The organism is Chitinophaga sp. sic0106 (assembly GCF_019219075.1).
In the GTDB taxonomy this organism is placed as follows: Bacteria; Bacteroidota; Bacteroidia; order Chitinophagales; family Chitinophagaceae; genus Chitinophaga.
This window is the reverse complement of the sequence record NZ_JAHUWJ010000030.1, coordinates 1-57,671: the sequence shown is the minus strand read 5'-3', so window position 1 is coordinate 57,671 and position 57,671 is coordinate 1. Positions and strand designations below refer to the sequence as shown.

The window sequence follows — 57,671 nt, the reverse complement described above, 5'->3', positions numbered from 1 at the left end:
GCTCAGCGGTGAGCCAATTGATGAGCCGATCTTCGCATATGGTCCTTTTGTGATGAATAACGAAGCAGAAATTGCACAGGCCATCGAAGACTACAATACCGGTAAGATGGGCTTCCTGTAACAGCAGCGCTTACATCTCCCTAAAAATAATAATAGCAATAAAAACAATTTATAACACTCAATACATAGTATATGACAACCTGGAAAATAGATCCTACTCACAGTGACGTTCAGTTTAAAGTGAAACACCTGATGATCACTACCGTTACCGGTCAATTCGGCGCTTTTGATGCTACCATGCAAACAAACGGCAACGATTTCTCCAATGCACAAATCTCTTTTGAAGCAGCTGTAAACAGCATCACCACGCAGAATACCCAGCGTGATCAGCACCTGCTGCAGGGCGACTTCTTTGAAGCAGAGAAGTATCCTACACTGAAATTCGTTTCCAAAGAAGTGAAAAAAGTAGATGACGAAAATTACAAACTGATTGGTGACCTTACCATCCGCGACAATACCCGCCCTGTAGAACTGAAAGTAGAGTTTGGTGGTGAAGTAGTAGATCCCTGGGGTCAGACAAAAGCAGGTTTTGAACTCAGCGGTAAAATCAACCGTAAGGACTTCGGCCTCACTTTCCACGCAGTTACTGAAACCGGCGGCGTTATGCTGAGCGACGAAGTGAAATTGCTGGCAAGTGTACAAATGGTTAAACAACAACAAGCATAAATCCTTTAAAGCAAATGGTGCCACGGCATCATTTGCTTTTTCATTGCCTTACGGCACACAAAAAATTTTAACGATGAGTATCTTAGATAAATTAGCCTGGCGTTATGCGGTAAAGAAATTTGACGCATCCAAAAAGCTCAGCAAAGAACAGTTGAATGGCCTGATTGAAGCTACCCGTTTATCAGCGTCTGCATATGGCTTGCAGCCATACAAAATGATTGTGGTAGAAGACCCGGCAGTACGCGAAAAGCTGAAAGCCGCCTCCTATAACCAATCACAGATTACCGATGCATCACAACTGATTGTGTTTGCACGTGTAGCAGATCTCCAGGAATCACACGTAGACGATTATACGAAAAATATAGCTGTTACCCGTAATATCGACCACACTATGCTGGATGGCTTCAGTGGCGTAATGAAGGGTACTGTAAATGGATTGGATGCTGCGGGTGCAGCCACCTGGACCGGTAAACAGGCCTACCTGGCCCTGGGTACCCTGCTGGTAGCTGCCGCTGCAGAAGGAATTGATGCTTGCCCGATGGAAGGTTTCAACCCTGCTCAATATGACGAAATATTAGGACTGAAAGAAAGGGGACTGTCTGCCACCGTTATTGCAGCAGTTGGATTCAGAGCAGACGATGATGTGATGCAACATGCTAAAAAAGTACGTAAGCCACTGGAAGAATTCGTAGAAGTAATTTAAGAACCGACAGAATGGAACAGAAAAGGGCTTTCATGCATTATTATGTATGAAAGCCCTTTTTGGCTTCCGTAAAATCCCGGAATTAATTTGTAATTTGGCGGCCTACACTGCTATTTTCACCGCAAAAAAGTAAAATACTAAACATGAAAAGATTTGCATCTGCCAATTGGCAAGGAACAGGTAAAGAAGGTAAAGGTACACTGACTTCCCAGGCCGGCGCCCTCAATAACACACCATATTCTTTCAGCAGCCGCTTCGAAGATGGTGCAGGTACTAACCCTGAAGAACTGATTGCAGCTGCTCACGCCGGCTGCTTCACCATGAAACTGAGCTTCATCATTTCTGGTGCTGGTCTTACTCCTGGTAATATCGATACTAAATGCACCATCACTTTCGAAAACGGTGCAATTGTTGAAAGTCACCTCGAAGTGAAAGCCAGTGTGGCTGGACTGGATGCAGAAAAATTTGCTGAGTTCGCAAAAGATGCGGAGGCAAACTGCCCTATTTCCAAACTGCTGAATACTAAAATTACAATGGATGCTACCCTGGTATAAGCATCACTGTGATATAATTCTTGAAAGAGGCTACCAGTGGTAGCCTCTTTCATTTTTCACCCACTATCCCATGGCCTTTGGCCATGGGATAGTGGGTGTGGGGCCGCTGTGTGCGGCCTCCCACACCCTGGAGTAATTGAAAAATTGTGACTTCGGTATGAGTGAAGACAGAAGCCGTTTCGCGGTTAGTTCACAAAAAGTCCACACTTTACAGCCTATTATCCATTCTGTACCGTCGCATGATATACGACATTTGTATTGTATAAAAAAGGAGCAATTATGAAAAAGATCATACATCGTGCGGCAGACAGAGGATTCGCAGATCACGGCTGGCTTAAATCACATCATACCTTCAGCTTCGCTAACTATTATAATCCTGAATCTATTCATTTCGGCGCCTTGCGCGTATTGAACGATGATGAAGTGAAAGGTGGAATGGGCTTTGGCGCGCACCCGCACGATAATATGGAAATTGTGTCTATCGTACTGGATGGTGCGCTGGCGCATAAAGACAATACAGGAAGAGATAAAACCATTAATAAAAATGATGTACAGGTCATGAGTGCCGGTACGGGTATTGTGCATTCAGAGTTTAATGCATCGAAAACGGAAGACGTGAAGTTCCTGCAGATATGGGTTTTTCCTAAGCATCGGAATGTGCAGCCACGCTACGATCAGCAGACATTTGACCCTGCACAGCGGCATAATAAATGGCAGGAAGTGGTATCACCTGAGCAGTCAGCAAATAATTTATGGTTGAACCAGGATGCCTGGTTTTCATTAGGTAATTTTGATGCCGGTGAAAAAGTAAGCATCTCTCCAAAGCAGGAGGGGCAAGGATCTTACCTGTTCTTAATTGGCGGAGAAGCAAAAGTTGGGGATGAAATATTACATGAAAGGGATGCGATAGGCGTATCAGCATACAAGCAATTAGACATCGAAGTAAACAAAGCGGCAGAGTTTTTGTTAATTGATGTACCTATGTTGCAATAATATTCTCGATACTATATACTAACCCATTCAATAGGGGCGACTGTTTACCGGTTGCCCTTTTTATTTTCATTCTCTGCGATGAATTTTTATTTTAGTCGCATGAAACAGACAACCCTGTTGCTGCTGGCTGGCTTACTTGCGGTACTGGCCACCTCAGCTAAGAACAATGAAAAAAAGGATTCCGTTGCCGCGTGCAGCAAATGTATAGTAGCCGCAGAGCAATCACAGCATCGCATTATTATTGCCGATACCCAAACCGGAAATATTATCTGGGAATGGAAAGCTGAATTATCCAATGTACGGCCGGCGGACGTAAAATGGTTCAGCAACCCCAGTGAGGCAAAGATGGTATACGATCGCAGGTATGTGCTCATGGCAGCCTCTGGTGGCGGTGTAGCGCTGATACGAGTTGCTGACAGGAAAACTGTTTTTTACGCCTATGCCGGTGGTAATACCCACTCCGCGGAATTACTGCCTGATGGAAATATAGTGAGCGCCTCCAGTACCGGAAATTTTCTTACCGTTTTTAAAACAGATACCACTCATTTTCCGGAGCAGGTATACGCAAAAAAAATATGGGCTCACTTTGCCCATAATGTAGTGTGGGACGCTGCCGGCAAAAAGCTCTACAGCGCTGCCATGGATTCTATGCTCGTGTTTTCGTACAACAACAATTGTAACGCCCCGGATTTACAGCTGGAAAAGCGCTTAAAACTGCCCGGTACAGAAGCCCATGACCTGTATCCGGTATACGGCAAAAGACTATTATGGCTGAGCAACCTCACCAATGTGTGGTATTACGATGTGAAAACGCAGAAGACCCTGCCTGCAAAAGACATTATCCAGGAAAATGTAAAGAGTGTTTCTTCAGGCCCCGCGGGCTTTCCGGCTATATGCGTATTGCCAAAGGAATCCTGGTGGACGGACGAGGTACTAGACGCCAAAGGCAATAGCATCTTCCTGAAAAAAGGATTGAAAATTTATAAAGCAAGATGGGTGTTGCCAGATACTTTTAGTAATCCTGACAAATCGGATATACGTTATTGTAAGGATTGATTTTACCCATACTGAACAGCCATTTCAGCTATTTTGGCTACCTTTATTAAAGAATAATTTTTTATCAGACTTATGCTGCTGGCTACAGACCTTGATGGTACCTTTTTAGGAGGTACGGATGCGGACAGAACATTACTTTACAATATCATTCGTGACAATCATAACATACGATTAGTATTTGTAACCGGAAGAGGGGTAAACAGTGTATTGCAATTACTGGAAGATGCCCCGCCTTCCTTCCCACGCCCGGAATATATCATTTGTGACGTAGGTGCTACGGTTACCCACCTGGATACCATGCAGATGGTAGAACCCATACAGTCGGGTATTGCCGCTTTATGGCCGGGTGAGCAGGTGCGGGAAAGAATGGGGGTCGTAAATGGACTGATTCATGAAGAATCGCATCAGCAGTTCAGATGCACCTTTCGTTATGATGAAGGGACAGATATAGCTCATGCCAGGGCACTTACAAGTGAATTATCCTGCGACCTGCTGTTATCTGCCGGTACTTACCTGGATATCATGCCCAAAGGGGTGAATAAGGGCTATACATTGCAAAAACTACTGGCTTACCTGGGTGTTCCGGAGGAAGATGTGCTGGTGGCCGGCGATACCATGAATGATTTTGCCATGTATGAAACCGGTATAGCCGGTGTGGTAGTGGGGGGCGCAGAGGATGAACTGGTGGCACTAACTGCGGAAATGCCGCATGTATTACAGGCTGGCCGTACCGGTGCCGGTGGTATCCTGGAAGCGATGAAAATGCACCGTGCATTTGCTCCAATGATTGAAAATCTGACAATAAAATAGTGTATTTAGCTGTTATCAGTTGATGATAGAAATTTAGTAACAATAGGCTGGTGTAAACTGTTAATTGGATATTGCGAATGCTTAACTGATAAGAAATATTCAGTCATCATTTAAATCAATACACCATGGGTACAACCACGCAACCAACTGAGCTGCATGAGCAGATCAATTCCTGGAAGGAAGAAGTGCGGGAAGTAAGAGAAGAAGTAGTACTGATGAGGGAAAGATTGGAACAGATTGCATTAAGTAAGGCGCCTAAGGATATCATGCACCGCGTAGAACACTTCGAAAACCGTTTATTAAGGCAACGGGAAGTTGCCGATGAAATGTTCCACGACATTAAGCAATGCGCAAAAAGTTTATCTGATAGCCCTGCGCAGGTACATCACGACGACCGTCCGGTCGAGAACTATGCCACCATACAAGATCGGATGGAGACTTTCCAGAAGCTCTACGGGGAGTTAAAGGGTGAGTTTAATAATTTTATGACAGGCCACGCGTAGGCGGATCATCATTGATCTGGCGGGCTTTGAGCTCGATTTTATGAATGATCTCATCCAGCTGGAGGGTGGACTGATGCAGCCATTCCATTAGCTGGGCATTGAGTTGTATATCCTTATTTTCTTTGTCGAACAGCTGGGTGATGCTCAGGATAGATACCACCGGGCGGCGGATTTCGTGGGAGTTGATCCAGGTAATTTCCTTGAGGGTTTTATTTTGTTCCTCCAGCTGTCGCGCCTGTCGGATATGTTGATCAATATCCTGCATCATACCGATCATACGTACGGCCATATGTCCTTCGTAGGAAATATGCGCCCGGTCTGAAATGTACTTAAAGCTGCCATCGGCGCAGCGGAAGCGGTATTCGGCTGCCCAATACCGTTTGTTAGCGAGCAGGGTATTCTCCAGTGAGTTTATGACCAGTTGTTTATCTTCCGGGTGGATGTTATTTTTCCACCACTGCAACACTTCCGTGAACTTATTATTGTCATATTGAAAAATGCTGGAAAGTCCATGATTCCAGGCGATAACACCTGTCACGAGGTTTCTGTCGTACACGGCATCATTGGTGGCCTGTGCCAGCAGTTCATAGCGCACACCTTCCGCGGAGGCGCGCTGTGCTGCTTTTACCTGGTCGTCCACATCTTTGGCCATGATAAACCGTGCTTCTCTGCCGCGATAGGATACAGAGTGGGCGTAGATTTCGACGAAGAAGTCCGTACCGTTTTTCTTACGGTGTTTCCAGATGCCGCGGTATTCCACGCCATTGCAGCGCTCGTCAATGTTACGCATGAGGAACGGCACTTCCTCTTTATTGCGTATATCCTTTAACGTTAGATTGTAGAATTCTTTTCTGCTGTAGCCATATTTGCTGATGGCGGCATTATTTACGGACAGGAACCGGAGTGTGTTCTTGTCGTATATCCACATGGGAATGGGATGATCGAAAAACAGGCGTTCATATTGCAGACTATGGTTAGTTTTCCGTATAGTCATGACCGTTAGTGCTGTAATGACAGCTATCAGCAATAATTCATTACAAAGCAGCAGGTATTGAAAATGAACTGCTATATTTTGTGTGCCAGACTGAGCTGCTATCAGGAAGTATCCGTTGATACATGCTACAATTAACAACAGGCACACTATGACAATCTTTAGCGAAGCCTTTTGCATTCCTGAAGTTCATTATTTTTTCACAAAAAACAGCTGATCTTATCAGTTATTTTTATAATTCCAATTCCGCAGGGCCCTCTTTAACATACCCGGTGCAGGTGAGCACCAGGCCCTGGCTCAGCTCTTTTTCGGTGAGCACTTCATTGACGGACATCCAGATTTCTCCTTTATTACACTGTACGGTGCAGGAGCCGCAAACGCCTCCTTTGCAGCTGTAGGGCAGCGCTATGCCTTGTTCGAGGGCATATTGAAGGATGGGCTGGTTGCCGGGGATGTTTAGTCGGTACTCCTCTCCTTTTATGCGAAGTGTCAGCGCGCGGGTGGTATCATCTTCCGGAACGCCGGTTTTTTCGATTTTGGCGGCGGTATTGACCACAAAGTTCTCTTTATGCAGTTGCCCGTCTTTAAAGCCTATGAAGGTTAGGGTCATGATAATCATGCGCATATAGTCGAAGGGGCCGCAGAGGAAGAACTGGGCGTTGGCGGGTTCGTAGCGCAGCTGGTCTTTCACCAGCATTTCCAGCAGGGTGTTGCTCAGGCGCCGGTAGGCATGGTTTGCGTCCGGGTCGTTACTATATAGGTAGATGACGTGGAGTTGGGCAGGATATTGTTTTTCCAGCTCCTGGATTTGCCGGAGGAATATGGTTCTTTCCGGGGTGGAATTGCTATAGATGAGTTTGAGGTGTGCGGTAGGTTCAGTGTGCAGGATATGGCGCATGATGCCGTATACGGGTGAAATGCCGCTTCCTGCTGCCAGCAGGAAGATGTCCCTGGGCTGTGTGCTGGCGGGGCCTGGGGTGAACCGGCCGGTAGGTTCCAGAGCGGTTACAAGGGTTCCTGGTTGCCAGTGTTGCAGGATATATCGGGAGATTTCACCGTTTTCTTTTCTCCGAATGGTCACGGCCAGGTGTGTGTCCAGCCCTGGTGTGGTGGAGAGGGAGTACGACCTGCGATGTTCGATACCGTGGAGGTTTACGAGGAAGGTGAGGAATTGTCCGGGGAGGTAATCGATTTTTTCTCCGGTTACATTTTCCAGTGTGTAGGAGCGGGTATCTGCTGTTTCCCTGGTGATGGCGGTGATGCGTAGTTGGAGATACATGGGTTTGCCGGGTAAAAAAAGAGTTACAGGCAGGGCCTGTAACTCCGGTCTTAAAAAATATGCTGGGCGGGCTTTCAGGCCGTCACTGTAATTTTATTTTTCATCATTTCGCGAACGGCCCTGGCGATGCCTGCGGCATCGTATCCGCATTCACGGAAGAGTTCATCTGGTTTGCCGTGTTCGATGATTTTGTCGGGTACACCGAGCATGCGCAGTTCGGCTTTGTAGTTGTGGCGGGCCATGAATTCGAGTATGGCACTGCCAAAACCGCCGGTGATGGTACCGTCTTCTATGGTGATTACTTTATCGTAATTGGTAAACACTTCGTGGAGCATTTCTTCGTCGAGTGGTTTCACGAAGCGCATGTCGTAGTGTGCAGGTTGCAATCCATCTGCCAGCAGTTCGCGGATAGCTTCGGTAGCGAAGTTTCCGGGGTGGCCGAGGGAGAGGATAGCGATATCTTTCCCATCGCGCAGTTTGCGACCGGTACCAGGTTTGATGGCTTTGAACGGCGTGCGCCATTCAGGCATTACGCCCTGGCCGCGTGGGTAGCGGATGACGTATGGCATATTATTGTCCGCTAATTGGGCGCTGTACATCAGGTTGCGGAGTTCTTCCTCGTTCATGGGGGCGCTGATAATTACGTTAGGGATACCGCGCATATAGGCGATATCGTACACACCATGGTGGGTAGGACCGTCTTCTCCCACCAACCCGGCTCTGTCGAGACAGAAGATCACCGGTAGTTTCTGGATGCACACGTCGTGCACGGCCTGATCAAAGGCGCGTTGGAAGAAGGAGGAGTAGATGGTACAGAACACGCGCATACCCTGGGTAGCCATGCCGGCGGAGAGGGTAACGGCGTGTTGTTCGCAGATACCTACGTCGAAGGCACGTTCCGGCATTTTTTCCATCATGAATTTGAGGGAGGAGCCGGAAGGCATGGCTGGGGTGATACCGAGTATTTTATCGTTTTTCTCAGCCAGTTCGATGATGGTATGGCCAAAAACGTCCTGGTATTTTGGTGGCTGAGGTCGTTCAGGAACTTTCCTGAAGATTTCGCCGGTAATTTTATCAAAGAGGCCTGGAGCGTGCCAGGTGGTTTGGTCCTTTTCAGCGAGGGCGTATCCTTTACCTTTTGTGGTAACGATGTGCAGCAGTTTAGGGCCGGGAATATCTTTCAGGTCCTGGAGGGTATCGGCGAGTTTGGTGATATTATGGCCATCGATAGGACCAAAATAGCGCATGCCGAAAGATTCGAACAGGTTGCTGGACTTGGATACCACGCCTTTGAGGCTGGCTTCCAGTTTGGAGGCCATATCGCGGGTGAAGTTCTTTCCTACCGGCAGTTTGCCTAACAGGTTCCATACGTCGTCGCGGAGCTTGTTATAGGTAGGAGAAGTGGTGATATCGGTCAGGTATTCTTTGAGTGCGCCTACGTTAGGGTCGATAGACATGCAGTTATCGTTGAGGATAATCAGCACGTTTGCGTTGGCAACGCCGGCGTGGTTGAGTGCTTCGAAGGCCATTCCGGCAGTCATGGCGCCATCGCCGATTACGGCGATGTGCTGGCGGTCGAACTCCCCTTTGTAGTGGGAGGCCATGGCCATACCGAGTGCTGCGGAAATGGAGGTGGAGGAGTGTCCTACACCGAAAGTATCGTATTCGCTTTCGTCTCTTTTAGGAAAACCGCTGATGCCTTTGTATTTCCTGTTGGTAGGGAATACATCTCTTCTTCCGGTAAGGATTTTATGTCCGTAGGCCTGGTGACCTACGTCCCATACCAGTTGATCGTAAGGCGTATTAAAAACGTAATGCAATGCCACTGTCAGTTCCACCACTCCCAGGCTGGCGGCAAAGTGGCCACCATGCACACTTACAACGTCAATTATGTATTGACGCAGTTCTTCACAAACCTGGTGAAGCTGTTCCTTGCTTAATTTTTTAAGATCAGCAGGATTCTGTATTTGGCTCAACAGTTGACCAGCCGTAATATTCATAATAATGGCTCAGGGTTTTTATTAAAGAACAAAAATACGTAAAAAAGCGGTTCTGGTTGACGGTTTGTTGACAAGCTGATAGTTTCATAAATTTACGGAACTTAGGTGAAACTGCCGCATCGGCCTTTATTGCCGAGTTCCAAACCAGTTAACCAGCCTACGGGCCACTGGTAACAATTAGGTTTTACGCTGGATACCCGAAAGTTATATTTGAACATACGGGAAGTACACTAACTTATATAAATGTTTAAGCATATTTCGAAATATTGGTTGTGCCAGATCCTGGGGTGGTTAGCGTATTTTCTGATAAATACTTACGCTTCTCAGGGCAAGAATACAGACATTTATTTTCAGCGTTTATTTACCATTATGCTGGCGGGAATCCTGGCCACGCATGTATTCCGGTTACTGGTGCGGAGGTTGGACTGGCAGTCTTACCCACTGGAAAAGCAGTTATTGGTCTTTTTCGTGATGTGGATAGGCTCAGGAACGCTGATGTATGCGGTGTACTACCTGATGGTGCTATATGTGTTAACGGATGAGGTGACGGATATTTTGGGTGGGTTAATGACTTTTTACCTGATATTGACGCCCTGGTGGGGGATTTATTTCCTGTATCATATTGTGGAAAAGTCGCGGATGGCAAAGATGGACCAGTTGACTTTGCAGGCAACGGTAAAGGAGCTGGAGTTGAAAACGATCAAGGCGCAGCTGAATCCGCATTTTATTTTTAACGCGCTAAACAGTATCCGGGCGTTGGTGGATGAGAATCCGCAGCGTGCCAGGACAGCGATAACGGAGTTGTCTAACATTCTTCGCAGCTCTATGGCGGCGGAGAAGTCGGAAACAGTGAGTATGGAAAAGGAGCTGAATATTGTAAAAGACTACCTGGCGCTGGAAACTATCCGTTTTGAGGAGCGTTTGCGGGTAACATATGATATTGATCCTGATACATTGGGGTTGCAGGTACCGCCCATGATGTTGCAAACTTTGGTGGAAAATGCCATAAAACACGGGATTTCGAAAGAAATCAGTGGCGGGCATGTATATATCAGCTCAAAACTGAAGGGTTTGCAGCATGAAATCATGATTGAGAATACCGGTCAGTTTGTGGGGAAAACCAAAAACGGGCATGGTTTTGGGCTGGAAAGTACCCGTCAGCGACTGAGTTTGCTATTCGGGAACCGTGCTTCATTCGAGATCCGGAATAAGAGTGCCGATCTGGTGGAAGCGAAGGTGCTGATGCCTATTTTATAAGGAAACAAGTAATAAACCGCTGTAACGGGAGGTATCCGGTTACGGCATATTTATATTAACAAAATTATTCATCAACCAAACTTCATATTGCCAATGAAAAAAGCATTGATAATTGATGATGAACGCCTGGCCAGGAGTGAGTTAAAAAAGCTGCTTGCTGACCATCCGGAGATTGTTGTGGTAGGGGAAGCTGTGAATGCGAAGGATGGCATCGAGAAGATTGAGACTTTGCATCCTGACCTGCTGTTTCTGGACATTCAGATGCCGGATAAAACCGGGTTTGAGTTGCTTGCAGAGCTGGAGAAGACGCCACAGGTTATTTTCACTACTGCCTATGATGAGTATGCTTTGAAAGCGTTTGAGTACAATGCGCTGGACTACCTGCTGAAGCCGGTGGAGCCTAAGCGCCTTGCGGATGCTATTCATAAGCTGCATCAGCAGGATGAGAAGGAGCGTATGGCTGCTACCGGCGCTGTTCGGACGATGTTGTCGGAGAGCGATCAGGTGTTTGTTAAAGACGGGGACCGTTGCTGGTTTGTAAAGCTGCAGGAAATCCGCCTGTTTGAGAGTGTAGGCAACTACGCCAGGGTGTATTTTGAGACGAACAAGCCTTTGATTTTAAAGTCGCTTAACGCGCTGGAAGAGCGCCTGGATGAGCGCGTGTTTTTCCGTGCCAACCGTAAGCATATTGTAAATCTGCGCATGATCGAAAAAATAGACACCTATTTCAATGGGGGCTTATTACTGGAGATGCGCGGAGGTGAAAAAATTGAGGTAAGCCGCAGACAGGCGGTGAAATTTAAAGAGATGATGAGTCTCTGATCCAATTCAAAGTGTGTTGTAAATAAGACGGCATGGGCCGTGCTTGTAAAGTTGCTAACAAAAATATTAGGGCTGCCGGTTTCCCGGCGGCCCTTGTTATGTGTGCTGATGCGAAGGGGGGATATGGTTTTACGCGTCCGGGCGTAGCGGAGCGGAGGCGCCGTGGTGAAGCGACGGTGATGCAGGGACTTGACACCTGCCAGTAATTGAAATATATCTCTTTATATATTATATTAAAAATTATTCAAATTAATTCCTACTTTCTGTCACGTTTAGATTTTGAAGCTTGTCTTATATGTGTACAACGATTTAAACACATTAACTATAAAAATTTAAACATCATGGAAGCAAGAATCAAATTTGAAGATCTTAATAAGGGTGCTCTGGACGGACTGTTCAAAACCGGTATGTATGTAAAAAAATCAGTGCTTGATCCGATCCTGGGGGAATTGATTAAGTTCCGTGCATCACAGATCAATGACTGTGCATTTTGTTTGGATATGCATTGGAAAGATGCTATTCATTTGGGGGAGAAAGAGCAGCGTTTATACTCACTGAGCGCCTGGAGGGAGTGTCCGTACTACACAGCAGAAGAGCGTGCTGTATTGGCTTATACGGAGGAAGCGACGGCCATGAATGTTTCTGATGAAACGTTCAACAACCTGGCGAAATACTTTGATAAAGCACAGATTGCCGACATCACGCTGGCGATTGTGACTATTAATTCCTGGAACATGTTGAATCGTGCGTTCCATACCGTTCCTGGTGGTTATGTAATAGGAAGCATGGGGTGAGCCAAGGCAACATAGCGTAAACGGGAAAGGGCTACGTGTTACGTAGCCCTTTTCGATTTGCGTTTTAGATCAGATCTTAATATTATGCTTTAACGGGAGCTGTTACGGAGTGAACAGCATCTGCGAGTTCCTTAATCAGGGAGAGATCGTTTTCGATCGCGTTACCAACCACGATGATATCGGCGCCGGCTTTACAGTTCAGATAGGCTTTTTCAGCATCTCTGATACCGCCACCCACAATGATGGGCGCGCTTACCTGGCTGGCTACCCTGCTTATCATGCTTTCCGAAATAGGGATGCGGGCACCGCTGCCAGCGTCCATATATATTACCTTCATGCCGAGCATTTCGCCGGCCATGGCGGTACACATGGCAATATCTGCCTTATCAGAAGGAATGGGTGTAGCGTTGCTGATGTAGGACACTGTTGTAGGGGCGCCTCCGTCGATTACCATGTAACCGGTAGAGATGACTTCCAGGCCACTTTTTTTAACGGCAGCAGCGGATACTACGTGCTGACCGATCAATAATTCAGGGTTTCTGCCTGAGATCATGGATAGGTACAACAGTGCATCAGCGTAGCGTGATACCTGTGACGGGCTTCCCGGGAATAGTACAACCGGGATATCGCAACTGGCTTTAAGTTGTTGAACACATTCATCCAAATGATCGGTAATAACAAGGCTGCCGCCAAGGAAGATGTAGTCTACTTTAGCAGCGGTGCACTTAGCGGCCAGTTCAATGATCCCTTCAGGTGTTACTTTGTCAGGATCCACAAGAACCGCAAATGCTTTTTCCTTCTTAGCCTTTCTTTCGATGAACGAATTGTATATTTTATTGTACATCAATAGCGCATTGTTCCGGTTGTCGCAAATGTATAATTTTTTTATTAATAACCTACATTGATAAATAAATATGCATGACATTCATTTTTTATTCATGAATAGCTTGATAAATACATGCATATAAGTAACATATTCCTAATGCGTTTTTTACGGCAAATTTTAAGCCGGAAAACCGACAGAAAGTATGGTCTTAAATAACAAGTTAGCCCCCGAAAGAGTTTGTTGAATTATCCACAAGTTGTGCAAAATAAATGCGTTGTCCTCCGCAATTAAAAAATTAATTTAGTAAAGCCCACACGCAGTAACCAAGTATTGTATAATCCTAAGAAATGTACCAGCATGAAAAATCCAGCAAACAGAGAAGCCGGTCTTGAGTTTACACGTCAGTTTACCAAGGCGGGGAAGAGCCCTTATGAGCAGTTTGAATATGACTTTCGGTCTTCTGTTATCAGGAACCCCGGTGGTGATATTGTATTTGAAATGAATAATGTGGAGGTTCCGGCCGGGTGGTCGCAGATAGCCACGGATATTCTTGCCCAGAAATATTTCAGGAAGGCGGGGGTGCCGCAGGCCGATGGGAGTCTTGGCAGGGAAACATCTGTAAAGCAGGTAGTACACCGGATGGCCAACTGCTGGCGTGTATGGGGTGAAAAGTACGGATACTTTGCCTCTCCCCGGGATGCCCAGGTATTTTATGATGAACTGGTGTATTGTATGCTAAATCAGGGTTGCGTACCTAACTCACCACAATGGTTTAATACCGGTTTACACGAGAGTTACGGGATTAAAGGTAAGCCGCAGGGCCACTATTATGTGGAGCAGAATACTGGAAAACTGGAGCAGTCCACCTCAGCCTATGAACGGCCTCAGCCCCATGCCTGCTTCATTCTCAGCGTATCCGACGACCTGGTAAATGATGGAGGTATCATGGATTTGTGGATGCGGGAAGCCAGAATTTTTAAATATGGTTCTGGTGTAGGCACCAATTTTTCACAGATCCGGGGAGAGGGTGAAAAGCTTAGTGGTGGCGGTACCAGCAGTGGTTTAATGAGTTTTCTGAAAATAGGCGATCGTGCTGCCGGGGCGATTAAGTCGGGCGGTACTACCCGCCGTGCGGCCAAAATGGTATGTCTGGATCTGGACCATCCGGAGATCATGGACTTCATTAACTGGAAGGTGGAGGAAGAGAAGAAAGTAGGTGCGTTGATTGCTGCCGGCTATTCTTCCGATTATGAAGGAGAGGCATACAGAACGGTTTCCGGTCAGAATTCAAATAATTCGGTTAGAATTCCTAATAACTTTTTCAGGCGACTGGAGGAAGATGCTGACTGGGATCTGATTGGCCGGACGTCCGGAAAAACGGTGAAGTCGGTAAAGGCGCGGGAGCTTTGGGATCAGATAGCCTATGCTGCATGGCGTTGTGCCGATCCTGGTACGCAATACGACACTACTATTAACGAATGGCATACTTGTCCGCAGGGTGGCCGTATCAATGCGTCCAACCCTTGTTCTGAATATATGTTCCTGGATAATACCGCCTGTAATCTTGCATCGGTGAACCTGCGCCGTTTTTATGATGAGGGCAGTAATTTATTTGATGTTGGCGGCTTTGAGTATACGGTGCGATTATGGACGGTGGTATTGGAAATATCTGTGCTGATGGCGCAGTTCCCGTCAAAAGAGGTGGCGCAGTTGAGTTACGACTATCGTACGCTGGGCCTGGGATATGCCAACCTGGGTTCTATGTTGATGGTGAGTGGTATTGCATATGACAGTGAGGAGGCCCGCGGTATTGCCGGTGCTATTACCGCGATTATGACGGGTATTGCCTACAAAACATCTGCGGAGATGGCGGCGCATCTGGGTTCCTTTGCGAAGTATGAGGAGAACCGGGCCGATATGCTGCGTGTGATGCGTAACCACCGTGCGGCGGCGTACGATGCAGCGGAAGCATATGAAGGGTTGGAGATAAGACCTAAGGGGATTGACGCGGTATTTTGTCCGGACTACCTGCTGAAAGCGGCTACCAAGGCCTGGGATGAAGCAGTAAAATTAGGAGAGATATATGGGTATCGCAATGCGCAGGCTACCGTTATTGCACCCACTGGTACGATAGGATTGGTGATGGATTGTGATACTACCGGTGTGGAGCCTGATTTTGCACTTGTAAAATTCAAGAAGCTGTCCGGCGGGGGGTATTTCAAGATCATCAATCAATCTATTCCTTCAGCGCTGGAGCACCTGGGGTATGCCCCTGGCGAAATCAGGGCGATTGTGGATTATGCGAAAGGTACCGGTTCCTTTGCCGGTGCGCCATACATTAATCATCAAACGCTCTCTGAGAAAGGGTTTATAGCCGAGGAACTGAAGAAGCTGGATAACGCGGTTATTTCATCTTTCGATATATCCTTTGTATTTAATGTGCATACATTGGGAGAAGAGTGTTTGCAGCGGTTAGGATATAAGCCGGAAGAGTATTTTAACCTGGAGTTTAGTTTGCTCCATGCGCTGGGCTTTACGGACGAGGAGATAGAAGCGGCCAATGATTATGTATGTGGTACGATGACGGTGGAAGGTGCGCCGTATCTGAAAGCGGAGCATTTACCGGTGTTTGATTGTGCGAATAAATGTGGGAAAATCGGGCAGAGATATATACATCCGCATGGGCATATCCGCATGATGGCGGCGGCGCAGCCATTTATATCGGGGGCTATTTCCAAAACCATCAATTTGCCGCATGAGGCGGAGGTAGCGGAGATTGCGGACTCCTATATGCTGAGTTGGGAGCTGGGGCTGAAAGCCTGCGCGTTGTACAGGGATGGTAGTAAGTTGAGTCAGCCGCTGAGCAATAAGAGTGATAAGAGAAAGAAGGCGGATGCGCCGGTGGCGGAGGCATCGCAGCTGATCAACCTGGAGCAGCTGAGCATTGATGAGTTGCTGGAGGAGGTAAATAAGCGAATGATAGCTAGTAAGGATACCACCCTAAAACGTCAGTTGTCCCGGATTGTGGAGCGTAAAACATTGCCTACCAAGCGAAGTGGGTTTACGCAAAAGGCGAATGTGGGCGGGCAAACGATCTTTGTGCGTACCGGGGAGTACAATGATGGTACACTGGGTGAGATTTTTGTGGATCTGGCGAAGGAGGGTTCTACGTTGCGTAGTTTGATGAACTGCTTTGCCATAGCGGTTTCCATCGGGTTACAATATGGTGTGCCGCTGGAGGAGTTTGTGGACAAGTTTGTGTTTACGCGTTTCGAGCCGGCGGGTATGGTAGACCATCCGAATATCAAATCAGCAACATCTTTAATTGATTATATATTCCGTGTTTTAGGATATGAATATCTGGGCAGGACGGATCTGGTGCATGTGCTGGATGGCCCGGAAAATACGGGGGATGATGAGGGGGATGATTTACCAGCTGCAGCGCCGCAACTATCGAGTATACGGGTGACTGCGGCTGTGGCGCAGCCGGCATCTCCCCAAAAGCCTGTAAAGCAGGCTGTGACAGCGGTACACAAAGGTGAAAATAGTACGCAAGATTACCTGCGGAGTATGCAGAGTGATGCGCCGGCGTGCAATACCTGCGGTCATATTACTGTGCGGTCGGGAACCTGTTATAAGTGCCTGAATTGCGGTAACAGTATGGGTTGTAGCTGATTCAATGTTGCAACTCTTGTTAATGATATGTTATTGTGCCTTTAAAATTTCAAAGAAAAATAACATGCACTTACCTTTGTATTCAAATAGGGTTTTCATAGGATAGTAACAAATTGAGGGCGCTTTTCTAGGCGCCCTTTTATTTTTTTATAGAACACTAGTTTTTGGGGAATTACCCCACTCCTATTTTCACTTCACTTTCGCTGGTTATCCTGTACGGACGACTGGGTTTTCATTTTTATTCTAAAAACAGGGCATTTTTTCGCTAAATCGAAAAATCAGGGGCTTTTATTTCTTTTTCGTCAATATTTGGCGGGACCGCATCGTCATGATATAATTTTTATATATTTGTTATTGTATTAATTTTTATTATGGTTACTGTCCTATGAAAAACCAAATATTCCTACACCGCGTGAATCTTCACGCACTGTAAATGACTCTCGAAAGCAATGGTTCGCCCATTGCTTTTGTTTTTATATGAAAATCTCCATTATTCCGACTTTTTACCCAATTTTCCCGAAAAATTTTTAACATAACTAAATCCCAAAATAAATTGTATTTTTAAGTCCGTAAATTTTGCGCCTTATGAAGAAGCTGTTGTTTATGCTGTTGGTAATTTTGGCCGCAGCCGCATCAGCAAATGCCAACACTGGGATTAGAGACGGAGGCAACAATGGAGATAAAAACGGTGGTGATAACAACGATAACCGCAATAACTCTAAGACCGTCAACAATAACAAACCACTCCGCGTAGAAGAATTTGTTTTATTGTTTCCCAGGGCTGATGCTCCAGAGCGGGTAGATGAAGCCGAGTTGGAAAAAGCGATTGTGGATCTGTACAAATGGTACCTTCAGAATGAAAGTAAAGTAAATGCCGGCGACTTTTTGAAGTCGAGCGGTAAAGAACTACTGTTTCCATTTAAAGTGGATCCAAAGGTGCTGCAGCAATATTTTCTCTTTGTAAAAAAGAATTTTCCTGGCTTCAGCGAGGATGATCTCAGCAATGTGAAGCGTTCACGTAAAAAAGAAGCAGTTACTGTACGTGATGATATGGATAACCCATTATCTATTTCAGTTAACAGATAAACCTGGTGGCATTCGGTAATGCATGTAGAATTTAATTACAATAAGGGCGAGGTGTTGAGTGCATTACGGTATCATTTTATGCATCGTGGCGAAATCAAGGTGTTTCGCAACACCATTATCATCTTCCTGCTGGCAACTTTCGCCGGCTATTTCTTTAGCTTAGTTACCATCGGTGCCTTAACAGGCATTACCATCATGATCCTGGTGCTCACCTGGATTTTCTGGTATTTGCTGCCGGTATCCATATATAACAGGGCCGCCACTTTCAAAGACGACATCCGCCTCAAATTTGGTGACGACGGGATGTTCATTTCTACCGGCTCCTCCTACCATGAACGGGCCATCAGCTGGAATAAATTTTCCAAAGTGGTGGACACCAAAAAGTTTATTTACCTCTATCGTGATAAGAAAACGTTCTTCCTGATTCCTGCGAGTGCTTTTAATACTGCAGAGCAGTATGAGGGATGTGTCAGGTTACTGAAAGAGAAGATTGAGTAGTTTTCCGTAGGCCGGAGTTCTTTCGGCCGGTGTTTTTTTCCTGCGTATTATTTTATTGGGATGTTGCCTTCGGCATCATTTGGGGGAGTTCCGCGCTGCGCGCGGAGGGCTGCCAGCTTATCCCTAAGGTCTGCGGCATTAGCTGGTAAGAATTGGTGTAGGTGCCTTCGGCATCTGGTGCGGACTTTTTTGCTCGCAAAGCAGCAAAGCAGGTAAGCAGCAAAGGATGGTGTTTTATTGGGTAAGACAAAAAGGGGAATCGCTTGCAGCAATTCCCCTTTTTGATGTTTTGGGCAGTCGGCCCAAGAATGCTGGGTTAGAGTTTAAAATTGTGGAAAACTGCGAAGTGCAGGATGTGATTCATGGTTTTTGCACCTGAGTTCACCTGTACCAGCTGGTTCATATAACCGATATCTACCCGCAGATCGGGTTTAAACTGGTAGCCGATAGCTGCCAGGAAACGGTTTTGATCGAAGAAGATATTATTGATCTCATTACCCCAGAGGTTCAGGAAAATTTCTTCCTGGAGTGCCACATAAGGGGTTGCTGGCTTTTTTTTGAAAGGCAGGACGGTACGGTTAAAGTACCTGGTTCTGTTGCCATATTTCCAGTCGTCAACGGGTTTGAAGGGTGCGGCGGCATTGGGCTGCCCTACCCAGCGTTGTTCCAGGCGGAAGCGGTGCGTCATGTCCAGCTTTTTAGCTTTATAAATGTATTGCTGGAAGATGCGGTGTTCCGGTAGCCAGGAGTCGGCGGTACCATTATAGGTAGGTACGTAGGCATATCCCAGCAGGATATGGTGCTGTTTGTTCAGGGAGTACTGTAATCCCCCGCGGATGAGGAGCTGTCCTTTATCGCTGAAACCGTTGCGCAGGCGAAGCTGTACATCAAAAGGAATGGCAAATTTACTGTTGAGCTTAGCGGTACCAAAATACGTATACCAGTTCTGATAAGCATGTGTCATGTCCTGTGCGGTGGCGGTATGGCATAAAAATGCCACCATCAGCAGGCACGCAATTTTTCTAATCATGGCGTCTAATGAATATAGGTTGGGTTAAAGATAAATCATAGCGGCCTTTCAGAAAAGCAGGAGTAGATAAATGGTAAGAAAGAGAAACGCCCGGGGCAGCTGAAAGCTGCGTCCGGGCGCCGTTGATTGTAGTTGTGTTAGTTATTAGTTGTTTAGTATTTATTATACCAGAGTTGTGTTCCTTTTTTATCACCACCGATAGCCTCGGCAGCTTTAGTGTAGTTTTCCGCGTTCTGGGTAGTTTCAGACACCAGGTAGGTAAGGCGGAAAGGCACCATGGTTACGCTTGGATCAACAGAGCCGGATACTGGTTTGATGAACAATGCTGCGCCGCCTGGTTTAGCGAAATGCAGTCTGGTACGTTCAAACCATGCCTGGAACCCTTGCGGGTATAATGACAACCATTTCTGTGTGCCGATAACATTGCGCCAGTCGGCAGCATTGTAAGGTACGCGGGTGAGGTAGTCGTTAATAGCAGCATCGCTGATATCAGCTTTAGTGAGTGAGCGCCAGTAGTCGATGGATGCTTTCACTCCGTTTTCGTAGTGCGTTTTAGCATCGCCTACATTCCAGCCTCTTGCCGCCGCTTCTGCCAGGATGAATTCCACTTCTGAATACGTCATCAGTATACCAGGCATGGTAGCGCTGTAGACCTGGGTGCCCGGGAAGGAATATTCATTTGGCGTTAAGCGTCCCGGATCAGAGCTGGAAGTGCCGTACGGCATACCTTTGATGGTATCTGAGTTCCTGGAAGGACGTGCAAAAATATTCAGTCGCGGATCGTTTACGCTCTTCATATAATCCGTTAAAGTGGATGTTACGAAGAACTCACTGATCTCTCTTTCCGAGTCGTTGTACGGAAATTTATTTGGTGCAGTGTTTTGGTAGGCAAACTGTGCGTTATCGATGTTGCCGGTAAACGCATCCTTATAGTGCTTTTCGATGATTTGCTGTGCCAGTTGCGGATTGGCATCAGCCATACGAATAGCGATACGCAGCAACAGGGAGTGTCCCAGTTTTTTCCACAGTCCTACTTCTCCTTTGTAGATGATATCGCCGGAAGTAAAGCTGCTTTGTGATTCGTCGAGAATAGCCACCTGTTGTTCCAGTGAATCAACCAGTGATTTATAAATCGTTTGTGCGTCATCGTATGCCGGTGTGATATCCGTGGTTACGTTGAAGGCCGCGGAATATGGAACGTTACCATAAGTATCAGCCAGTATCTGGAAGAGCCAGGCTTTCATAATACTGGCAATGGCGTTTTGGTTAGGTACGCCTGTTTTATCGGTTTTGGAATTATTTTGTTTGATCAGGTCGTCCAGGTTGTGGAGCGACTGACTATACAACGTATTCCATAAGGCCGCGTTATTACCTTCATCCAGTTGGAACTGCGCATCGTTGGTGCGGGAATTTCCTGTCCAGAACTGCGCATACTCCATAGCGATGTATCCGTTTTGGAGACCGCTGTAAAGGATATCCATAGCGGTTTTCTGGGCACCGGTAAGCAGGTATTGCGGCTGCGTGGTGGTGGGTTTGGTGGGGTCGCGATTCATTTCGTCCAGTTTTTTACAGCCGGAGAAAATCATTGCGCCTGCTACTAAGGCTATGCTGGTATATTTAAATAGCTTGTTCGTCATCTTCACAAAAATTTAGAATGAAACATTCAGGTTAACACCGAGTGATCTGAGAGAAGGCAATGCACCACCTTCAATACCCTGCACGTTAGAGGAGGAATTGACGATGTTGGAAGGATCCACGTTAGGTGCGTTGGACTTGATCAGCCAGAGGTTACGGCCATAGAAAGATACACGGGCAGCCTGTGCCTTAATCTTCTTATACCATGATTCCGGCAGGTTATAACCGATTTTTACTTCACGGAGGTAGATGTAGCTTGCATCATAGAGGTTAGCCTTGCTGATCACGTTACCGCCGTTGAAGTTGAAATGATCTTTGGCCGTGATAACTTTCTCATTTGGCTTACCATCTTCCGTAACACCAGGTACGATAATCCCCGTTTCACGGATGTTGTTCGCTACCGTGCTTTCCAGCAGCCCTGACTTCTCCCCATATAAATTAGTATAGGAGAAGAAATTGCCACCTTTCTGGAAATCCACCAGTGCGGACAGATAAATTCCTTTATAGCTGAAGCTGTTGGTTACACCACCCACATAGTCCGGATAGGCGTTACCGATAGGTTTGATAGCACTCACTTTGTAATAGCCGGTGGCAGCGTCTACGACTCTGTTACCATTGGCGTCGTATACATAATCAGTACCCATGAGTGTACCCAGGGGCTCTCCTACTTTCGCCACTACGGATACTTTCTGGGTGCGTCTGTCGGTACCGATAGTGAGCATTGGGAGCGACACGTTATACTGTGCTACGTCCATGTTCAGCAGCTTGTTTCTGTTGCGGGCTACGTTAGCATTGATATCCCAGCGGAATCCGTTTTTAAGGCGGATCGGGTTGAGGTTCACGCCTACTTCAATACCTCTGTTCTGCACGCTACCTCCATTTACGAAGGTGCTGGTATAGCCGGTTGCGGCAGGCACCTGCAATGGCAGCAGCTGATCTTTGGTAGTTTTATCGTAGTAGGTAAAGTCAACGCCTATACGATTATCCAGGAACTTGAGTTCGATACCTGTTTCAAATTCTGAAGTACGTTCAGGTTTGAGGTCCAGGTTATTTTTAGTAGGACTGAATGTATTGATTGGGTTGCTACCGAAAGGCAGTACGTACTGGTAGGTGTCATAGAGGCGGTATGGATCGGCATCGTTACCAACGGCAGCCATACTTCCTCTCAGTTTACCATAGCTAAGCCAGGACCAGTCTTTCAGCAGATCCGAGAATACAAAAGATACCGATGCGGAAGGATAGAAATACTGATTATTTCCTTTCAGCAAGGTAGAGCTCCAGTCGCTGCGGCCGGTCAGATCCAGGAACAGGAAGTTCTTATATCCGAGGTTGGCGGTAGCAAATGCGGAGTTGATTTGTTTTTCTGCATATTCATCAATCGGGCTGGCGATGGCCACGCTGTTCAGCAGGTTATAAACACCGGGCGTGATGAGGCCACCATTGGTAGAACCGCCTGTGGTAGTCCATTTGCGGTGCATTACGTTACCACCTACGGTTGCGTTGAGCATGAAGTCTTTACCAAATTCTTTATGTGCATTGGCGGTTACTTCGTAGTTCATTTCTCTTGAAGTACGGATACGTTTGATATATCCGCCTACTACGTAGTCTTTGGCGGTTCTTTCTTCTTCGAGTTGGTTATAGTCATCCATGTACACGCGGCCACGGAGGGTGAGCCAACTGGTGGCGTCGAGGTCGAGGCCGGCGTAACCGAACACACGGTTACGGCTATCTGTTTCGTAGTCCATGTAACGGTTCCAGTATGGTCCGTTGCTGGACGACATGGTATCGTTATTCCATGCGCGGCGGTTCCAGGTGATCTGGGAGCCGTCGGGGTACTGATAGATTTTTTCTTTTTCCAGGTCCAGCTGGCGTTGGCCGTACATGGTAAACTGGAGGGTGGGGTTAGGGCCGGTAAAGCCGGTACCCGGGCGACCTTTAGCATTCAGCGAGCTATAGTTTACAGCTGCGGTGGCGGTGAGGCCTTTTGCCAGTTTATAGTTCCCGTTGAAGGAAAGGTTGTTACGTTTGAGTGTAGAATTAGGCAGTACAAATTTTTGGTCCATGTTGCCGTAGGAGAGGCGGAAGGCGCCTTTATCGTTAGAGCCGGCCATGGAGATATTGTTAGTGATGGTAACTCCTGTTCTGTAGAAATCCTTTACGTTGTTAGGCTGTGCTACCCAGGGGGCAGTTTGGCCGAAGGATGGGTTGTTTTTGTCTTTACCCCAAGACCAGTAAGGGCGGATGATCTGGCCTTGCAGTTTAGGACCCCATGACTGGTCTTCGTAGTACTGTGGCATGAGATCGTAGCGTCCTTTACCGTTGTTGTCATCGTAGGTAGCGCTTTGTTCGTTCAGGAATCCTTCCGGGTGTTGGTTATAGTAGAGTGTATCAAACAGGCCGTTACCGCCGCCACCGTACATATTCTGGTATTTAGGTAAAATGGCTACCTGGTCCATCTGTGCGTTGAGGGAGTAGGTAACGCCGATACCACCTTCTGCATCGGGGCGTTTTTTGGTAGAGAGCAGGAGTACACCGTTTGCACCGCGGCTGCCGTAGAGTGCAGTAGCGGCGGCGCCTTTGAGTACGGAGATGTTATCAATATCTTCCGGGTTGATGTCCTGTAGTGGGCTACCATAGTCGTAACCGCCACCACCGTTGAGCTGTCCGCCCTGGTTGGTATTGGTGTTCATGATGGGCACACCGTCGACCACGAAAAAGGCGTTATTATCACCGAGGATGGATTTCACCCCACGGATAGTTATTTTAGAGGAACCGCCCATGGAGCCGGTGTTGGTATTTACCTGCAAGCCGGGAACTTTACCGCTGAGGGCATTTACGAAGTTGACTTCTTTTGCTTCCTGTACGGAGTTGCCTGTTACTTCTGACATGGCAAAACCTACGCTGCGTGGGTTTTTCTTGATACCGAGTGCTGTTACTACCACTTCGTTGAGCACTTTTTTTCCTGCGCTGGCGGGCGTAAGCTGGATGTTGATCTCGCCGCGTTTTGTTACAGGAATAGTTTGTTCAGCAAAGGTAGGAGCACTAACGAGGATGGTGTCATTGATTCCGGCTTTGATGGTATAAGTACCTGCGGGAGTAGACTGTGCTACGGCGCCGGATTTCTTATTTTTTATCATCGCGCCTGGAATGGCAGTGCCTGCATCATCTTTGATGGTGCCTATTAGATTGAATTTATTTACTTCTTCCTTAGCTGTTTTTTCGTCGGGAGGAAGAACTAGTCCGGTGTCCTGCTTAGCTGGCTGCGTTGTGCCAGTATCCTTTACAGGAGAGGGTTTGCTGGTGTCTTTTGCTGGTGCGGATGTATCCTTTACGGGTTTTACAGGAGTTGTGTCAGCGGCTGGTTTTACGACTACGGGGGTAGTGGTATCCTTTTGCTGCCGGATATGCAGGGACCCATGCGGGATTGTGTATGCGCTGCTGGAGGTATAGCAGAAAAGGGCATAGCACAGCCCCAACCAGGCTAGTACTTGGCTTCTCATTGTATAATGCACGATTTGGTTACAAAATTTTTTAGACGCTTAGGATAGCCTTAGCCGTCTACAGTTATATTGGCATTTGATCTATCAATATAACTATACAATCAAGTGGCCCTTGACAATGGGTTTAAGGGCAAAAAAAAATAAATTAGGTTTTTCCGCATTTCAAAGTGAGGTATGCTACTCAAGTAATACTTTCATCACTGACCGTTGTTTGTGTATATAAAAAATGAGCAGGAATAATCATTACTGCTGATTAATTATATGCATGATTTCCTCTGCAAACGATTGTTTACAAATAGCCTGCCAACAGGTTTACATGCCAGATGTTATGCTTTCGAAAAAGTTGACGATGAGGTGATCTACGGAGCGTACTTCGAGGAGTTCGTCCTGTATGGTGAGCGCGTTGGGGTGTGTATCGGTGCAGATTACTTTTTTGATGATGCCACTGTCTTTAATGCGTTGGAATCCGTTGCCGGCGAAGATGCCGTGGGTGGTGATCACGAATATTTCGCGGGCGCCGGCATCGCGGTAGGCTTCAGCGGCGTGGATGAGGGAGCCGCCGGTGCGGATCATATCATCGTAGATGATGACGGTTTTACCTTTTACATCAGCGCTGATGGCGGTGATGGCGGTTTCTTCGCCGGAGAGGCGGCGTTTGAATACGAATGCTGCGGGTACGTGGAGGTCGTTGGCGAGGGATTCAACCCATTTGGCGCGGCCAGCGTCGGTACTGGCGAGGACAAAGGGTTTGCCATCGGCGAGTTCGCGGGCGGCATCTTTAACAAAATCTTTAGCATAAAGATGGGTGGGGCGCACGTTGCTTTCGAAATAGTGTGTAATCCCGTCCACATGTAGGTCAATCATGACCACTTGTGTACCCTGTGCCGTGAGTGGCAGCGAGGAGAACAGGAGGGCTCTTGTTTTAGCCTTTACTATTTCACCGTATTTGACGGCTCTTTCCATGGTGGAGTAGCCGAAGTAAGGGATTACGATGTTGATGGAGCAGGCGCCAAGCTGGATGCAGCCGCTGGCGAGGTCATATAATTCCAGGGTTTCTTTATCGTCGATGGTGCCACCTAACAGGATAACTTCCCGGTTTCTTACGTTGGTAAGTATGCGGTGATAGTGTTCGCCATCGGGGAAATCTCGGATATCGAGTTCACCGTTTTCCCACTGGGGAATGGAGATGGCGAGGAGTCTATCTTTCAGGTATTGGTAATGTTGTGTAGCGAAAATGACTTTCTGGGACATAAAAAATATCACTGGATTATGGTAAAAATAGCTAATAATATGGATAGGCGGGATATTTATACGGTTGAGAATTAATAAATTTGTTAAAGAGCACTGTCGTATTTAGAAAATTTTAAGATTTGGCGGGAGTCATTTTAACGTTTCTTTTGCGGGTGGAAGTTTAATTTTGGTTGATAACGTAGTTCATGGTTCGTTTTTACGCATATATCGGAGCATTATTTCTTTTCTTTTTCATCAACCTGCAGGATACGGTCGCACAAGTAAGATTATCTGGTATGGTGGCGGATCAGGACACTAAAGTGGGGATTCCCTTTGTTTCCATTTTAAATAAGCGCGCAATGACCGGCACACTTAGTGCGGAGAGTGGTCGTTTTTATATAGAGGCGATGCCTGGAGATACCCTTGAGTTCTCTATGGTGAGCTATGCTACAAAAGTGGTGGTAACGCCAGGTATGAATGCCACCTTTGATGTGCTGATGGCAAAGCGGCTGTATGAGCTGGGGGGCGTGAATGTGCAGGGGAAGAGTCATTACAAGGACTCACTGGCTATGCGTGCCGAATATGACCGTTATTTCAACTACAAGAAGCCGGGAGCAATGGATGTATTAAAAACATTGCCGGCAAATCCGATTACAGCACTCACCTACCTGGTGCCCAGCAAAGCGCGTCAGCGGAAAGAGCAGTTTAAAGAGCAGCTGCAGTTCTGGGAAAAAGAGAAATTTATTGATTACCGTTATTCACCGGAAGTGGTGGGTCGTATGACCAAGCTGCAAAGTCCGGAGCTGGATTCGTTTATGTACAAATACCGTCCTTCGTACCAGTTTTTAAACGACGCCTCTGAGTATGATCTGCTACTATATATCAAGAATAGTTTTGAGCAGTGGAAAAAGGCGAATCCTTCCGTTTCTGTAGATTCTTCCCGTTAAAAAATATATTCCACTAAGAATGGTATGGTGGCCAGTTTGAGGGTGCCGCCATTTTGAAGCTGTACCAGTGCTGTACAGGCTGTTTCTTCTCCGTTAACGTTTACAAATGTTCCATAGGTAGATCCTACATCTACTACCCAATAGTCGTTTTTAATCAGTTTAATCATACAATGATTGCGGCTGATGGTGCTGTCGGTAAAAATGCTTTTGCCCATTTTTTCCCGGCCGAAGTGTGCGGCGTTAAAAAATTTCAGTTCAAAGTACCGGTTGGTAACCTGGTTGGTGAGTCGTATGCCGATAGGGGTTGCGATTTTTTCCATGATAAGTTTGTTGATGGGTAAATATCAGGGAAGGGACTGAATGGAGGTAGCAGTGGCAAACCATCGTTCATGAAGACGCTGAAATATGCGGGAGTAAGCACTCCTGAAATCTTCGTGGTATAGATCAAAATTTGCTTTCATTTCTGCTATAAATGATGCTGCACGGTTGGTTGGTGTGCATGCGCTAACCGTCTGCTTATCTAGCAGTTGTGTGAATATTAAGAAGATATACAACACTAGTTGTAATTATGTTTTTTTATTTTTATTCTTAATTTGAATGTCTATTTTTGTTATTGAAATAGTCCTAGACCTATTGAAATTTTTCAGTTAGCCCAAATAGGATTGTTGTGAATTTAATTCTGTGATACCAGTAACCGTAGTAATTATTCGACTTTCAACCGTGAAATAAACTGCCACATAAGGCATCTTTCCCGGAATAAATATTTTGCCAACATGATTTGATGATGCATGCCACCGGGTTTGTATCAGCAAGATGGATATCCTATGAAAAAAAGTATTCTATTATTGTTTTTATTCGCTGCGAGCAGCTCCTATGCGCAGAAGGTATACCAGATTCGGGCCGACAGTGTTCGTATTTATAATGTGTGCGATACCGCAGAATTGATCCTGGAGAATCGAACATCAGGTGTAAATGGCTACCTGTATAATAAAGGAAATGGCCGTACGGAGTTTAAAAAGATAAAGCTGGAACAGATCGGGACTTCCCAAATTGCCATTGTGGGGCAGGATACTCTTGATTTGAGTACCATGCCTGGTATTGGAGGAGTACAAAGTATTTACAGGGAGGGGGACCAGATAAAGTATGTAAAAAATGGAATCATATATACCATTGATGCACCCATGGCTCCTACCCTGGAGAATGTTACTGCAAGTGGAAATATGACTCATAATAAAGTATTGGTAGACGGAAACTTCGTGTATTCGCCGCCGTCTATTTCTCTGGCTATAGGGGATCACGATTCAGGAATCAGGTCTGATGGAGATGGAGTACTATCCTTAATGGCTAACAGTCGTATGGTGGCCAGATGGACACAAGAGAATTTCAATTTCTTTTATCCCCCGTTGGTAGACGGGAATAAAATATGGCATGAAGGAAATGATGGGGTGAATTCTGGTATGGATGCGGATTTGTTGCGTGGGTTGGCACCTGTTTATGCGCCATACATCAATTCGATTGTAGCAAGGGATGGTTATGGTGATGCTTTTGCCCGGTATTTTAATACTAGTGCTCCTACTGAGAATGGTATAAATCTTACCAGGATATTTGCGGGCAATGATGGTTATATCAGACCTGTAGATGCAACGGCTGTACGTAAGTTCCTTGGTGTGCCGGTGGATGGTGAAACACTGGCGAGTGTAACTGGACGGGAAGCCACTACAGATGTGCCTATTATGGTGAAAAATAAGATCAGTTCTAGTCGCGCCAGTGTACTGGATGATACTTTATATGCAAGAGGTAATTTTGAAGCACAGAGTAATGGTTATCCTTCGTATGGATTTCACCGGCCTGGCATAAGTGGTATGGCACTGTACATGTGGGATGACGGCCAGTTGAGGGTGAGGTCGGATATTGGGATGGATGGGAAATTATGGCATTCAGAGAATGATGGCGTAAACTCCGGATTGGATGCGGATTTGCTGCGAGGGCTTTATCCGGATGTGTTAGGTAAGGCAAATACACTTGCATTAAGGGATCTGAATGGAAATTTGATGTTTGTAAATAATGGGATTGCTAGCGCAGGCTTGTATTGGGGAAATAATACTGATTCATGGCGGATTTTTATCGAATCGGAGTATGACACTCCTTCTGGTAATATGGTATTTGAAAATGCGGATAATGGAGATGAAGGTTGGTTATTTAGAAATAACTCGAGCGCTGGTGCAGGTGTAAAAGATGTATTAAAGCTTAACCGTGATAAACTCAATTTCGGAGGTGTTTTTGATGTGGATGGAGCTGGTAATACCACTGCTTCAGGCAATATGTATGCTACTTCTTACTATCAAACTTCCCTGAGAAGTCTAAAAAAGAATATCACACCCCTCTCCTATTCAGCGCTTGCAATATTGAATAAAGCACAGGTGCGCACGTTCCAATTTAAGGCTGATACTACCGGAAAAACCAACATTGGTTTCATTGCGGACGAGGTGCCGGATGAAATGTCGACCCCTGGCAGAAAAGGTGTAGACCAGGCCAGTACTGTGGGGTTATTGGTGAAGTCGGTACAGGAACTTGCCCAACAAAATGAGGCATTGGTGGAGAAGGTAAAGCAACTGGAAGCAATGATAGAAAAACTGGTCGCTGATAAAAAGTAGCCATAAATCTCTCTATAAAAAATTATGAATGCCTATAAAAATTGAGGAGAGTTTTTATCCATGATAAGTTCGCATGAAATTTTTTTTCTGTGAAACATAGCAGGATACTGCCCACTAATATTTTAGCTGATAAATCCTTTTGATGTTATTGTGTAAAACCTAATTTTGATGACACGAATCCTATACCAAAAATTTTGTCTGATTGTTAGCCCTAAGTTGACGTTGTTAAAGTGAGAACCGTAACCATACTGATATTATTCCTATTGTGTATCCTACGCGCATCTGCACAGGTGAAAGAAATCCCCGGAGCGAAAAAAGCGATAGATACATTGTACTACACGGTACATTCAGATCGTTGTAAAACAATGGTGCCCATACCTGTGGCCTTATACGCCGGGCCATTGGGAGATACACGTTTGCCTGCCCTGAGAGAACGCAAGCCGGCTGCGTTTTCGCCAATAGTGAACAGAATACCATTGCTGCAGGTGCATGGAAACGTAACTTATGACGGGTATTATCAGTCCAACAGTGATACGCCTTATCTCGAAAAAGATATTTACCAACATACCCTTACTACCAGTTTAGATATTACTGTAAAGAATCAATATCCGTTGCACCTGGCATTTAGTACCAGCAAGGGAAATTCGGTACTGTTCCGCAACCTGACCGGCATGAATTTGCGATATACGAATCGCGATTTTAAACAGTTGCTATTGGATAAAGCGAAGTCGTGGGATGTAGGGAAATTGAAACAGCTGCGTGAAGTAGATAGTCTGAAAGCAAAGATGGATGTGGATTGGACTAAGCTGGAGCGACTGAAAGGCTGGTTTGCTGCTCCACGACAAAAGCAACGTATGGTGGAAGCTAAAGAGCATGATTATAATCTTCGTTTTCAGGATTCGCTGGCCTTCAAAAAACTGGATTTGAAAAAGCCAAATTTCAGCAGGCCTTTTATGAAGTTTCCTGATAAGAAAGAAATTATTTCTGCCGGAAAAGATAGTGCTGTAGCCTTGCTGCGCGAAGAGTTTGCGCAAAAGAAAATGGAGCTGGACTCTATGCAGTCCTCTTATTCCAAATTAGAAAAACTATATAATAAGAAACGCACCGCACTTGGCAGCAAAAAAGCTTCGTTACTGGATGCTATCAGGAAGAGTAAGAATGATGAGGAAATGATATCCAGCCTGGCTGCTATGAATCTGCCGGACTCAATTTTGCCACCGGGTTATAAATTGCTCCTGTCGATGAAATCATTTGGAGTAGGCCGAACAATGGTGGATTATAGTGAGCTGACCGCAAAGAATATCAGCATTACAGGTGTGCAGGCGGAGTTTAACCCCAGCTGGTATTTTGCATTTGCCACCGGTGCAGTTGACTATCGTTTTAGGGATTATGTGGTGAATGCCAACCGGCCGAAGCAGTACCTGAATATTATACGCATGGGCACGGGGCAGAAAGAAGGTAATAATGTGATTGTATCCTTTTATACGGGTAAGAAGCAGGTGTATAACTATAACACCAGTACGAATGTGCAGGTGCCGGATAATAAAATCATGGGTGTGTCGGTGGAGGGCCGCTGGCAGGTAACCCGGAATAATTACCTGGTTGGTGAGGTGGCTAAGAGTTCTATGCCTTACTATGCGCGGGCAGCGGATCATCAGAGTTTAGGTAGTAGCATGGCAAAAATGAATCAACGTTCCAATGAAGCGTTTTCTGTATCTGGTTTCAGCTTTGTACCGCTTACGGCTACACGTTTTACGGGCATGTATAAGTTGATGGGGCCGGATTTTCAGTCGTTTAGCCTGTATTCCAGTGGCTCCCAGCAAGTTGCCTGGCTGCTGAAGGCGGAGCAGCCTTTGTTCAAAAAGCAATTAACTATAACGGGGTCGGTTAAACGAAATGCTTTTAATAACATTTTTGACAGTACGAGCTACAGTAGTAAAACCATTTTTAAAAGTATACAAGCTACTTTCCGCAGGCGCAACTGGCCGGTGTTGTCGGTAGGTTACTACCCGAGCAGCCAGCTCATGAAAATTTCGGAAGATAAGTTTATAGAGAATATGTTTTACACCCTGGCAGGAACGGCCAGTCATAATTACACCTATCAGGGGATCAGCATGAATACGATGTTGTCGGCCACGAGGTTTTACAACCGCCAGACAGACAGCAGCTTTGTTTATTTCAACAGTACCAACATGCAGTTGACGCAAACATTGTTTTTGAAATCGCTGACTTTATCAGGAGGGGGAACCCTTTCCTCCAACCAGGACTATGCGCTTTATGGTGCTGATGGCAATGCGCAATACCGGATCAACAGTTGGCTGGAGGTGGGTGCAGGCCTGGTGTATAATTATCAAACCGTATATACTAATGAACAGCTCGGGTATTCCGGTAATGCGCGACTGAACATACCTAAGGTGGGTGAGTTTGTGCTGATGGCTGATAAGGGTTTTGTTCCGGGAGTGAATAAACAGCTGGTACCAAATAAAACAGGAAGATTGACCTATACCAAAATATTTTAATTGTAGACTATGAAGAGGATCCTATACCTTCTGATGGTGTTTCTTGCTCTGCGTGCGGAAGCGCAGGTGACCATTACACCGCAGTTACCCCCTGCCGGAATTTTATCGAAAGCGCAGCTATGGAATATTGCGCTGATGTCGGGCTCACAGGCGCCGATAGGTGCTACCGTGACCCTTCGTTTGATGGATGCCACTACCAATCAGGCTGTGCTGACGGGTATTACCAAAGAAATTTTACTGAACAGAGGAGCGCGACAACTAACCGCTGCGGATTTTACGCCGATACAGTATGAGTATCTCTCCCCTTCTGTGGACCGTAGTCCTAATGGCTTGTTGCCGGCGGGTAACTACCTGGCCTGCTATAGCCTGATACTATCCGACAATAAGCAGCACCAGATGGGTGAAGACTGTATACCGTTTGTGGTGGAGCCGGTGAGTCCGCCGCAGTTGAACATGCCTGAGAATAAAAGTCTGGTTGAAACGGACCGGCCACAGTTTACCTGGCTGCCTCCTACCCCTGCCAGTATGTTCAAGGATCTGAACTACGATCTGGTATTGACGTATGTGCGGGAGGGGCAGTCGCCGGAAGAAGCGGTGCAGCAGAATGCGCCGGTGTACAGGCGAGCTTATCTGAAGGATGTATTTGTAAACTATCCGTCGGCGGCAAAGGCGCTGGATACGGCGGCGACGTATGCATGGACGGTGCGGGCGAAGAATGGGACGGTGTTTGCGGCGCAGTCGGAGGTATGGACGTTTAGGGTGAAGGGGAGGAAAGTAATTAATGGAGATAATAATGGCGCCTATGTAGCACTCCGTCGTGAACTTGATGGTGCAGTCGTTTCTGTATCGGACGTTTTGGCATTTTCTTTTATTAATGAGACTGACGATACCCTGGTGAACTATGATATGATGGATTTAAGTAACAATCAGCAGCTGGAAAAAGGACAATTGAAAGTGCAATTGGGTGAAAATCGCTTATCTGTTACATTTAAATCGAGGATGAAGGATGGAGCGCTGTATCTGTTTACAGTTCGCAATTCTCATGGAGAGCGCTGGCAGATTAAAGTACGCCATACTGAAAAATAAACAACTATATATCCTGTCTAAATAAAGAATAAGAATGGTTCTGTTTTTTATAGAAAAGAAGAGAAAGGTTATCGCATCAATAATGTTATCCCTCATTTATGTTGAAATAGTGGTGCCTGCTTATGCCTTAAATGCAACAAAAGGGAATGTCCTTCCATATACGGTTAGTGATTGTCATAATTCTACTAAGGCGGACGGTCCTATAGGAGCCGGCCTGACAAAGGCTTCAACGATATCACTTTCACGAATAGGGAAAATGGTGGATGGAGGACCAACTCAACCTGAGTCTGAAAGTTTTCATTCGGTGAATAGTAATGATATGGTTGATTTATTTACCGGTGATTTTAAATACACTATCCCTTTGATTGATGTAGGGGGGTATCCATTAGCCATTGGTTACAATAGTGGGATAAATATGGATCAGGAGGCGAGTTGGGTTGGGTTGGGTTGGAATCTGAATCCTGGAGCTATTACACGTAATCTCCGTGGCTTACCGGATGATTTTGATGGACGCGATTCCATTGTTAAACAGATGAATATTAAAGAAAACAAAACGGTGGGCGTTTCGGCCACCCTGGGAACTAAGGTATCCGGGTATCCAATGTCTGCTAACTTTAATATGGGACTGTTTTATAATAATTACAGAGGATGGGGAATGGAGTCGGGTGCAAGCGTGGGTTTAAGTGCTGGCGCTAAGGGGTTTGGAACACTCACGGGTGGCTTATCGATATCTAATAATACACATGAAGGTATATCAGTTTCTCCTTCCATATCCTATGAGACATTTAGGAAAGAAAATGAAGAAAAAGGAGGTTTTACTGGTACATTATCAGTAGGACTTAGTTATAATACTCGTAGTGGCTTGAAAGCTTTGCAATATTCTGCGGGAATTAAACAAAATACGGCTATTGTAAAGGATAAGACGGTACCGGGAGTAGATGAGAATGGATATGAAGTATCCAAATTGGAACGGAGTGTTTCAACCGCTTCCGCTGAAAGGGGAACGATTTCCAGTAGCATTTCTTACGTTTCGCCTGCATTCTTTCCTGGAATAAGTATGCCTTATACTACAGAGGCTTACAATGGTCGGTTTAACGTCGGGATTCCTGTTTTCGGCGTATATCCTCACGTAGGTGTGAGTGGTTATGTTACCAGGCAGTTTATTGCTAAAGATGACCAATACCGTGAGTTACCAGCTTATGGGTATTTGAATATGCAAAATGTGGATCGTAATGGAGTTAATTTATTGGATTTTGGTAGAGAGAGAGAAATTCCTGTGAAAGAGGATAATAAGAATATTGCGGTGCCATATTACACTTATGATGTGTTTTCCATCAGTGGAGAAGGTACCGGAGGTATGTTCAGGGCGCGGCGTGGTGATGTCGGTTATGTTTCTGATCATAAGCTCAAAACGAAATCAATTTCAATGGGAGGTGGTCTGGATTTAGGCTTTGGACAATTGTTTGAATTTGGGGTTGATTTTAATAGAACGATTCCGGAAACCACGACCGGGCCTCTTTTGGAAACAGGTTCTATAGTGAGTCCTTTCAAGAAAAAAACGGGTCTTTTTGAACCATCTTATTTTAAGAATGCCGGAGAGATGGGCGCTATAGACCCGGAATATCTTAATTCAGTTGGAGGCACGGATTTGGTATTTGCAGAATTGAGTTATCCCCAGACCAGCTACATGGGCCCAAGTGGAGTATTGCAAGTATATAAGGGTGGAAGAGTTACGAATAATATATATGCCTGGGATGGATATGGAATAAAGAATAAGCGGGATAAAAGAACTCAGGTAATCAGCTATCTCACCGCTGAGGAAGCAGCGACTGTTAGTGCGGATAAGTTCATAGAAAACTACCCATTAAACAGTTTTCCGGTTAGTGACTGTGAAAAAAGTATTCCAGATGGTTTGGAGTCTGAGCTTGGGTTTACAGGTGATGTTTATAATGGAATCGATGCAACAAAGGGAGGATATCTGAGAACAGTTGATTTTCCCGACGTGAATTTTAATAATGGTTCAGATTTATTGAACAAGAATCCTCCTTTGAAAGATTATATCTGGATAAATACTGCCAAGAAGAATAATTCACAATATACAATTCAATGGAAGGCCAGAATGCGGCCTCCTGCGGACGGTACCTATAAATGTACATTTGAGTTTAATGACAAGGTGAGGTACTATATTAATGACGTTAGGGTGTATAATCACTGGAAGAATGAAGGGTTTGGTACTGATTTTTTTAGTATTAATCTGGAAGGAAACCGATATTATGATATCATGATTGAGTATTGCAATGATATCAGTGACGGCTATTTTCGTCAGAAATGGGTAAACCAGGATGGGGAGCAAATGAAAGATATGTTTTTTATTCCTCCGAAAGCTGATACATTGGTGACTTCGTCAGGTGTATCCATTGAGAAACGAGTAAATAGTTTTCGTAAAAAGAACCATATTTCCGAAATAGAGGTGCTCAATACATCCGGGCAACGATATGTTTATGGCCTACCTGTTTATAATTTGGTTGAAAGGGAATATACATTCTCGCTTAATCACAGCGATACTGCTGCTAAGTATGGAGAAGCTGATTATGTACATGGCAAAGACAATACTCCTGATAACTTGAATGGCAATGATAATTACTTCAATATGCAGGAAACGCCTGCCTATGCGCATTCTTTTTTATTAACCAGCATCCAGTCTCCTGATTATGTGGATGTGACCGGGAATGGTATTACAGATGATGATCTGGGTACAGCTGTAAAATTCAATTACAGTAAAACGGCCGGGGCGTCGTACCGGTTCAAATGGCGTACACCTGGTAATAAAAAGACTACTTATAACGAGGGTTTGAAAAGTGACACAAGAGATGATAAAGGTAGTTATGTCTATGGAGAGAAGGAATTATGGTATCTGAATTCTATTATATCAAATACTATGATTGCCACCTTTACTGTTGGAAACAGGGAAGATCTATTGTCTATCACTGAAAAGGGAGATCTGGCTTCGGAAGGACCAGCAAAATTTCTGAAAGAAATAAACCTTTATACAAAAGCTGAATATGGAAAAGCCATTGATGAAAGCCGTCAGCCGATTCCGGTAAAAACGGTTCACTTTGATTATGACTACAGTCTATGTAAGGGCGTGAATGGGGACCCAACGAAAGGTAAGCTGACGTTGAAGGGAATATGGTTTTCATATAATGGAAATCAAAGTAAGAATATTGCCAGGGCAAAGCAAAATGGCTATGTGTTCTACTATAATAGTAAAAACCCAGGATATGAGCATACGTCATTCGACAGATGGGGTAATTATAAAAATCCACTGGATAACCCGCAATCAACACCAACGGATCTGATTACAAATGCAGAATTTCCATATGCTATTCAGGATAGTGCAGTGATGGCGAAAAATGCCGCTGCGTGGACACTGGATAGTATCAAACTCCCTTCTGGTGGTAGAATGAAAATCAACTTTGAGAGTGATGATTATGGCTTTGTTCAGAATAAGCGAGCTACAAGTATGGTGCAGATAGCAGGATTGTCACAGTCAGCACCGCAGTATGTCACGGATTTAACCAGAAGTTTATATACCAATAGTGGGCCTTCGTTCTCTGATAATTTGTATGTATCCTTTAAAGTAGATAAGCCTGTGGCAAATAAGGCAGCCGTTCTTAAGAAATACCTTAAAGATCTGAACGATACTATATTCTTCCGCTTGAATGTGCAGATGCCATCAGATCTGAATGGTAAAGGCAATGAAAATATACCCTGCTATGGCTATCTTGATTCTACTGATTATGGCACTTTCGACCACGGTAATTATATCTATTTCAAATTAAGGCCGGTTCATCTGGATGGAGATGAAGGCAGTAGGTTTAGTCCGTTGGCAAATGCTGCAATCCAGTTTATGAAGGCGAATCTGCCTTCCAAGGCTTATCCTGGTTCTGAAGTTGGTTCAGGCCTAACGGGAGAAGCTGCTATTAAGATGATTTTGCAACTCTCCACAAATGTGGTCTCTGAATTTGCGGGGGTTGACAGGTCATCCCGCGTAAGAGGAAGCGCCAGAGATCTTGATCTGAAACGTTCATTTGCTCGCCTGTGCAGCCCTGAATATAAGAAGTATGGTGGAGGGTTGAGGGTGAGAAATATATTGATTTATGATAATTGGAATGCTATGACTAACCAGAAGGAGTCATTATATGGCACTGAGTATAAGTATACTATGCTGAATGAAGATTCTCTTGAGATTAGTAGTGGTGTTGCTTCCTATGAACCATTGTTAGGCGGGGAGGAAAACCCATGGAAGAAGCCAATTGTATATAAGGAGAAAGTGGGTAAGATGATTCCGGAGGTGACTAGTTATGTCGAAACTCCGTTTGGTGAGTCGCTTTTCCCTGGTGCTTCTGTTGGTTACAGGAAAGTTGTTGCACGCTCTATTCACAGAGGAGACAAGATAAGGTCTGGTATGGGCTATACTGTAAATGGTTTTTATACTGCGTATGAGTTTCCAACAATTTCTTCTTATGTAGAATTGAATGATAGTACCCGTATGCGTTATAAGCCAAGCAATCTTAATAACTGGCTGAAATTGGATGCAAAGTATCAGCTTATGATTAGCCAGGGATTCCTGGTAGAGTTGAATGATATGCACGGAAAGCCACGCAACACGGAAACTTTTGCAGAAGGATCAGATAAGCCGATATCGACGTCTACAGTTTATTATCATGTGGATAATCCATCAATGGCTATTCAGCATTTGAATAACACTGTCACAACTCTGAATGCCAATGGTGACATTAACGACAAAGCTCAATGTGGAATTGATATTGAATTGATGGAAGATGCGCGGCAACAGGTATCGCGTACCAGCTCTTTGACCATTGCTGGTGGCTCCATAGGTGTAATGCTAGGTTTGCCATCTACCTGGCCATTCATGTTTCCACTGCCGCAGCATGAGGAAAGTATATTCAGATCAATTGCAATTACTAAGCTAGTTAATCGGAGAGGAATAGTTGATAGTATGGTAGTAACTGACCGTGGTAGTCGTGTGGTTACAAAAAATCTCATGTACGATGAAGAAACGGGAAATGTGCTGTTGACCGAAACTCAGAATGAGTTTGACGATCCTATTTATACATTCAGTCTTCCAAATTACTGGGTATATGACAGAATGGGGCTGGCATATAAAAATATCGGAGTAGGAACTAGTATGAATGTGTCGAAGGGGATAGCTGATGTTGGCGCTGATGATATAGTGAAACGATATACAACAGGGGATGAAGTAATGTTTGAGTATTACAAGAAAATAGGCGTTGAAAGTTTTGATACCTGTTATTCTGTATTTGCTCAGTTTCCGAATATAGGCAAAGGATATGTGCTTGAGTTAAGTGAAATCAAAGGTGGACCTAAGAAAGTGATGGTGGTTACAGCAGATGGTCAACCTGTTGATGACGCCCGAAATTTTAAAACCCTCAGATCCGGTAGGAAAAATGTGCTTGGGACAGCAGGGATGGTTACAATGAAAAAGAATCCACTTGCTACAGATGAGTGGGGAACGTTGCTCATACTTGATGACTCAAGAGACATACTTAGTGCTACTAGTGTTGAATACAGTGAAAACTGGAAAATTAGTGATATCCAAAAAGCGATTTTACGTTGCGTACTTAAATAAAATTCTATGGAGAAATTAAATGTAATTAAATATACACTGTTAATCGGCTTGCTCCTGTTTTTTCACATAAATGTAAATGCGCAGCGAAAAGATACTATTATTCGTGGGTTAGAGATTCGCCGCCATAAACCATTGGAAGGTAAAAAGAAGAATGACATAGCGTTGTTGGGGAAATGGGATCTCATAGCCATGAAGTATAATGCTTATCATATGCAGGGCGGCCAATTGTTAGAACACAAGGAATTGTCGGGGAATGAGATGCACTATACAGCTGCAGGTCCGATGATAGACTTTCTGGAGTTTAAAGGCAACCAGTGCATGGTGAAATCGCCCTTATTTATTGATTACTATGATTATGAAACTACGGATAGTCTAAAGCTGATCGTAAGGCAGAGAGCAAGGATGAAAAAGGACAGTGTTATGAATACTCCTATAATTCTTTTTGATGCAGACTATCAGGTACAGCTGCCGCAAATGCTTATTCTTGGTAATATGACTTGCACTTATATGGATAGTAAAACGAATGTTCCTGTTAGGATGGTTTATTCATGCATTTTCAGAAGAAACTAATCATAACAACTTATTAATAATGACGATGCGCTCTATGCCGAATTTTAAATATATAATAAGTAGTGTGCTGTTGCTTTTGATGACGACCTTTACCCATACTGTGTTTTCACAGTGTGATAATTGGCGGTTGGAAATAGCAACCGATACTTCCCGTTGCCCAATAAGTGGTAAAATAGCTGTGACATTGATCGGGCCAAATGTTGCTAGTCTTTCTGATATAACCTATTCGCTAGCTCCGAAAAGTGGAGAGGGAACAGTGATTACAAACACCAGTCTTCCTATACTAACAGGTATTGAACCTGGTATTTATATCGTAACCGTGGGTGCCATGTGTGGAGGAAATAAGGTGACAAAGTCAGCAACTGCGCAAGTGATAGGGACTTATCCTGACTTTTATCCATACTATCATTTGAATACTCCGAGTTACGGTACATGTAATAATGGTGAGATCAAGCTTGAATTAGAAGGTGGACGTGCACCTTTCAGAGTAACATACGAATATGCCCCACCTGGGGTAGATACCACCTCCCTCATTCTTCCGGATAATAATTATAAAACGTTTAGAGGATTGCCAGGTGGTGAATATAAAATTAATGTAGTGGATGCATGTGGTACTTCACAGTACCTAAACCCTGTAACCGTACCTGTGGAGTCAAATCAAAGTTTTTATACCTACATAGGCATGGAAAGGTTGACTGATTGCTCCGGGTTAAAACTCCATCTAATAGCAAATTCATCACAATACTTTTATCCGGATACCAATTATTATTCGTTAGCATTTGATGGAGGGGGGCCTTCGCCATGGAAAAGAATTTCGGAAAGTGCATATGATACTTTGTTATTTGGTCCCGGTAAAACAATCAGTGATAATTATGGCAAGCTATTAACATTAACAGTGACTTCGACCTGCCTGGATACGTCATCGTTTACTCGTGAAATTCCCAAAGCATATCTATCTGTACAAACAGTAAAAAATTGTGTTGACAGCTCCTATGATATTAAGTATACTATCTGGCAGGATGATTTTGGACAAACCTACAGTTGTCCACCATACCTGGTTACACTTTATGATTCGACCAATAAGATAGTTTATAGAAGATCCCATTCAATAGAAGATTTAAGTGGCATTGGTCCCAATTTGAAAGCAGGTAAGTATCGATTAGAGTTAAAGGATGCCAATAATGTGGTGCAATGGGAATATACAATGAATGTGCTGAGTTATATTTCTTTTGCGGTAAGATTGAGGCTAGATCCTACCAGTGGCGAGATTGCAACTGGAAGAAGTAATGTAACAAGTATCATTGCGCTAATAAATGGATACCCGGGCATTCCGTCAAATATGAAGTGGCAAATGTTATATCCGTATGCAGGTACTTATTCTTCAAGTGCCCTTTTTACTGGTGTAATATGGGGCAGTCCATCTTATCAAAATAATCAATATCAAGAACCAGATGATAGTCCCATTATGCCAGGGTCTTATTTATTCAGGTTTATATATGACTGTGATACTGTGCTAGTGCCTTTTATGGTAACAGATCAGGATGTTGCAACATACAGCTGGGACTATACTTCCCAATGGGAATGTGGTGGATTGAGAGTATTTCCCACTATTACGGGATATCATCCTAAAAATACCTTTGGATACCAGTTAGTTGAAAGTCCAACAATTATTGCAGGGAGAGATGCTACCTCCTTTTTCCTTGCAGCAGGAGGGTATTATAATGTTGCACTAAGAGGGAATTCTTATTCAGCTAAAGATTGGGGTATAAACACTAAGACATTTAATACGATCCGGCCTGTATTAGCTGTCGATACAGTCATCGGGTGGATATGTCCGGGTGGCCCAGATAATAGTGGAGTTATAAGAATCAGAGCTAAGGATGGAGGTATACCTAATGGCCCTTATACCTATCAATTAGCGAATAAAGGGCAGGGGGAAACGGGTCCCTATATAGCAAGTAACCAAACAGGTAATTTTAGCAGCGGATCTTCCTATTCCTTAATGAAGGATATGGAGTATTCAATTAAGATAACTGACCCATGTGGCAACTTTATTATTCAGGATGTAAAGATATATGATTTTGCGGCCATGCAATTGATTAAATCATCGTCTTACTACTGCAGTGGTGATGTTGTGCAGTTGAGAGTTGAATTGCCAGGTATTAATTCTACTTATGCATGGAAAGGGCCAAAACCTTCTGGTTTGGGAACCCGGCCATTCCAGGCGATTGGTCCATATGCATTAATTAATAATTTCAGGTCAGGTAATGCCGGAATATATTCAGTTGAAATTTTTACAGACCTCTGTCCTTTTTCTTTGAAAGATACTGTAGAAATTAAGCTGGCTCCTTCCGTAAATTCTTGCATCAGCGCTGTAACTGATACCACGGTAAATCCGGTTACTGTTGGTCTATTGGGTAACTGGCAAGCGAAGAGGAGTTATTTATATTATGATAACCGTAAAGAGAAGTCGACTGATGTGGCCACTAATATAAGAACAGATGGGACTTATGATACGTTCCGCTTTTTCTGGAGACAGGGTGATGGGAACTGGGTTAAAGACGAATCAATTGACACTACCAAATGGGTATGGAACGTTGAAAGTATGGCAATAAACAGCTCTGGTAGTCAGCTAGAGTCGCGTAATGCCTTGGGTATCTATAATGCTGCTTTATTTGGCTATAACAATAACCTCCAGATTGCAGATGTTGTGAACGGCAGATATAGAAGTGCAGCATTTGAAGGTTTTGAAGATTATGATTTTAAAGCGACAAATTGTAATGAAAACGGCACATGTGTCTCTGCCCGACATTTTGATTTTTCAGGTTATAGTTCACAGATTGATAGCACTGAGCACCATACCGGCAGATATTCGATCAGGGTGGAGCAAAGTAAGCCTGTAGCTATTAAAGTGCCTGTTGTTCAAGCTGATGTTCCTGCGCAGTTACCGGATTTTCGGATGGCTTATTCTGCCTGTAACTATGACTCTGTGCTTGCCGCTGTAAGGCTTAACAGTAGTGTGCTTTTGCCGACTTTTTCTCCCCTGGTAGGTACCAATATGTACTTTAGTGCATGGGTCAAAGAAGAGCAGCCTTGTGCTACTATAAATTATGAAAAACACAAAGTGACAATTTTTGTGGGAGGAGCTGTGCGCCAAACTATTGAGCTAAAGCCGGCTGGGGGTATTATAGATGGCTGGCAACGTTATGAGCAATCATTTAATCTGCCAGTAGGTGACAGTAGTCTCACTTTAATGTTGGAGGCTACCACCAGTTCTAAAGTTTATTTCGACGATATCCGGTTCCATCCGTATAACGCGAACATGAAATCATATGTATATAGCTCACTGTCGTTAAAAATGATGGCTACCCTGGATGAAAATAATTATGCTACCTTCTATGAGTACGATGATGATGGAACTCTTATCCGTGTGAAAAAGGAAACTGAACGTGGTGTAAAGACAATTTCAGAAAGCAGAACAGGTTTGATTCAAAGTAATTAGAAAATGATAAGATTACAATTTATATTATTACTCACAATCGGTGTATTGCCATTTTGGGGTTATGGGCAAGTGCATAAGGATACTGTTGGTTTCAGGGCAGTCTATGAACTGATGCAACGTAGTCCGGATATGCGCCCATATGCATATGATGCTTTGGTGATGAGTAAAGGCGGTGGTGCCCCAGACACAATGGCTGTCAGCTTTTTCCTTGGAAAGGGCAGGATGATAATGAAAACGTCGGAAACTACGCTAATTATCAATGGTAAGTTCAGGATTTTGCTAAATCATGTAACTAAAGAAATTTACGTCAAGTATCACAATTCTGAAAACCTGCCCACTCAGACGGCTATTCCATCTGCAGATCTGCTACTGTCTCATATTGCTAACTGGGAGTTACAATCCGGGCCCGCCGAACGGATTTTGATAATAAATACGATTCCACCAATGGAGATCCAGAGGTTCGTTATAAGAACGGACATAAAAACTGGTTTTTCACTGCAGGTAGCAGCGTTGGTAGGGAATACTGATACTATAGATTCTGGTATGAGCCAACTGGTAGTAACTTCTGATTTTAAGAATTATCGCTTTATAGAAGAGGATTATCCGGGATTTGATGAAAAACAGTATATACAGCCGGATGGTAATAGCTATATACCTATCGGAAAATATAAGGATTATACATTGACTTTTGACAAGCCCAACTGATAATATTTGATGCAACCCTATTTAAGATTATCCCGAGCCTTTATTTCCGTGTTCGCAATATTTTTATTGCAGTTGGGGGCATATGCCCAGTCCAGGCAGGAAATAACAATTATTAAATCTCTGGATGGAGCAATCGGAAATCTAGTAAAAGATTCTTCGATATCCCTACAGGATTCTATTTATTTCGACAGTGCACTCCGTGCTAAAATGACCGCTGGTTCAACTGTAAAGAATATAATCACATTGCGTCTGAATGAATTTTCCAGGCGTATGCTGCCACCAAAATTTTCTGTGAAAGCAAATGTGCGAATATTTTATGGTGTTGATGGTGATAATGAGCATTATACGGATAAGGAGTTAACTATCGATTATGATACCTCCAAACCATATAGTCTGCGTAACTCATTTGTTTTTAACGGAGCACATAGTGTAAAGGTGCAGATGACAAGTGTAGTCTCTGATCAGCTACAACGGGTGCTCCCAGCACTCATGCTGGACAACGAAATGCGCCTGGTGCCCAAATATAGTTTCTCCTGCAGCAATGATGTTATCACCACTATAACTGCTACCCCATTAAATATTGTGGATGAAGACAGGCTACCCGTAAATTGGCCAGCTGTTATTGGGGCTGACGTATATGACCTGGAATGGACATTTATTGATTCCAGTGCATTAGACGCCAACAGATATGGAAATCCCGTCAATCCCAAAATGGTATTTTCCAACAATGCAACAAGAATTACTACATCATCAACTGCATATGATATTCCATTACTGTATGGAAAAGTAGGGGTTTTGTATTATAGGGTAAGACCAGTACAGGAATTATCAGATACGCAACGGCTGGAAAGTGTGTGGAGCTCAAATTATCCGGCAGGTTTCGGTGCATATATGTATAACGGGCATCAGCGTTCATTGAACTGGCAGTCAAAAGTAGTATTCGCTGAAGATGGGAAAAGAAAAATTGTGACTAATTATGCAGATGGCGGTTTGCATAACCGCCAGACAGTATCTATTGATAACGTTACCAATAATGTTATCGTTGGGGAGCAAATGTATGATTTGCAAGGACGTGGTGTGATCCAGGTATTGCCAAGTCCAACCGGACTTAAAGTGCTAAAGTATAACCCTTCGCTGAATGTAGCGTCAGGAGGCTTGCCATATGATAAGGACTTATATGATAAAGTTAACAGTCCACTGGACCTATTAACAGCGCATGCACCTGCGATGGATTCTTCCAGTGGAACTTCCAATTATTATTCCTCCGCTAATCCGGAAGCCAATGTCGGAAGTAATAAATATATTCCCAGAGCTAATGGTTATCCTTTTGTAGAAACGGTATTTGAACCGGATAATACTGGTAGGATCAGAAAGCAAGGTGGGGTTGGTGATCAATATCAGATCGGTAGTGGCAGGGAGATCAGGTATTATTATTCAGGTGCTTCGCAGGAAGAACTGGATGCTATGTTTGGAACAGAGGTAGGAAGTAGTAACCACTATTTCAAAAATGCAGTGGTGGACCAAAATGGCCAGCTGTCCTATAGCTACATTGATATGCATGGTCGTACAGTGGCGACTGCGTTGGCTGGTAAATCTTCTGGAAGCCTGCTCGATCTGGATAGCATCGATGTGGTACATGTTTCTGAACAGCTGACAAAAGATAGTTATGATCCCAGGAGCTATTCACTGAACTTACAGGAATCCAAGCTGGTACCTGAGAAAGGAGTTTATACGTTCAAATATGACTTGGTTCCACCTGTGCTGCGGCTTCCGAATTGCAGTGGAGATACGCTGATTTATCCTGGTTTGTACGATCTGGAAATAGTTATTACAGATGATGTTATGAACCAGCATCTTAATGGAAGGCCATATAAGATTGTTGCACATAACTATACTACAGATTATAAATTGAAGGAGGAAGGTAAGTTTCAGTTTGAGTTTGCACTTGAGCTGGAGCGTGGTAGTTATCAGATTAACAGATCATTGGTAATTAACCAGCATGCAATGGAATATTACAGGGATAGCATCTATTTTAAATCCAGTTCCTGTGTTTCATTTGAGACTATTTTGGAAGAACAGAAGCAGTTACATCGGGATTCACCTTGTGAGCCGGCTTGTTCTGAATGCGGAAGGTCAGAAACGCCGTCCACTGACGAAATCCGTAAACAGATGTTGGACGATGTAACCCCGCCCTTTGGTCAATATGCGTTGGCTTATGATACTACCAGCATTTATTCCATTTTTTACCTGGATCATAAGCAGCCGCCACCATATCAGAGAACAAATGGTGTCTTTGTTGATATTAACGGGCAAGCTATGACGATCCTTGATCCGGATAATCCTAACCCAACTTATAAAAAGCCAGATGAGCTAAGTCCACAGAGTTTTATTGAATTTTTTGAACCACAGTGGGCAAATACCCTGCTGAAGCTGCATCCTGAATATTGTAAGCTAGGCATTTATGAACAATATAATGATGCACAAAAATGGATCTATAAGTTTGAGAATACTGATAGTTATATGGCTGCTAAGCAGGCTGGATATCTTACACCTGCTGATGCTAAGTCTGTCAACCCTGATCCGCTCCTGAAGGCTGCACCGGTTACGCTTCCAGATAAAGTCGCTAAATATCAGAAGATCAAGGTAGGCACGCAGGTGCAAATGGCTAGCATGTGGACAGTGGCTGCAATGGCGGTAAGATGTGATGGTGGCGATGCATGTATGACTCAATATAACAATGCTACTCCTTCCGGACTGGAGGCCACTGTTTGTAGTGGCGATCTGGATATGATGTGGCGCAATTTCCGTTCTTATTACCTTTCGGCTCATAAAACAGCATTGGATAGTCTGGCGGCTATTAACTGCACAAAACAATCCGCAAAACCAGAAGTATTGGCTGCCGCAGGCAAGGCAACAAGGTTTGGAAATGTCACAAATCTGTTAAAGGATAATGGTTTAGGGTCTCTTGATAGCTTACTTAAGGTTAGTACTGATCCTGTCAATGACACCAGGCAACAGCTGATGCAGGTCTACTATCGCAATATTGATAGTATGGCGCAAACCTGGTTAAGTCAACTTGCTCCATGTAAGTTCTCACCAACTGCATTGGCAGAAATTAAAGAAAAGTTACTTGCTGTTTGTAAATCAGCCGCTGATGCAGATCATCCTTATGGTGCAAGCACTGTTAAACCTGGTACTAATGCAGTATACAAAAGTTTTGCGGAGGTATTGAATGCATATAATTATGCAAAGGGGATCACTGATCCTTTGATATGTAATAGTGAGCTGATCAAAGCTCCTCCTCCATACGATGTGACGATTAAGTATTCAGACAGAACATCCTATACCAAGCCCGCGCAATGTGAGTGTGATAATCTTCAGGCTTTGGTGAATGAGTATAGTAATTTCAAAAAACCTCAGGACACAAACCTTGCGGCATATGTAAAAAGAACCCGGCATTTAAATTTTTCACAGGAAAACCTGAATGAATTGCTGGATGCGTGCAGTCAAAGTAATACAGACTGTAAGTATCTTCCTAAGCCAGTGATTGTGCCTGTATTTTTACAGTGTAGTACTAATCCTTCCTGTGTGAATTGTGAACGGATCAATGAATTAAATGCTGGGTTTAGTAGTGCCTACCCGGGCTTAGTTCCCGCTTATGAGGATTCCACCGAGGATCAGCGTTCAATAAATAGTTTATACGCAACCTACATGAATACCAGATTAGGCTTCTCAAAACAAACATGGGAATACCTGCAGTTCATGGATAGCTGTGCTACCGGTACCGGTAATACGGTGAAGGTATGCAAACCTGGCTCATTAGAGAGCAGACAGATGATTAAAACATATAACGCTGGTCAAGGAGTAGATAATATCAATGATATTCATGAAACAGCCAGCGGGTATATTATGGCTGGTAGTACCAATGTAGCATCTGCCGGCGGGAAAGATGCCTATGTGATAAATACGGATACAAAAGGAAATTATATTTGGGCTAGGACCTATGGAGGCGAGGCGGATGACGAATTAAGCAGACTTATTCCTACAACTGATGGCGGTTTCGTTGGTGTTGGTACTACTTATTCTGCTTGCTTTGATAATGGTGCAATCTTATTGGTTAAACTGAATGTAACGGGTGAAGTAGTATGGAATAAGACAGTTGATTTTGCTGAATTTGGTGCAAAAGGCTGTGATATAGTTGAAACTGCAACTGGTGGTTTTGCATTTACTGGGTTACGAAAAAATGGGGCGAATTATACACATTGGGTAAGTGGCGTGCTTACTAATGAGGGTGATGTACAATGGATGAATCAGGAGGATCTTGGTTTAACCGGAGATTATCTGGGATTGGTTAGCAATGGTGAATCGCTCGTGATGGCTGGTTCTGTAGACTATGGTGTGGGGTTGCAACCGGTAATGGCAAGTGTGTCAACCGCTGATGGAACTGTTATTTCAATTAGTAAGTATACGCTATCCGATAGTAATAGCGTAAGAGACTTTGTGAAATCGGGTGATGCTCTGTTGATGGCGTGTGATAATGGTTCGAATAACCGGATTTTAAGTGTTGATCAGGTTGGTAATGTTCTAAAAGCCATTCAACTATCAGATGCGCCTGAAACTGAATTGTCCAGAATCAGGTTGTCTGCCACTATAGATAATGGAGTGCTCATAAGTAGATCTGGCGCAGATGTGTGGTTAGAGGCATTGGATGCTGCTATGCAACCTGTTTGGGCTAACCATATTTTATTGCCTGGAAATGAAAGGTTGTCCAAGCTGGTGCAACATTCATCAGGTACCTATGCTGGTTCCGGTTCCCAGGATGGCAGAGCCTTAATGGTATCTGCTACCAGGGAAGGTAAAACAGGTTGTAATGATGAGTTGCTGGAACTACCGGTATCTTCAGTAGCAGCTGGCAAGTCAAATAGTTTGGCTGGTAATATTGAAGTAGTTTCTGGAACATCATTCAATACCATATCTCTCCTTGCTGGTAATAAGTCTCCATTTGCCTTGAGTCTTAATTGTCCAGGTATTGATAGTTGTTACTTTGTATCTTCCAGTATTTTATGTGGCGCGGCTTCACCAATATTTCCATTGGATACTTCCGGTGATTATAATCCATGTGTAGACAGTAGTGTAATTGCAAATGCTAAAGCAGAGGAGATTTACAACTATGTTAAAGACAATCTTACCTATAACTTCCAGCAGGCCTATGTAGCAGCTTTGAAATCCGTAAAAGGGTATGAAGCGTTCACAGTAAGTTATGACAAGAGGGAATACCAACATACTTTGTACTACTATGATCAGGCAGGAAATCTCGTTAAAACGGTACCTCCTGCAGGAGCAAAGGTTAACCAGCGAAAGGCCTGGTTGGATAGTGTTGCTGTAGCTAGAACAAATGGTGCACAAGTGGTGCCAGCGCATACACTTGTTACAAATTACAGATATAATACAGTTGGAGGCGTGATTGAACAACAAACACCGGATGGAGGGAAGACCAAGTTATGGTATGATCGCCTTGGACGCTTGTCAGTTTCTCAAAATGCCAAACAGCATTTAGTTGGCAATTACAGTTATACATTGTATGATAATATTGGGAGAATTACAGAGGTGGGACAGTTGGCCAGCAGCAATGCTATGGTGGACTCGATTGCGAAAATGTCGGAAACCTGGAAGCTTTGGTTTGCCAACGCAGGAGCCTCGAGGGAGCAGATTACCCGTACGGTATATGATAAGCCTTATCCATTTACCGATGGAACGGACTGGTCACCCGTAAATCTGAGAAACCGTATTGCCTGGAGTGCTTCTTATCCGACAATTAATGATACTATACCAGGAGGGCATACTTCAGCCACTTATTATTCCTATGACATTCATGGTAATGTTAAATTGCTTATGCAGGACTACCAGGACGGATTAGCTTCCAATCAGGCAGACAGGTTTAAGAAAATCGCATATGCTTATGATCTGATTAGTGGTAAGGTAAATTCAGTAAGTTATCAGCCTGGTCAGGTGGATGCCTTTTACCATCGATATGCCTATGATGCAGAAAATAAAATTATTGCAGTAGAAACAAGTAAGGATAGTATTTATTGGGAACGTGATGCATCCTATGAGTACGCTAAGCACGGTGTGTTGACCAGAACGGTATTAGGGCAGGCTAAAGTGCAGGGAGTCGACTATGCATATACGTTACAAGGTTGGCTCAAAGGCGTGAATAGTACCGTATTAGGTGCATTAAATGATATGGGGGGAGATGGAAGTCTATCAGGTTTGACTGCTAAGGATGCGTATAGTTTCAATCTGCATTATAATAATGGAGATTATTCCGGTATTGGTGGAAAAGCATTTACAGCTACTAATAATGTAATACGACCGTTATATAACGGTAATATCGCGGCAATGGCTGTGAATTTGCCTAAGGTGGGTGAGCCTTTAATGTATAATTATACTTACGATGTATTGAATCGTATCAAGCAGATGAATGCTACCAAAGGGCTGGATTCGGTTGCCAATAAGTGGAATCGGATTACACTGCCGGATTTTGCAGAGTCGCTGGCGTATGACCCTAATGGTAATATCCTAAAATACAAGCGTAATGGTAACATTACCTGGGCAGGAAAGAGCGAAACGATGGATAGTATGCAGTACCATTATTTGACTGGGTCCAATAAACTTAACTTCATAACTGATAGTGTGGATCTGGCTGCATACGAAAATGATATCGATGGACAACAGGATAAAAATTATCTGTATGACGAAATTGGAAATCTGACATCAGATGTTCAAGGGGGGATAAAACGTATTTCATGGAATATATACGGGAAAATTTCTCAGATAGAAAAGACAGATGGTAAAGTCATAAAGTACACCTACGACATAGCTGGGAATCGCATAGCAAAACGAGTGGGCGATTTAGAAACACGCTATTTGAGAGATGCATCAGGTAATGTCATGAGTATTTATGTCACCGGCGACCCATCTATCAACAATGGTTTCAAAACACAAACCGAGATTCATCTGTATGGTAGCAGCCGTCTAGGTATTGATAATAGTCAGACCCAGGTGGCAAATGCAGAATCGCCTGAAACATATTCATTACCAGGTGTAGGATCCGGATATTTTACTACCTTTAAGAGAGGTAATAAGTTCTTTGAGTTATCTAATCACCTAGGTAATGTGTTGGCAACTGTAGGTGATGATAAGCTGGGAGTTGCGCTGAATGATACGACGGTTGGGTATTATGTGCCAAGAATTGTATCGGCTCAGGATTATGCTCCGTTTGGGGTGGGGCTGTATGGTAGAGGGTATGATGCGGGTAGGTATCGTTATGGGTTCAATGGTAAGGAGAATGATAATGAGGTGAAGGGAGAAGGGAATCAGCAGGATTATGGATTTAGAATTTATGATCCGAGGATTGCGAAGTTCCTTAGTGTAGATCCATTAACGAAGGATTTTCCGTGGTATACTCCATATCAGTTTGCAGGAAATACTCCTATACAAGCAATAGACCTTGATGGAGGGGAAGATAAGCACTATCTTATTTCTTTCAACGAAAAGACAGGTAGGAGTCAGATGGCGTTAATGCATGCTAACTCATGGGGATTAACGGTTAGTCCTTATTATCATTATAAAAATCGAGTTTATTATTTTGGAGATGAAACCCCACAGTGGGCGCAGAGCTGGTTTGGTGCACCTTCTCGTATAGCGAAAGCCTATAGAGATTTTTCTGGAAAAACAGAGGAGGAAATGGATAAGGTATTTCTTTCTCAAAAAGATGTAGGACAAGTAGCGGCAGCCTCAAATGCTGCCCATGAAAAGGAAATGGTAGACTTGTTCCAGGGAGGATTTACTACTGCTTGGGCGGTTCGTAGAGCGAGTACTCCGGAAGTATCTGTTTCAAAACAAGTTTCGGCCGCACAAGGAGGCGCGACTAAAGTGCCCAGCGGTAATGGACAGACAGCTAGTCGATCACAACCTGAATTGACGATAATTGGAGAAGCTGATGGAATCATCATGGGAAATATAAAATATTCGAATGGAAAAATAAATGAGTTTTTGGCAGAGAAAACAGTGACAGGTACGAAAATGTCATTGACTAATATGGTTTTTTATCCGCAAGGAGCAAAAGGAAATGAACTGAAAAATGAATTTGGAACCAGAGCGATAATGGAGTCGTTAGGAGTTTTAAAACAATACGCGCAATCTCAAGGTGCAGAGCAATTAAGAGTGCAGTATAAGCGAGCAGAAAACAGTTCTTCCGCTACTCCGGGGCATGAATTGGATAAAACATTTGATTTAAAACGATAAGAAATGACTATGGATTTAACCATGCTAGAGAATATTTTTAATTCTGTCTATGAGAATGCAGCAAGTTTAGATGCAGCTCTTTTGAGACTTAGGGAATCTGGTGCCACGCAAGCACAGTCAGTGATGATTTTAATAAAAAAGTTGAAACTATCATTACCTGAAGCGGATGCTTTGGTGGTTAACTCTTGTGCTTGGAGCGACAGCAAGGAAATTACTAATAGGTTTAGAAAAGATTTTGGTGATTATTTGGAGTCTCAATAAGCAACGATAGCTATTGCGGAGTAAATAGGAACTAGGCAACTGCAGGATCTCTAATTTACTCCGCAATAGTACTATAAATATTCAATGAGCATAATTTTGCTTAGTTTTTACATCCCTGATAAACGCCGCAATCACCCTCAGCAGCGCATCTTTATCCTCATGCGGCAGCGCTTCAATCTCCTTAAAATACCGTATAATCTCTGCGTCGTGCAGTGCTTCGCTGGCTTTATCGGCGGAGCTGCCAAAGATCAGGTAATCCACAGAGGTATCTAATGCCTCAGCAATTTTTTTAATTACTTCTGCAGGTGGCTGTGCGCCTTTAGTCTCATAGCGACCTATCTGGGCGTATGAAATCCCTACTTTATCAGCAAGTTCAGACTGTGACCAGCTTTTGGATTTACGGAGTTCCAGTATACGATTACCGAGATTATTTTTTTGCGACATGACTGTCTGTTTAGGTTAACAAAAATAGCCTATCTGTGGCAGTTTTGGGTTGTTTTTGATACTAGTGTGTAATAGTATGCTAAAAATAGGTTTGTTTATGTGCGACAAATAAGTTTACTTTGATACATAAATGTAGCAAAATAAAAACTTATCCACATGGACACAAAAAAGGTGCGCCGCGGCAAATTACATGGCAGATATCAGGAGTTACGCAATCATTGGAACCATGGCAGGAATGTGCCCTGGTTAAATGTTCGGGGTGTATGGCTGGAGAAGGCAGGTTTTTATGTGGGTGATCCCATCGAAATAGTGATCGAAAATGGTATGCTGATCATCAAAAAGGTAGCTGCCGATGGAAATCACTGAGATTAAGCAGCAGCTAACTCTTGCTACCCTCCTGCATCACTACGGCTTAAAGCCCGATAAATCGCTACGGCTTAACTGCCCGTTCCACGATGATAAGACGCCGAGCCTGCAAGTGTACTATAAAACCCACACGGTCTACTGCTTCAGTGCCAACTGCAAAACCCACGGCAAACCGCTTGATGTGATTGACTTTGTAATGCACAAAGAAAACTGCAGCAAGTATGAAGCAATCCTGAAATGTAAGCAGCTTGTCGGCGGTGATCCTCTGCCTGCTGTGACTTTACCGGGGCAGCGTACCGCTATCCTGGGTAATATGTTCACTTACTTTAAAAATGCGGTTAGTAATAGTGATCCTGCAAAAACGTATATACGTGAGCGTGGGTTAAGTTATGAAACCCTTGAAATCGGCTACAATAGTGGTCAGTTCCACCACGGCGCCCGTAAAGATGAAGGTCTGATCAGCGATTGTTTACAGGTAGGTTTATTATCAGTCCATGATAAGCTGGGCCGCACGGGTGAAACCTCTTATCGTGTGTTCGGTAAAGGTTGTATCGTTTTTGCGCTGCGTAATAAACAACACCAGGTGTCTGGTCTATACTTCCGCAGTACTTACAATGATGCCGATCAAAAACACTTCTACTTAAAGGATCGTAAAGGGCTGTATCCGGGGTATCCCGCTGTCAGTACGGAAAAGTTAATCCTAACTGAAGCGATCATCGATGCCGCTACCTTGCTGCAACAGCCAACCATTACTAAGGATTATAGCATGCTGGCTTGTTACGGGACTAATGGCCTGCTGGCTGAACATATGAGTGCTATTAAAACTTTACCCCATCTGAAGGAGATCGTTTTTGCTTTTGACGTAGACGAGGCAGGCAATAAGGCCGTGGAGAAATATGCAGCGTTATTAAAAGAACAGCTTCCCGGTATTATACTTACCCGTCTGGCACTGCCAACCGGTGAAGATATAAACAGCATCAGCCTATCCCATGAACCGCAAATTTTTGTTCATCTACTCGTCAACAGAAAACCAATTTTTTCTTCAGCTGAAGAAAAAACACCGGAACCGGTAGCCACTGTAAAAGCCACGCCTGTATTAAATACCAATCATCCGCATAAACTTATCTATGATACAGACCAGCTTCAGTACTGTATCCAGGGTGGCCTAAGTAAGCTACTGGATAGCATGAAAGTGACGCTGGTAGTGGAACGCAAGGATAATGGCCAGAAAAGCCGCAACAAAGTAGACCTATACGAAGATAAGCAGGTGGAAAAACTGAGTCGTGATATTAGCGAACGTTTAGGGGTAGATAAATCCTTACTGGACGTTGATTTATCCACGCTCACGGATCTATTGGATAGCTACCGGGAAAAAGATCAGCAGCAAAGCGACCCTGCCAGTGCCAAGGCGTATCCTATGACAGCAGCGGAACGCAGCGGTGCAGAGCAGTTTTTAAAACAAGCAGACCTGATCGGTCAGTTAAATGAGCTATTGGGTAGTGCTGGTATTGTTGGGGAAGAAACCAACCGCATCTTTTTACTACTGATCGCTATCAGTTATAAAATGCCTGAAACCCTCCATGCCCTTATACAAGGCAGTAGCGGCAGTGGTAAAACCAGACTGCTAAAGCAAATATCTGACTGCATCCCGCCCGAAAACGTTACCAAACTTACCCGCGTGAGTGATAAGGTACTGTATAACTACCCGGAGCATTACTTTGTAAACCGGTTGCTATGCTTGGAAGATATCGACGGCCTGAGTGAAGAAGCAGAGTTCGCGTTTAGAGAGCTGCAGAGTAACGGAGAGCTGAACAGCGCCACCAGCATTAAGTTGGAGAATGGCACTATTACCAGCGGTCAGAAAACAGTGAAAGGGCCTATTGCCTCGCTTGCCTGTACTACCCGCGGTGAAATCTATGAGGATAATATGAGCCGTGTCTTTTTATTGGCTGTGGATGAAAGCAGCGACCAGACCAGCCGTATTATTAACTATCAGAACACGAAAGCCACCGGTAACATCGACAGTAAGCAGGAGCAGGAAACAAAACAATTTATACAACACCTGGTGCGCTGCCTGCAACCGCTTGAAGTAGTGAACCCTTATGCCTGTAAGCTGCAACTGCCGCCCGATGCACACAAGATCAGGCGCTTAAATGACCTGTTTTTAAACTTTGTAAAGATGGTAACGCTGCTGCATCAGTACCAGCGCAGGCGGGACAGTAAAGGACGGTTAATTACAGAAATATCAGACCTTGAAGTAGCAGTGGATATTATGTTCGAAAGCATTGTGCTGAAAGTGGATGAGCTGGATGGTAGCCTACGGCAGTTCTACGAGCAGCTGAAGAAATACCTGGAGCGGCAACCTGGCACAGTACTGTTTACTCAGCGGGAAGTCCGACATGCGCTGCGCATCAGTAAAGCCCAGTGTAGCAGGTATTTTGCCCAGCTGCTACAGTTAGAATACATTGTTTGCCAAAATGGGAATAACCTGCGTAGGGTGCAGTATAAAATAGACTACTGGGACCAGCATAAAATGATCCGTGAAAGGATCAGTAACGACCTCGCTGCCCAAATATCCCAGCTTCGCCAATCTGGAACAATCCAATAGGAATGGAACAATCTGGAACAATTATGGAACAATGTAATGCAGTTCCAGTAAGGATTTATCTTGATTGTTCCTTGTTCCAAAAATCTGCTCAAGGGCCCTTTTTTAAAAGTATCATAGTTATAGGTTTTATATCATAGTGTTACTCCTCTCTTCAAAAGTCAGTTAAAATAATACCAAAAATTTATGAAACAGATCATAGGTATGTTCAAAGACTACCTGTCTGTTGTGGGTTACAGTATAGGCACGCAGTCTATGCTGCCCAGGTGTGTAAACGAGTTTTTACACTACAGGCAGTGTGAGGACGTGTCGGTGGTTACCCCAACGGATATACGTCTTTTTTACGAGTGGCTACAGGTGCGGCCACTGAAGCGCAAGGAAGGCACTTTGAGCGAAATGATGATCGCCCATTACATGTACGCGTTACGTGTGTTCTTCGACTGGTTGCAGGCAACAGGCGTACAGCCTGTGAATCCTATCAGCGGCCTGAAGTTTAAGACGGCAGCGTATAACAGCCGTAAGCCTCTCTCCCGTGATGAAATAGAAAAGCTCTTCGACGTGGCCACTACGGTAAAGGAGCGGGTAGTATTGCATCTGTTTTACAGCTGTGGGCTGCGCCGCAGCGAGGCGGTACGGTTGCAGGTAACGGATGTTCACCTGAGCCACCAGGTGTTGTATGTAAAGCGTGGCAAGAATGCTCGCAGGCGAGTGATCCCTCTGCCTAATAAGGTGGTGGTAGTGCTGGGCCAGTACTTAAAGCACGAGCGTAGCCGCTCGCGTAAATCCGGATCAGCGTTTATGCTCAACCGTATAGGCCACTCTATGCGGGGAGATAGCTACCTGCTTATCTTAAAGAAGCTGCTGGCAAAAGCGGACTTAAGCAAGGATATTACCCTGCATCACCTCAGACACAGCATTGCAACACATCTGCTGCATGGAGGTATGAGCCTTGGTTATGTACGGGATTACTTAGGTCACCGCCACCTGGAATCCACGCAAATCTATGCGGTACCTGGTGTGCATCAACTACAACAGTTATGACTATACGGCATTACCTTGAAAGTCGCTACACGGCTGCGACTACGGACAGTTACCTGCGTGAAATAGCTGCATTTACAGGTAATTATCCAGCGGCAGCAATGGCTACCTTTACGGATGTTACGGTTTACATCCGCCAGCTTCGCCTGCGCTACACCAACCCGCAAACGCTGAACCGTATTGTATCTGCTATAAAAGTCTACTATGATTACCTGTGTTATAGTGGGCAAAGACAGGACCATCCTGCAAAATCGATCCGGTTACATGACCAGCGTAGCCGTGATGTACAGTTACAGGAGTTATTTACCCCGCAGGAGCTGGAAGGGTTACTGGGTAAAAAGGAGCGATATAAGGCTCTTTATAGCCGTAATAAGGTGTTAATGGGGTTGTTGGTCTGTCAGGGGTTAAGAGTGCAGGAAATCGCCCAGATGGGCGCTACAGACGTAAATCTGGATAACGGTAACATCTACATAAAATCTACTCCCAATACCAACAGCCGCACCCTAACCTTAAAAGCACCGCAGATCATGATATTACATACCTATTTACAGCAGGACCGCCCGCGACTGCTGCAGGGAAAAGAATGTGCTACACTCCTTATTGGTAAAGGGTCGCAGCCAATGCCAGCGGAGGATATCACTAAGTATGTGATCCGTAGCTTTAGGAATTATTACCCCGGAAGAATTATAATGCCGCAGACTATACGCCAAAGTGTAATCGCAAACCTGTTAACGCAAGGCCACGACATCAGTGTAGTGCAGCAGTTCGCAGGGCATAAGTACCCATCCAGTACGGAGCGCTATAAACAAAGCGAGGTAGAAGTGTTAAGAGCGGCCATAGATCAATATCATCCGATGAAATAAAAGAGCCGCCTCGTAACTTAAAAGTGGTCACCTGATCATTGTAAAGACCTTTATGTTGAAGGAAAATCGGTCTCCCTCGGTCCGGCGGCGTGCAAAAACACGCGCCAGTGGTCCGCTTCGCGTCCCCCTGTCACGGTTTTTGCGCGCTCGCCGTTCCCTCGG

Annotated in this window: 38 protein-coding genes (1 of these 38 running past the window's edge); 28 read left to right on the top strand and 10 right to left on the bottom strand. The window is 44.4% G+C overall.

The features are described from left to right. The 8 genes from KW844_RS27890 to KW844_RS27855 all read left to right on the top strand — a co-directional run. Window positions 1-121, top strand: partial view of a pirin family protein gene (locus KW844_RS27890; RefSeq protein WP_218380059.1) — the 3' portion only. Its footprint begins 749 nt before the window's first position; the window shows 121 of its 870 coding nt (coding positions 750-870); the start codon falls outside the window, past its left edge; its stop codon occupies window positions 119-121. A gap of 71 nt (window positions 122-192) precedes the next feature. Next, window positions 193-726: a YceI family protein gene (locus KW844_RS27885; protein ID WP_218380058.1), complete on the top strand. Its 534-nt coding sequence runs from the start codon at window positions 193-195 to the stop codon at window positions 724-726. A gap of 73 nt (window positions 727-799) precedes the next feature. Continuing rightward, complete coding sequence (locus KW844_RS27880) at window positions 800-1,429, top strand: NAD(P)H-dependent oxidoreductase (protein ID WP_218380057.1); 630 nt, start codon at window positions 800-802, stop codon at window positions 1,427-1,429. A gap of 143 nt (window positions 1,430-1,572) precedes the next feature. After that, window positions 1,573-1,983 (top strand): OsmC family protein, encoded by a 411-nt coding sequence (locus KW844_RS27875; protein WP_073081717.1) that lies wholly within the window; start codon window positions 1,573-1,575, stop codon window positions 1,981-1,983. 279 nt (window positions 1,984-2,262) lie between these two features. Further along, the gene (locus KW844_RS27870; RefSeq protein ID WP_218380056.1) at window positions 2,263-2,976 is read left to right on the top strand and encodes a pirin family protein; all 714 of its coding nucleotides are present in this window, start codon (window positions 2,263-2,265) and stop codon (window positions 2,974-2,976) included. Between the two features lie 99 nt (window positions 2,977-3,075). Next, the gene (locus KW844_RS27865; protein ID WP_218380055.1) at window positions 3,076-4,032 is read left to right on the top strand and encodes a DUF6528 family protein; all 957 of its coding nucleotides are present in this window, start codon (window positions 3,076-3,078) and stop codon (window positions 4,030-4,032) included. A gap of 72 nt (window positions 4,033-4,104) precedes the next feature. After that, window positions 4,105-4,842 carry an HAD-IIB family hydrolase gene (locus KW844_RS27860; protein WP_218380054.1) on the top strand — a complete coding sequence of 246 codons (738 nt, stop codon included), beginning with the start codon at window positions 4,105-4,107 and terminating at the stop codon, window positions 4,840-4,842. Between the two features lie 125 nt (window positions 4,843-4,967). Next, window positions 4,968-5,345, top strand: coding sequence for a hypothetical protein (locus tag KW844_RS27855; protein ID WP_218380053.1), 378 nt, complete (start codon window positions 4,968-4,970; stop codon window positions 5,343-5,345). Here the strand turns inward: KW844_RS27855 and KW844_RS27850 are convergent. From KW844_RS27850 to dxs, 3 genes are all read right to left on the bottom strand, one after another. Next, a complete protein-coding gene (locus KW844_RS27850; protein WP_218380052.1) occupies window positions 5,326-6,516 on the bottom strand; it encodes a PAS domain-containing protein in 1,191 nt (396 codons plus the stop codon). The genes KW844_RS27855 and KW844_RS27850 overlap by 20 nt on opposite strands. A 52-nt stretch (window positions 6,517-6,568) precedes the next feature. Then, entirely contained in the window at window positions 6,569-7,615 is a 1,047-nt protein-coding gene (locus tag KW844_RS27845; RefSeq protein WP_218380051.1) for a ferredoxin--NADP reductase, read from the bottom strand. A gap of 74 nt (window positions 7,616-7,689) precedes the next feature. Next, complete coding sequence (dxs, locus tag KW844_RS27840) at window positions 7,690-9,615, bottom strand: 1-deoxy-D-xylulose-5-phosphate synthase (protein ID WP_218380050.1); 1,926 nt, start codon at window positions 9,613-9,615, stop codon at window positions 7,690-7,692. 369 nt (window positions 9,616-9,984) lie between these two features. Between dxs and KW844_RS27835 the strand changes: the two genes are divergently transcribed. The 3 genes from KW844_RS27835 to KW844_RS27825 all read left to right on the top strand — a co-directional run bounded on the left by KW844_RS27835 (window position 9,985) and on the right by KW844_RS27825 (window position 12,488). Continuing rightward, window positions 9,985-10,872, top strand: coding sequence for a sensor histidine kinase (locus KW844_RS27835; RefSeq protein ID WP_255578666.1), 888 nt, complete (start codon window positions 9,985-9,987; stop codon window positions 10,870-10,872). Window positions 10,873-10,965: 93 nt separating this feature from the next. Further along, window positions 10,966-11,694: a LytTR family DNA-binding domain-containing protein gene (locus KW844_RS27830; protein ID WP_218380048.1), complete on the top strand. Its 729-nt coding sequence runs from the start codon at window positions 10,966-10,968 to the stop codon at window positions 11,692-11,694. A gap of 341 nt (window positions 11,695-12,035) precedes the next feature. Then, on the top strand, window positions 12,036-12,488 hold the full coding sequence (locus tag KW844_RS27825) for a carboxymuconolactone decarboxylase family protein (RefSeq protein WP_218380047.1): 453 nt from the start codon (window positions 12,036-12,038) through the stop codon (window positions 12,486-12,488). Between the two features lie 82 nt (window positions 12,489-12,570). On the opposite strand, the gene KW844_RS27820 is transcribed toward KW844_RS27825, so the two are convergent. Next, entirely contained in the window at window positions 12,571-13,332 is a 762-nt protein-coding gene (locus KW844_RS27820) for a geranylgeranylglyceryl/heptaprenylglyceryl phosphate synthase (protein ID WP_218380046.1), read from the bottom strand. Between the two features lie 339 nt (window positions 13,333-13,671). Here KW844_RS27820 and KW844_RS27815 point away from each other — a divergent pair, with 339 nt between their 5' ends. The 3 genes from KW844_RS27815 (at window position 13,672) to KW844_RS27805 (ending at window position 18,573) form a co-directional block, all read left to right on the top strand. Continuing rightward, window positions 13,672-16,989, top strand: coding sequence for a vitamin B12-dependent ribonucleotide reductase (locus KW844_RS27815; RefSeq protein WP_218380045.1), 3,318 nt, complete (start codon window positions 13,672-13,674; stop codon window positions 16,987-16,989). Between the two features lie 585 nt (window positions 16,990-17,574). Next, window positions 17,575-18,075 carry a hypothetical protein gene (locus tag KW844_RS27810; RefSeq protein WP_218380044.1) on the top strand — a complete coding sequence of 167 codons (501 nt, stop codon included), beginning with the start codon at window positions 17,575-17,577 and terminating at the stop codon, window positions 18,073-18,075. Window positions 18,076-18,153: 78 nt separating this feature from the next. Next, a complete protein-coding gene (locus tag KW844_RS27805) occupies window positions 18,154-18,573 on the top strand; it encodes a YcxB family protein (protein ID WP_218380043.1) in 420 nt (139 codons plus the stop codon). A gap of 316 nt (window positions 18,574-18,889) precedes the next feature. Here KW844_RS27805 and KW844_RS27800 read toward each other — a convergent pair whose 3' ends face one another. The 4 genes from KW844_RS27800 to KW844_RS27785 all read right to left on the bottom strand — a co-directional run bounded on the left by KW844_RS27800 (window position 18,890) and on the right by KW844_RS27785 (window position 25,989). Further along, a complete protein-coding gene (locus tag KW844_RS27800) occupies window positions 18,890-19,603 on the bottom strand; it encodes a DUF2490 domain-containing protein (protein WP_218380042.1) in 714 nt (237 codons plus the stop codon). Window positions 19,604-19,755: 152 nt separating this feature from the next. Beyond that, on the bottom strand, window positions 19,756-21,240 hold the full coding sequence (locus tag KW844_RS27795) for a SusD/RagB family nutrient-binding outer membrane lipoprotein (RefSeq protein WP_218380041.1): 1,485 nt from the start codon (window positions 21,238-21,240) through the stop codon (window positions 19,756-19,758). Between the two features lie 12 nt (window positions 21,241-21,252). After that, complete coding sequence (locus tag KW844_RS27790; RefSeq protein ID WP_218380040.1) at window positions 21,253-24,738, bottom strand: SusC/RagA family TonB-linked outer membrane protein; 3,486 nt, start codon at window positions 24,736-24,738, stop codon at window positions 21,253-21,255. A gap of 312 nt (window positions 24,739-25,050) precedes the next feature. Continuing rightward, window positions 25,051-25,989 (bottom strand): ribose-phosphate pyrophosphokinase, encoded by a 939-nt coding sequence (locus KW844_RS27785; protein WP_218380039.1) that lies wholly within the window; start codon window positions 25,987-25,989, stop codon window positions 25,051-25,053. A gap of 185 nt (window positions 25,990-26,174) precedes the next feature. On the opposite strand from KW844_RS27785, the gene KW844_RS27780 reads away from it, so the two are divergent. Further along, window positions 26,175-26,915, top strand: coding sequence for a carboxypeptidase-like regulatory domain-containing protein (locus tag KW844_RS27780; RefSeq protein WP_218380038.1), 741 nt, complete (start codon window positions 26,175-26,177; stop codon window positions 26,913-26,915). Here the strand turns inward: KW844_RS27780 and KW844_RS27775 are convergent. Then, a complete protein-coding gene (locus KW844_RS27775) occupies window positions 26,912-27,235 on the bottom strand; it encodes an FHA domain-containing protein (protein ID WP_218380037.1) in 324 nt (107 codons plus the stop codon). The genes KW844_RS27780 and KW844_RS27775 overlap by 4 nt on opposite strands. 504 nt (window positions 27,236-27,739) lie before the next feature. Between KW844_RS27775 and KW844_RS27770 the strand changes: the two genes are divergently transcribed. The 9 genes from KW844_RS27770 (at window position 27,740) to KW844_RS27730 (ending at window position 52,193) form a co-directional block, all read left to right on the top strand. Further along, complete coding sequence (locus KW844_RS27770; RefSeq protein ID WP_218380036.1) at window positions 27,740-29,569, top strand: tail fiber domain-containing protein; 1,830 nt, start codon at window positions 27,740-27,742, stop codon at window positions 29,567-29,569. A gap of 230 nt (window positions 29,570-29,799) precedes the next feature. Next, window positions 29,800-32,088, top strand: coding sequence for a hypothetical protein (locus KW844_RS27765; RefSeq protein WP_218380035.1), 2,289 nt, complete (start codon window positions 29,800-29,802; stop codon window positions 32,086-32,088). 9 nt (window positions 32,089-32,097) lie between these two features. Then, complete coding sequence (locus tag KW844_RS27760; RefSeq protein ID WP_218380034.1) at window positions 32,098-33,174, top strand: hypothetical protein; 1,077 nt, start codon at window positions 32,098-32,100, stop codon at window positions 33,172-33,174. Window positions 33,175-33,208: 34 nt separating this feature from the next. Beyond that, window positions 33,209-38,848 carry a PA14 domain-containing protein gene (locus KW844_RS27755; protein WP_218380033.1) on the top strand — a complete coding sequence of 1,880 codons (5,640 nt, stop codon included), beginning with the start codon at window positions 33,209-33,211 and terminating at the stop codon, window positions 38,846-38,848. Between the two features lie 6 nt (window positions 38,849-38,854). Then, window positions 38,855-39,418 carry a hypothetical protein gene (locus KW844_RS27750; RefSeq protein ID WP_218380032.1) on the top strand — a complete coding sequence of 188 codons (564 nt, stop codon included), beginning with the start codon at window positions 38,855-38,857 and terminating at the stop codon, window positions 39,416-39,418. After that, the gene (locus tag KW844_RS27745; protein ID WP_218380031.1) at window positions 39,372-42,920 is read left to right on the top strand and encodes a hypothetical protein; all 3,549 of its coding nucleotides are present in this window, start codon (window positions 39,372-39,374) and stop codon (window positions 42,918-42,920) included. Before KW844_RS27750 ends, KW844_RS27745 begins: the two co-directional genes overlap by 47 nt. 3 nt (window positions 42,921-42,923) lie before the next feature. Further along, on the top strand, window positions 42,924-43,625 hold the full coding sequence (locus tag KW844_RS27740) for a hypothetical protein (protein ID WP_218380030.1): 702 nt from the start codon (window positions 42,924-42,926) through the stop codon (window positions 43,623-43,625). A 9-nt stretch (window positions 43,626-43,634) separates the two neighbouring features. After that, window positions 43,635-51,932, top strand: a complete 8,298-nt coding sequence (locus KW844_RS27735; RefSeq protein ID WP_218380029.1) for an RHS repeat domain-containing protein — start codon at window positions 43,635-43,637, stop codon at window positions 51,930-51,932. 3 nt (window positions 51,933-51,935) lie between these two features. Continuing rightward, window positions 51,936-52,193, top strand: coding sequence for a hypothetical protein (locus KW844_RS27730; RefSeq protein ID WP_218380028.1), 258 nt, complete (start codon window positions 51,936-51,938; stop codon window positions 52,191-52,193). 81 nt (window positions 52,194-52,274) lie between these two features. On the opposite strand, the gene KW844_RS27725 is transcribed toward KW844_RS27730, so the two are convergent. Continuing rightward, window positions 52,275-52,637 (bottom strand): helix-turn-helix domain-containing protein, encoded by a 363-nt coding sequence (locus tag KW844_RS27725; RefSeq protein WP_218380027.1) that lies wholly within the window; start codon window positions 52,635-52,637, stop codon window positions 52,275-52,277. 156 nt (window positions 52,638-52,793) lie between these two features. Here KW844_RS27725 and KW844_RS27720 point away from each other — a divergent pair, with 156 nt between their 5' ends. The 4 genes from KW844_RS27720 to KW844_RS27705 all read left to right on the top strand — a co-directional run bounded on the left by KW844_RS27720 (window position 52,794) and on the right by KW844_RS27705 (window position 57,509). Then, window positions 52,794-53,003, top strand: coding sequence for a SymE family type I addiction module toxin (locus KW844_RS27720; RefSeq protein WP_218380026.1), 210 nt, complete (start codon window positions 52,794-52,796; stop codon window positions 53,001-53,003). Then, window positions 52,990-55,611: a CHC2 zinc finger domain-containing protein gene (locus tag KW844_RS27715; RefSeq protein ID WP_218380025.1), complete on the top strand. Its 2,622-nt coding sequence runs from the start codon at window positions 52,990-52,992 to the stop codon at window positions 55,609-55,611. Before KW844_RS27720 ends, KW844_RS27715 begins: the two co-directional genes overlap by 14 nt. A 183-nt stretch (window positions 55,612-55,794) precedes the next feature. Continuing rightward, window positions 55,795-56,649: a tyrosine-type recombinase/integrase gene (locus tag KW844_RS27710; protein ID WP_218380024.1), complete on the top strand. Its 855-nt coding sequence runs from the start codon at window positions 55,795-55,797 to the stop codon at window positions 56,647-56,649. After that, window positions 56,646-57,509 carry a tyrosine-type recombinase/integrase gene (locus KW844_RS27705; RefSeq protein ID WP_218380023.1) on the top strand — a complete coding sequence of 288 codons (864 nt, stop codon included), beginning with the start codon at window positions 56,646-56,648 and terminating at the stop codon, window positions 57,507-57,509. Before KW844_RS27710 ends, KW844_RS27705 begins: the two co-directional genes overlap by 4 nt. Window positions 57,510-57,671 lie beyond the last annotated feature (162 nt).

Coding starts and splice junctions, on each gene's coding strand:
- KW844_RS27750 (WP_218380032.1), top strand. CDS start 38,855: ATGGAGAAATTAAATGTAATTAAATATACACTGTTAATCGGCTTGCTC.
- KW844_RS27720 (WP_218380026.1), top strand. CDS start 52,794: ATGGACACAAAAAAGGTGCGCCGCGGCAAATTACATGGCAGATATCAG.
- KW844_RS27830 (WP_218380048.1), top strand. CDS start 10,966: ATGAAAAAAGCATTGATAATTGATGATGAACGCCTGGCCAGGAGTGAG.
- KW844_RS27825 (WP_218380047.1), top strand. CDS start 12,036: ATGGAAGCAAGAATCAAATTTGAAGATCTTAATAAGGGTGCTCTGGAC.
- KW844_RS27760 (WP_218380034.1), top strand. CDS start 32,098: ATGAAGAGGATCCTATACCTTCTGATGGTGTTTCTTGCTCTGCGTGCG.
- KW844_RS27885 (WP_218380058.1), top strand. CDS start 193: ATGACAACCTGGAAAATAGATCCTACTCACAGTGACGTTCAGTTTAAA.
- KW844_RS27855 (WP_218380053.1), top strand. CDS start 4,968: ATGGGTACAACCACGCAACCAACTGAGCTGCATGAGCAGATCAATTCC.
- KW844_RS27810 (WP_218380044.1), top strand. CDS start 17,575: ATGAAGAAGCTGTTGTTTATGCTGTTGGTAATTTTGGCCGCAGCCGCA.
- KW844_RS27815 (WP_218380045.1), top strand. CDS start 13,672: ATGAAAAATCCAGCAAACAGAGAAGCCGGTCTTGAGTTTACACGTCAG.
- KW844_RS27705 (WP_218380023.1), top strand. CDS start 56,646: ATGACTATACGGCATTACCTTGAAAGTCGCTACACGGCTGCGACTACG.
- KW844_RS27715 (WP_218380025.1), top strand. CDS start 52,990: ATGGAAATCACTGAGATTAAGCAGCAGCTAACTCTTGCTACCCTCCTG.
- KW844_RS27745 (WP_218380031.1), top strand. CDS start 39,372: ATGTTCCTGTTAGGATGGTTTATTCATGCATTTTCAGAAGAAACTAAT.
- KW844_RS27795 (WP_218380041.1), bottom strand. CDS start 21,240: ATGACGAACAAGCTATTTAAATATACCAGCATAGCCTTAGTAGCAGGC.
- KW844_RS27730 (WP_218380028.1), top strand. CDS start 51,936: ATGACTATGGATTTAACCATGCTAGAGAATATTTTTAATTCTGTCTAT.
- KW844_RS27805 (WP_218380043.1), top strand. CDS start 18,154: ATGCATCGTGGCGAAATCAAGGTGTTTCGCAACACCATTATCATCTTC.
- KW844_RS27820 (WP_218380046.1), bottom strand. CDS start 13,332: ATGTACAATAAAATATACAATTCGTTCATCGAAAGAAAGGCTAAGAAG.
- KW844_RS27740 (WP_218380030.1), top strand. CDS start 42,924: ATGATAAGATTACAATTTATATTATTACTCACAATCGGTGTATTGCCA.
- KW844_RS27845 (WP_218380051.1), bottom strand. CDS start 7,615: ATGTATCTCCAACTACGCATCACCGCCATCACCAGGGAAACAGCAGAT.
- KW844_RS27735 (WP_218380029.1), top strand. CDS start 43,635: ATGCAACCCTATTTAAGATTATCCCGAGCCTTTATTTCCGTGTTCGCA.
- KW844_RS27710 (WP_218380024.1), top strand. CDS start 55,795: ATGAAACAGATCATAGGTATGTTCAAAGACTACCTGTCTGTTGTGGGT.
- KW844_RS27725 (WP_218380027.1), bottom strand. CDS start 52,637: ATGTCGCAAAAAAATAATCTCGGTAATCGTATACTGGAACTCCGTAAA.
- KW844_RS27875 (WP_073081717.1), top strand. CDS start 1,573: ATGAAAAGATTTGCATCTGCCAATTGGCAAGGAACAGGTAAAGAAGGT.
- KW844_RS27880 (WP_218380057.1), top strand. CDS start 800: ATGAGTATCTTAGATAAATTAGCCTGGCGTTATGCGGTAAAGAAATTT.
- KW844_RS27775 (WP_218380037.1), bottom strand. CDS start 27,235: ATGGAAAAAATCGCAACCCCTATCGGCATACGACTCACCAACCAGGTT.
- KW844_RS27860 (WP_218380054.1), top strand. CDS start 4,105: ATGCTGCTGGCTACAGACCTTGATGGTACCTTTTTAGGAGGTACGGAT.
- KW844_RS27780 (WP_218380038.1), top strand. CDS start 26,175: ATGGTTCGTTTTTACGCATATATCGGAGCATTATTTCTTTTCTTTTTC.
- KW844_RS27850 (WP_218380052.1), bottom strand. CDS start 6,516: ATGCAAAAGGCTTCGCTAAAGATTGTCATAGTGTGCCTGTTGTTAATT.
- KW844_RS27785 (WP_218380039.1), bottom strand. CDS start 25,989: ATGTCCCAGAAAGTCATTTTCGCTACACAACATTACCAATACCTGAAA.
- KW844_RS27770 (WP_218380036.1), top strand. CDS start 27,740: ATGAAAAAAAGTATTCTATTATTGTTTTTATTCGCTGCGAGCAGCTCC.
- KW844_RS27870 (WP_218380056.1), top strand. CDS start 2,263: ATGAAAAAGATCATACATCGTGCGGCAGACAGAGGATTCGCAGATCAC.
- KW844_RS27755 (WP_218380033.1), top strand. CDS start 33,209: ATGGTTCTGTTTTTTATAGAAAAGAAGAGAAAGGTTATCGCATCAATA.
- dxs (WP_218380050.1), bottom strand. CDS start 9,615: ATGAATATTACGGCTGGTCAACTGTTGAGCCAAATACAGAATCCTGCT.
- KW844_RS27800 (WP_218380042.1), bottom strand. CDS start 19,603: ATGATTAGAAAAATTGCGTGCCTGCTGATGGTGGCATTTTTATGCCAT.
- KW844_RS27790 (WP_218380040.1), bottom strand. CDS start 24,738: ATGAGAAGCCAAGTACTAGCCTGGTTGGGGCTGTGCTATGCCCTTTTC.
- KW844_RS27865 (WP_218380055.1), top strand. CDS start 3,076: ATGAAACAGACAACCCTGTTGCTGCTGGCTGGCTTACTTGCGGTACTG.
- KW844_RS27835 (WP_255578666.1), top strand. CDS start 9,985: ATGCTGGCGGGAATCCTGGCCACGCATGTATTCCGGTTACTGGTGCGG.